Consider the following 56,628-nt stretch of genomic DNA (forward strand, 5'->3'; position numbering starts at 1 on the left):
CGCAGATGCAGAAAGAAGAAGCTGCCCTGACCGGCAGCCGCAGCGAACTTGACCAAAAGGGACAGAGCTGTACCGCTCGCATTCAGCAGCTGCGTCTGCAGCTGCTTTCTGTGCAGAAGGACCGCGAGGGCCTGCAGAATGCTCTGCAGGAGCTGCAGACTCGTCTGCAGCAGAGTGATACCCGGGCGGATTCTGTAAAAGCGGAGCTTACAGCGGAAAAGCGGCAGATTGTCACCTTGAAAACTCAGGCGGCCGCCGCCCGCAAAGAGGCGGAAGACCTGCGCCGTGAAGCTGCAGAAGCTGGCACGGAGATTGAAAAAATCAATCAACACCGCATGCAGCTAGAGCAGCAGAGCACCCAGATGCGGCAAAAGCAAAAAGAAAAAAGCAGCGAAAAAGAAACTGTCGGGCACGACCTTGCCCGCTTGGAAGAGCGCAAGGCAAATCTGCAAAAACAGTATGACGGCATGTCTGCTAAACTTTGGGAAGAGTATGAGCTGACCCGCCGTGAGGCCGAAAAGCAGACAGCGCCTTTGCCAGAGGACGAAATGTCGCGGGCACAGCGCCGCTTAAATGAGCTGCGCGGCCTTATCCGCGCTTTAGGCAGTGTAAATGTTTCTGCGATCGAAGAGTATAAAGAAGTCAGCCAGCGCTACAACTTCTTGTCGGTACAGATAGAAGACGTGGAAAAGAGCCGTGACGAGCTGCACCGCCTGATTCACGAGCTGACAAACCAGATGCAGGAGCAGTTCGCTACCCGCTTTTCGCAGATTAACCACAATTTTACCGAAACTTTCCGCGAGCTTTTTGGCGGCGGCACCGCTGGTTTGGAGCTGACCGACCCGGAAAATGTACTGTCTTCTGGTATTGAAATCACTGTACAGCCGCCCGGGAAAATTGTTTCTCACCTAGAGAGTCTCTCCGGCGGCGAAAAGGCGCTGGTTGCCATTGCACTGTACTTTGCCATTATGAAAGTATCCCCGCCGCCGTTTTGTATGCTGGACGAAATTGAGGCCGCCCTGGACGACGTGAACGTCACGCGCTTTGCGGCTTATCTGCGGCGTATGTCGCGTAATACGCAGTTTATCGTCATTACACACCGCCGCGGCAGTATGGAGGAAGCCGATGTCCTTTACGGCGTAACTATGCAGGACGAGGGAATCAGCAAGGTGCTGGTCCTGCACCCGGATGAAATTGAAAAATTAAACGCAAAATAAAGAATGCGGCCCGGCACATGCCCGGCCGCATTTGCATCTCTGCCGGTATTTATGGTATGATAAAATTGATAGAATAATTTTTTGCGAAAGAGTATATACAGAAGGGAGTCCGTTTTTATGGGACTGTTTTCAAAAATCAAGGCCGGTCTGAAAAAGACCCGCCAGGGTATGAGCAGCTCGGTACACCGCATGCTGCATTCCTTTACCCGCATTGATGAAGATTTATTTGAAGAACTTGAAGAATTGCTGGTAATGGGGGACGTGGGTGTTTCTACTTCCGAGCACATCTGTGATGCTCTGCGCCGCAAGGTAAAGGAGCGCGGTGTCAAAGACCCCGAAGCAATCTTCGATTTGCTGCGCGAAACCGTTGCAGAGATGCTGCAGGGCGGGGAAGAACTTCATATTTCCACAAAGCCGTCGGTCATTTTGGTTATCGGCGTCAATGGTGTTGGCAAGACCACGACAATCGGCAAGCTGGCCGCGCTGCTGCAAAAGCAGGGCAAACACGTTATTTTGGCTGCGGCCGATACATTTCGTGCGGCCGCTATTGAGCAGCTGCAGGTCTGGGCAGACCGCGCCCACTGCGACATGGTATCGCAGGGTGAGGGCAGTGACCCGGCTGCAGTCGTTTTCGATACCATTTCTGCGGCAAAGTCTCGCGGCGATGACGTGATTCTCTGTGACACAGCGGGCCGCCTGCATACCAAGAAGAATCTGATGGACGAGCTTGCAAAAATCAACCGTGTTATTGACCGCGAACTGCCCGGCGCTGACAAAGAAGTCCTGCTTGTGTTGGACGCAACAACCGGGCAAAACGGCGTGAATCAAGCACGGGAATTTAAAAACGCCGCGGGTATTACTGGTATTGTGCTGACAAAACTGGACGGTACGGCAAAAGGCGGTGTGGTGCTTGCTATCAAAGAAGCTTTGGGTATTCCAGTCAAGTTTATCGGGGTCGGCGAGCAGCTCGATGACTTGCAGCCCTTTGATGCAGAGGAGTTTGCCCGCGCTTTGTTTGAGCGTGACCCGCAGGAACTGAAAGACTGAAAAAGAGGGAATGATCCGATGCAGTTTGTACTTGCAACACACAACCAAAATAAGGTACGCGAATTTCGGCGTATGCTTGCCCCGCTGGGAATTGACATTTCCATTGCGGCGGGCTTGCCCGAAACGGAAGAGACCGGCACTACATTTCAAGAAAACGCCTATTTAAAGGCTGCGGCTGCCTGCCGCTTTACCGGCAGGCCCGCCGTTGCGGATGACTCTGGCCTGTGCGTCCACGCGCTCAACGGTCAGCCGGGTATCTACTCGGCACGCTATGCCGGCAAGCATGCCACCGATGCCGACCGCATTGCAAAGCTTCTCGATGCACTCAAAGAGGTGCCGCAAAAAGACCGCCTTGCCAAATTCGTGTGTGTCATCTGCTGCGTCTTTCCCAGCGGAGATATCATTACCTCCCGCGGTGAGTGCGAGGGTTCCATTGCCTTTGCACCGCAGGGAAGCGATGGCTTTGGCTACGACCCCGTATTTTTGGTGGGGAAAAAAACCTTTGCCCAGATGAATGCCGCACAAAAAGACGCAGTCAGCCACCGCGGCAGAGCACTGCGTCTGTTTCAGCATGATTTGCAGGCTTACGCCGAAAAACATCTAAAAAAAGAAGAGTAAATGAAGTCTGCCGGAAGAAAACTTTTTCCGGCAGATTTTCATTTGGTATGGTCTGCCTTTTAAAAATGATGCACCAGCGGAACAAAAATTGCTATACTGGTAAAAGAACATAAAAGGAGGCAATGACCATGGATGACAGAACTCCGCTGGCGGCGCTAGCACCGGGGCATTCGGGCGAGGTCGCTGCACTTACGGCGGCCGGGCCCATGCGCCGTCGCTTACAGGATATCGGCTTGATTTCGGGGACACAGGTCAGCTGTGTGCTGCGGGCGCCTGCCGGCGACCCTACCGCCTACGCAATCCGCGGGGCGGTAATTGCGCTGCGCAGGGAAGACGCCGCGCACGTGCTGATTTCCGGGGTATAACGCATGCGCGCGGATGCGGCCCCCGCCGCAAGCGCTGTCATAGCGCTTGCAGGCAACCCAAATGTGGGAAAGAGCACGGTCTTTAATGCCCTGACGGGCCTGCACCAGCACACAGGCAACTGGCCGGGCAAGACCGTGGAAAGCGCGCGCGGCGCGTTTCAGTACAAGAATAAAAACTACAGTTTAGTTGATTTGCCGGGCACCTATTCTTTGTTTGCCCACTCTGCGGAAGAAAGGGTCGCACGCGACTTTCTTTGTTTTGGCGGGGCAAAGGCGGCAGTTGTTGTGTGTGATGCCACCTGCCTGGAGCGCAACCTGAACCTGGTGCTGCAGACGCTTGAAATCACCGGGAACATCATCGTCTGTGTCAACCTGATGGATGAAGCGGCAAAAAAGCATATTCAAATTGATCTGCGAGAACTGTCAAAAGAACTGGGCGGTGTGCCGGTTGTCGGTGTCAGTGCCCGCAGCGGTGGGCTGAAAGCGCTGGAAGAGGCCCTGGATGCCCTGCGGCCGCGAAAGGCACTGCGCCTTGTCTACCCGCAGCCGGTTGAGCAGGCCTTAGCAGAGCTGCAGCCTTTTGTACAAAAGCACTGCCCCACCGACAGCGCGCGCTGGCTGACCCTGCGCCTTTTAGATGGCGACCAGAGTTTTGCAAAAAGCCTTTCGACGTATTGCCCGCAGCTTTTACGAGATGCCGGCCTGCGCGGCAGGCTCGGTGAAGTAAAGGCACGGCTGCGGCAGAGCGGCTTTGGCGGTGACGCGCTGCGTGATCAAATCACCGCCGTGCTGGTGCACTCTGCCGAGCAGATTTACCGTCGCTGCGTCGTCTGCCGGCCGTGTCCGGCTGCCACGCGAGACCGAAAGCTTGACCGTATTTTAACCAGCCGTGCCACAGGCATTCCGGTTATGCTTCTGCTGCTTGCAGCGGTTTTATGGCTGACCATTACCGGGGCTAATTATCCGTCCGAGCTGCTGTCGCAGGGGCTTTTTGCCTTGCAGAATGTTCTTTGGAATGCCCTGCAGAGTATCGGTGCGCCGCAGTGGCTGATGCAGCCGCTGGTGCTGGGGGTCTACCGCACGCTGGCGTGGGTTGTCAGCGTCATGCTGCCGCCTATGGCTATTTTCTTTCCGTGCTTTACCCTGCTGGAAGATTTCGGTTACCTGCCGCGGGTCGCTTTTAACTTGGACCACTGCTTTCAAAAAGCCCATGCCTGCGGCAAGCAGGCACTCACCATGTGTCGGCGGAAAAATATGCGGAAATCGTTTGTATCAATTCTTTCATACGGAGATATTTATTATGAGATTAGAAAAGATGGATTTGTTCTTTGAAAAGCGCGCAGCGGATTACGACCGCCACATGCTGGAAGAAGTAGATGGCTGTAAAGAGGGCTATAGGAAGCTTGCATCCTGTTTGCCGCAAAACCTGCATACCCTGCTTGATCTCGGCTGCGGAACCGGGCTGGAGCTTGCACCGATTTTCGCCCGTTTTCCTGCGCTGAAAGTGACCGGTATCGACCTTGCACAGGGGATGCTGCTGCGGCTGCGAGAAAAATATCCGGACAAAAACATTACGCTGCTGAAGAAAAGTTACCTTGGCTGCAGCTTTGGCACGGCAGTCTTTGATGCCGCCGTCTCTTTTGAGACGATGCACCACATGACTCACGCCGAAAAGCGTTCGGTCTATACGGAAATCTGCAGAGCGCTGAGGCCGGGCGGGCAGTACCTTGAGGCCGACTTTGTCGCTGTGAACCAGGCAGAAAAGGACAGGCTCTATGCCGAAAACTGCCGCCTGCGCCGGGCCGAGCACATTTCCGGGGGAGTGCTCTGCCATTTTGATACGCCGTGTACAGTCGAAAACCAAATTGGGCTTTTGCTGCAGGCAGGCTTTCGCTCGGCCAAGCTGACGTGGCAGCAGGGAAATACCGCTCTAATCATTGCAGAGAAAGAATAGGAGAAAATAAAGATGATCCTTTTTATCAGTGCCTGTTTAATGGGCGTTTCCTGCCGCTATGACGGCGGCGCGAAAACCCTGCCCTGTCTTGCACAGCTGATGGCGCGCTATCAGGTCATACCGGTCTGCCCTGAAATCCTCGGCGGCCTGCCCACGCCGCGCCCGCCGGCCGAGCGGCAGGGAAGAAGAGTCCTCTGCAAAGACGGGGCAGATGTGACCCAGGCTTACCTGCACGGCGCACAGGAAACCCTGAAGCTTGCCAGACTTTACGGCTGTTCTTGTGCTGTTTTAAAAGAGAGAAGCCCCTCCTGCGGATTCGGACAGATCTATGACGGTACGTTTTCCGGCAGACTGGTACCGGGCGGCGGCACCGCTGCAGAGCTCCTTGCTCAAAACGGTGTGCGTGTGCTGGGCGAAAGCAGCGTCGAAACACTTTTGTAATGTGCAGAAAATTCTGTAAAATGTGTTATACTGAATATAGAAATTTATTTTGTGTGGAGGTGGCCGTTTATGTCTGTTTTAGCTGCATTTGCTGTTCCGCATCCGCCAATCCTTATGCCGGAAATCGGGCGTGGTGAGGAAAAAGAAATTCAAAAAACCATTGATGCCTACAACACCGCTATGCGGCAGGCGGCGGCCCTGCGGCCCCAAACCGTGGTCGTTACCAGCCCGCACAGCATTCTGTACGCCGACTATTTTCATATTTCGCCTGGAGAGCAGGCACAGGGCAGTTTTGCGCAGTTTGGTGCCCCGCAGGTCAGCGTACAGGCTTCTTACGATACTGAATTTGTTGCGGCACTCACGAAAATCTGCGGTCGGCAGAAAATTCCCGCAGGTACTTTCGGCGAGCGCACCAGTGCGCTAGACCACGCGACTATGATTCCGCTGCGTTTTCTGCAAAAGTACGACAGGGACTTTCGGGTTGTGCGCATTGGGCTTTCCGGCCTTTCGCCGCTTACGCATTACCGGCTGGGACAGTGTATCGCCGAAACGACGAAAAAGCTTAACCGCCGCGTGGTGCTTATAGCGAGCGGTGACCTTTCTCACAAGCTGACCCAAAGCGGCCCGTACGGCTTTGCACCGGAGGGACCTGTATTTGACCGCGAGGTGACGGCAGCGCTGAGTGCGGGGGACTTTCTGCGGCTGTTAAGCCTGGACCCCCAGATGTGCGAGGCAGCTGCTGAATGCGGCCTGCGCTCTTTCTGGATTATGGCAGGTGCACTCGACCGCAGGGCGGTAACAAGCGAGCTGCTCTCTTACGAGGGACCATTTGGCATCGGCTACGGCGTTGTGTCTTTTACCGTCACCGGCGGCGACCCGGCACGTAATTTCGGCGAGCAGTACGCGGCTGCCGAAAAAGAGCGCTCTGCCGCCCGCAAAGAAAAAGAGGACCCGTGGGTGCGCCTTGCGCGCTACAGCCTTGAAACTTTTATAAAAACTGGGCAGTACGCAAAACTGCCGCAAGACCTGCCGCAGGAACTCAGAGAGAACCGTGCAGGCGCTTTTGTCACGCTCAAGGAAAACGGAGCTTTGCGCGGCTGTATCGGTACCATTTCGCCTGTAAAAGACAGCCTGGCAGAAGAAATCCTGTCCAATGCAGTGTCTGCCGCTGTTGATGACCCACGGTTTGACCCAGTCACCGCGCGGGAACTGCCGCAGCTGGTGTACAGTGTCGATGTGCTTGACCCGCCTGAGCCGATCACTTCTGCTAAAGAGCTGGACACCAGGCGGTATGGTGTTATTGTAGAAAACGGCGGCCGCAGGGGGCTTTTGCTGCCTAACCTTGCCGGTATTGATACTGTAGAAAAACAAATTTCAATTGCCCGGCAAAAAGCAGGAATTTCCGCGCAGGAACCTGTGCGTTTGTGGCGCTTTCGGGTGGTGAGGCATACATGAAAACGACCTGTATGCTCTGCCCACATTCCTGTACGCTGGAAGAGGGGCAGACAGGCCTGTGCCGTGCCCGCACCAATGTGGGCGGCGTCATTCATTGCAGCAATTATGGCCGGCTGACCGCGCTTTCTTTGGACCCAATCGAAAAAAAGCCGCTGCGCCGCTTCTATCCTGGCAGCTATATTCTTTCTGCCGGCAGCTACGGCTGTAATCTGCACTGTCCCTTCTGCCAAAACAGCAGCATCTCTATGGCGGGCAGTGAAAGTGAAACCATTACGGTTACGCCGCAGCAGTTGGTCGAAAAAGCCAGGGAGCTTGCGCAAAAGCCACACGGAAACCTCGGCCTTGCTTTCACTTACAATGAGCCGCTGGTCGGCTATGAATATGTGTTGGACTGTGCCCGCCTTGTAAAAAAGACGGCGCTTAAGACTGTTGTTATAACAAACGGCATGATTTGCAGGGAACCGCTGCAAAAGCTGCTGCCCTATGTTGACGCGATGAATATTGACCTGAAAGGCTTTACAGAATCCTATTACAAATGGGTCGGCGGGGACCTGCAGACGGTTAAACAGAACATTGCAGCCGCGGCAGAACAGTGCCATGTAGAGGTTACCACGCTGATTGTGCCGGGAAAAAATGACAGCGAAGCGGAGATAGATGCGGAAGCATTATGGCTTTCTTCCATAGATCCGGAGATACCGCTGCATATCAGCCGCTTTTTCCCGCGCTGGCATGTACAGAATTTGGCTCCAACACCGGTCGGTAGCATTCAGCGCTTGTGTGAAACAGCCCAGCGGCACCTGCGGTATGTCTACGCGGGCAACTGCTGAAAAATTCGGCTTGTACTAGCCGCTTTTCGCGCGCTGGCATGTACAAAATTTGGCTCCTGCGCCGGTCGGCAGCATTCAGCGCTTGTGTGAAAAAATATTTCTGTATGCAGAGAGTATTTTTATTACCAATATAAACAAAGAAAGGCTCGGCCAAATCGCCGGGCCTTTCTTCTGCATAGTGTACAATCCTGCCAGAATACAATTTTTCGGGGGTGATTGTATGCAAAAAGAAGCAGCCGCGTACCAGAATCAGACGGCCGCGGCAGAGGTTGTGCGCATCTATGAGGACAAAGCTTCTGCAGATACCCTGTTGCTGCAGTTTCTGCAGCAGAGTGGGGAGGGGGTGGAAAACTATGCCGCAGCAGATGCAGCCAGCCGGTGACCGGGCGGCTTTGTACATGCGCCTTTCCCGCGAGGACGGCACAGGGGAAAGCGCCAGCATTTCCACCCAGCGCGGCATGCTGCGCGGCTACGCGCAGAAACACGGCTTCTCGATATATGATGAGTATATTGACGATGGCTACAGTGGCACAAATTTTGACCGCCCCGCGTGGCAGCGCATGATTGCCGACATCGAAAAGGGGCAAGTCAATGTGGTCTTGGCAAAGGACCTTTCGCGTATTGGCCGCGACTATATTATGGCCGGACAGTACACGGAACTCTTTTTCCCGGCGCATGGTGTGCGCTGCATAGCTGTCAACGACGGGTACGATTCGGCCAGCCCGTTTGCCGATCTTTTACCTTTTAAAAATGTAATGAATGAATTGTATGCCCGTGATATTTCGCAAAAGATCCGCGGCGCACTGCACACCCGCATGGAAGCGGGTGTTTTTATCGGCAATTCTGCGCCCTATGGCTACCGAAAAGACCCGCAGCAAAAAGGACATTTGATGCCGGACCCCGGCGCGGCACCGGTCGTACAGCAGATTTTTCACATGGCAGCAAAGGGAATGCGGCCGTCTCAAATTGCGGCGGCACTTAATCGGCAGAAAATTCTGCCGCCGGCAGCCTACCGTGCACAGCAGAAAGAGCAGATGCCAACTGCCGGCGAGTGGGGCGCTTCCACTATCTGTAAAATGCTGCACAATGTCGTGTATCTGGGCCACTTGGCACAGGGAAAAACGACAAAACTGTCGTTTAAGAGCAGCCTGATTTTAAAAAATCCACAGGAAAAGTGGTCTTTCGTACGCAATGCACATGCGCCTTTGGTACCGCAGGCCGAGTTTGCTTTGGTGCAGAAACGTGCAGTGCCCCGGCGGCCGGCGAGTGACTTTTCCAATATCTTTGCAGGAATCGCAAAGTGCGCGGACTGTGGGCGAAACCTTTCTTCAGCGGGCACGGGCGGCAGGGGAAAAGAGCGCCTTGTCTGCGGCGGCTATAAGCTTTACGGAAAAAAAGCCTGTTCCAGTCACTCCATTTCTTATGACTTTTTGTACCAAATTGTTTTACAGGATTTGCGTGCACAGCTTGCCTGCAGTCCGCAAAAACAGCGGGAGCGCTGTGAGGCGCTGCAGGCTGCTTTTGTGAAAACAGAAAATAAGCAGCCACACAAAATGGCTGCCTTTGACAAACACAGAGAAAAAATAGAGCAGATTATTCGCAGCCTATACGAAGACCGCGTCAGCGGCCTTTTAACACCGGATCAGTTTCAAAAACTGCTGTCCTTTTATGAAGGCAAACAGAAAGCGCTGCTGGCAGAAGCGCAGTTTTGCCGCGGGCGAAATGATGACATGGCAAATGAAAATTTGGATACTAAAATAAAAAAGCTGTTGCAACTTGCCAGCCTGCAAACCCTGACGCCACAGATCCTCTGCTTTTTTATCGATAAAATTACGGTTGGGCAAAGCCGGAAAAGTGCAGACGGCAGGCACATTTTTTCTATTACAATTTACTATCCTTTTGCAAAGCCGCAGCCTTAAAAATCAGCGTAAATTTCGCAAGGATGTGCATGGGATTTGGCTGCAATGCGGCCGGCGTAACTGGCTGCCGCATTATTGATTCCCCGCGCGAGCGGCTGATTGCCATGCTGACCAACAACTTCGTTCCCTGTAACGGCCGCTTTCCCACGCTCATCGCCATTATTTCCATCTTTTTTGTCAGCGGCATGAGCGGGCTGCTGCAAACCTCCGCTGCAGCACTGATTCTGCTTGCAACGGTCGTCCTAGGGGTTGCAGCCACATTCTTGGTTTCGCGCTTCCTTTCCGCTACGGTATTAAAAGGTGTACCATCCTCATTTACGCTGGAATTGCCGCCTTACCGGAAACCGCAGGTGGGTCGGGTGCTCGTTCGCTCTTTACTGGACCGTACGGTATTCGTTTTGGGGCGCGCAGTCTCAGTGGCGGCACCGGCCGGGCTTTTCTTATGGCTTTTGGCAAATTTGCAAATCGGGCAGCAGACGCTTCTTTCTATCTGTGCGGGTGCGCTGGACCCGGTTGGCCGCTTTTTTGGAATGGACGGCGTGATTTTGCTCGCGTTTATTCTGGGTTTCCCTGCAAATGAAATTGTAGTGCCGATTATGCTGATGGGGTACCTCGGCATGGGGCAGCTGACAGATGCCGGCAGCTATGCCACGCTGCAGACGCTGCTGGTCAGTCATGGCTGGACCTGGGTCACAGCGGTGTGCGTCGTGCTGTTTTCCCTAATGCATTGGCCCTGTGCGACCACGATGCTCACGATTCGCAAAGAAAGCGGTTCTTGGAAGTGGACGGTATTGGCGGCTCTTTTACCGACAGCCTGTGGCCTTGGGCTGTGCGCGCTGCTTGCAAACGGCGTTCGGGCATTTGGCCTTATTTAAAAAAACCTCATCCGTTTTTCGCAGCTTGTGCGGGCGGATGAGGCCTTCTTTATTGTATGGAAAAAGAGAGAAAAATGCCGCTCAGGCTGCCGGCTTTTAATAGCGCATTTATGCGAGGGCAAAGGCTTTGGGCAAGTGCTTTTAAATAGGCGGCAGAGGTTTTGCTCTGTATACCAAGCTGTGCACAGACTTCGTCAGCAGCGCCCTGCAGGGCAAAAAAGCGTTCGTGCTTCGAGCGCCCTGCGAGCAGGGCACGAATTTGTGTTTCTGCCTCTGCAGGGCAGTTTAGCACCGAAATGTCTTTTCCCAGCAGCGCAAGACCGAGGGCATTGGTTGCAACCGGCTCATAGAGATTGACCAGCAGCCCCCGGTAGTCAGGACTGGCGCTCCGTAAAAGACAGATGCAGCGAGTTGTGTCAAAGCGCCGCAGCAGGTCGTTTTCCGTCAGCAGACGCCGCAGGTAGCTGAGAATGTAGTCAATGCCAAGGCAGCTTTCTGCCACCGGATGGCACAGCTGGTAGTCAATGCTGCAAGGAAAGCGGTGGGCAAAAAAACGGTAATCGTACTGCCCAAAGCCTTTGCCAATACTTTTTAAGGTATCGCTTAAAGACTGATTTTCAATTTTGACTTGTCTGCAGCACATGGTCTGCCACAGGCGCTTTGCGCGGGCAATTTTGTGCTCAATCGTTTTGATGCCGGCCTCAAAGGCTTTCTCCAGGTCGATGCCGCGAAAGCGGGCAAGGTCTGCCGGTGAGCTGTTAGGGCTTAACTGCAGAGTATACAAAATGGAAGCAAGCAGTTCCTGCGCGGTTTCTTTTGGTACTGAACTGCTGTCTCCGGTTGTATAAAAGGAGGTGCGCTTTGCCGCAAGCTGACACAGGCGCAGCTGCAGGTCCAGCAGGTCATCCTGTGAAAAGGGGCTTTCCTGCTTCTGTATTTTTTTCTGTTCATTCATTGGTCTTGCCCTCTTCCTTTGCGAGCATTTCAAGAATCTGCTGCTTGGTGGGTTCTCCCTGGCCTTCTGCCGCGTTTAGTTCTTCCAGCAGCAGGTCAGTCAGGTACTGTAAAGAGCCGCGTGCCCTGCCATTAAAGACAGAGGCCATTTTTTCAATCAGCTCGTCGTCAGATAGCCTGTCTGCACAGGCATTTTTCAAGGAATAAAATAAATCCTGCAGGTCGGCCAGGGCTTGTGCATAGCTGTCCTGTGAAAGATATGGTGAGTCGCAGAAAGCGTAGACCAGCTTTTTCAGCACGCCCTCACCAAATTCTACCCGGTCTGTATCTTTTAAAGACTGAAAGCGCTTTTGTGCAAGCACCTGTATCTGTCCGGCAGACAGGGATAAGCCGAACATTCTGGTTACGTCGTTGCACTGCGCCAGTTCCTGCTCTGTTTTTGTCTTTTGTATCTGCTCCAGTGAAAATTGATTCTGCATACAAATTCCCCCTGTATATTTCATACACCAAATGGACGTGCAGTGCAAGACTTGAATTTTATCCGGATTTGTGGTAATATAAATTTGCTAAAAGGAAAGATTCTTTCGGAATGTACCGGAAATCTTTCCTTTTTGTCATTTCACCGGCTTTTTCAGAAACTGCGGTGCCCGCCAAAAATTTGTGCGGGCAGGAGGGAGATTTACCTATGTGGGCTTATGATGCTGTATTTTATCAGATCTATCCGCTGGGCTTTTGCGGTGCCCCGCTGCAAAATGACGGCGAAACCGTCAACCGGATCGACAAAGTGACAGAGTGGATTCCACATATTCAAAAGCTGGGCTGCACTGCCGTTTATTTTGGCCCCGTTTTTGAAAGCGATGCGCACGGCTACGACACACGTGACTACCGCACAATCGACTGCCGGCTGGGCACCAACGAAGCTTTTTCCGCTGTCTGCAAGGCCCTGCATCAGGCGGGTATCCGTGTTGTGCTGGACGGCGTTTTCAACCACGTCGGGCGCGGCTTCTGGGCTTTTCAGGATGTGCTGAAAAATCGAGAAAATTCGCCGTATAAAGATTGGTTTTACATCAATTTCGGCGGCAATGACAATTACAACGACGGCCTGTGGTATGAGGGCTGGGAGGGCCACTATGAGCTTGTCAAACTCAACCTGCAGAATCCGGCGGTCGTGCAGCACTTGTTTGCCTGTATTAAAGGCTGGATAGATGAATTCGGGATTGACGGCCTGCGGCTGGATGTCGCCTATTTGCTGGACCGCGGCTTTTTAAAGCAGCTGCGCGCCTTTGCCGACAGCTGTAAGCCGGAGTTCTTCCTGCTCGGCGAGGTTCTGGGCGGCGATTACCGCCAGACCATGAATGACCAGATGTGCAACAGTGTCACGAATTACGAGTGTTACAAAGGCTTGTACTCCAGTTTCAATACACTGAATCTGTTTGAAATTGTGCATTCGCTGTTGCGGCAGTTCGGCCCGGAAGAGTGGGCTCTTTACCGCGGTATGCACTTGCTTTCCTTTGTTGACAACCATGACGTGACCCGTGCGGCTTCAATTATCAGCAACCCCAGGCATCTGCCGCTGATGTATGCACTGCTGTTTGGTATGCCGGGCATTCCGTGCATTTATTATGGCAGCGAGTGGGGTGCAGCCGGCCGCAAAGAAGATGGCGATCCGGCTCTGCGTGCCTGCTTTGACGCGCCGCAGGAAACAGACCTGACCCGCTGGATTTCTGCCTGTGCGCATGCGCATCTGCAGAGTGACGCGCTGAGAAATGGCAGCTTCCAAAGCCTTGTCCTGCAAAATAGTTACTGCATTTTTGAGAGAAAGACCGAAACAGACCGCGTGCTTGTCGCAATTAACGCCGGGGACGCGCCAGTCCATGTCGATTTTAACGCCGGCGCGGGCCGTGCACGCGACCTTATCACAGGGAAAGTGCACGACTTTGGCGGCGGCACAGAACTGCCTCCCTACTTTGCGGCTTTCTGGCAGATTTTTTAAAGGAACGAAGCACGGCAGGTTTTTCACTAACGAATTAAAATAAAGCAAGCCCCTGCAGAAAACCCGTCTCTGCAGGGGCCTTTTGTATGTTTAAAATTCTGTACAAGTTATGGTAAAAATTTTTCTGCAGGTGCTTCTTTCCGGCGGCAGATTTTACAGCGGCCGGCTGCTTTTTCTTCTCGAAAAAGGGAGACTGTAGGAATTTTTTGAGTAGGATATCTATTTGCCAAAAAAGCCATATTAGTGGCATAAACACGGAAAATGTGCCCCTTCCAGCAGGCAAATACCCTTAGATACAGATTGTTTTTAGATTTTCTACCTATTGTTCATAAATTATTCATTAAATGCTTACGGGTTGTATAGTAAAATAAAAAAGTCAGAAATTAAAAAATAAAAAGGGACGGATATGTTTGTTTGGTTATATCAGGCCGCAAAAGCCTGAGCTGCTGGTGCGGGAATACGAGACGTACCATGCAGTTTACTGCGGTATCTGCAAGGCTTTGGGCCAGCAGTATGGCTTCTTTTCCCGTATCCTTTTAAGCTATGACAGCACTTTTTATGCGCTGCTGTTGCTGTCTTTGCAAAAAGACTGCTGCCCTGGGTTTCAAAAAGGCCGCTGTGTTGTTTATCCGCTGAAAAAATGCGTGTACTGTACCGGGGCCGAGGAGCCTTTGCAGCAGGCCGCCGCGCTGTGTGTGCTGCTTTCAGTGCAAAAGCTGCGTGATGACCGCCGCGACCGGGGCAGAGCTGCCCGCCTGCGCGCCGTGTTTTTGCTGCCGCTTCTGCACCACAGCTACCGCAAAGCCGCAAAGAATTACCCGTGGATGGAGCAGGCGGTGCGTTCCTGTATGCAGCAGCAGTCCGCTGCGGAAAAGCAGCCGCAGGCCGGGCTGGATGCCTGCGCACAGCCCACCGCGGAAATGCTTTCGCAGATTTTGTCGCATGCTGTGCAGAAGAAAATGCCCGCGCAGCAGCGCATAATGCAGGAGACGGGCTTTTTTCTCGGCCGCTGGATTTATTTGATGGACGCGGCTGATGATTTGCAGAAAGATGCAAAAAGCGGTGACTTTAATTGGTTCGTTTTTCAGTACGGTGTTACCCCCGACAGCACAGAGGAAGAGCTGCAAAAGGTCAGAGAAAAAGCAAATGCTTCTCTCAATTTGACGATGTCGCGTTTGTACGCGGCATTCAATCTATTGCCGCTCAATCGTTTTGCCTCTATTCTGCGTAATATTGTGGAACAGGGACTGCCGCAGATGCAAAAACAGCTGCTCTTTAAACAAAAGGAGAAAGAATAGATGTCAGATCCGTATCAGGTCATTGGCGTCTCGCCAAACGCAACAGATGAAGAAGTAAAAGCGGCCTATCATAAACTTGCCAAAAAATATCATCCGGATAACTATGCCAACAGCCCGCTTGCAGACCTTGCCAGCGAAAAGATGAAAGAGATAAATGAAGCGTATGATGCCATTGTCAGCCAGCGCAAGCAGCAGGCACAGCAGGGGCCTTTTGGTGGTAATCCCTATCAGCGTGCTTACGGCTATGCTGAAGCGCGCCAGAGCGCGCCGTCCAGTTTTTCCGATGTGCGTACGTTTATTCGCAATGGCCGCACGGCAGATGCTGAGCAGATTCTTGACGGCGTCCCGGCAGAGGGCCGCAATGCAGAGTGGTATTTCTTAAAAGGCACGGTCCTTTATAACCGCGGTCAGCTGGAGCAGGCCACCAACTATATTTCGCGCGCCTGCCAGATTGACCCAGGCAACAGCGAATACCGCACAGCCATGGATCAAATCACCGGCCAGTACCGCGGTTATTACGGCGGCTATAACCCGATGTCGCAGCAAAACCGTAACTCCGATATGAATCAGGCCTGTGGGTGCTGTGGCGACTTGGTCTGTGCAGATGCGTGCTGTGAGTGTTTTGGGGGAAATCTGATTCCCTGTATTGGCTGCAGATGAGGGGGCTGTATCTTTGAAAAGAGGGCATACGCTGAAAGTCGCGTTCTGCGGCATTTTAACAGCGCTGGCACTGGTGTTTATCTGCCTTGGCGGCATTATTCCGGTGATGACGTATGCCATGCCCGCGCTTGCCGGCCTGGTGCTGATTCCCGCGGTTATCGAGCTCGGCACCACGTGGGCATGGCCGGTCTATATCGCCTCTGCAATATTAGGGGCGCTCTTGGGGCCGGATAAAGATGCCGCGGTGCTGTATATCTTCTTTTTCGGGTATTACCCAATCGTAAAAGCAGTGATTGAAAAACGCTTTTCCAAACGCTGGGTCTGCCTTTTGCTGAAGCTGCTCTTATTTAATGCAGCGGCTGTGGTGTCATTCTTTATCAGTATTTACCTTTTAAGTGTTCCGCGGGCGGCTTTTACAATTGGTGGCATTTATTTGCCCGGCGTGCTTTTGCTTTTGGCAAACTTCGTCTTTCTTCTTTACGACTATGCGGCCGGCGGCGTGGCTTCGTTTTATTTCTGCCGTCTACACCAATATATCCGCAGATGGCTGCATGGTAATTTTTAAATTTTTAGATTTCAATGTAATATAATAAAATAAAGAATTCTGCCGCAGGCGTTTGTTCTGCGGCTTTTTTAGCTTTTATGTGAAAATTTGCGCCTTGCTGACGTTTAAGAACGTGGTGCGCCCTGCGCCGAGAACAAAGGCAAGTGATAGTATTGCAGGTAAAGCTGCAGAATGTGCTACGCCTGCATTAAAAAACAGGCCGCCGCAAAAGCGGTGCCTGCCATTTGTTTTATGCCATATTGCGGCATCTTTAGCTTTTATGTGAGAATTTGCGTTTCGCCGACGCATAAGTATCTGCCATAATCATAGCTAGGTTTTTATCTGATAGATTAATTGCGCTTTTGCTGACCAGCTGCCGCAGCAGAACTTCCCCCTCACCGTCTAGCTGTGCCAGCAAGTGTAGCACTTCGCTGAAACGCTCTGGGGAATCATACGTAAAGCCGTTTACACCATCCCGTACAAATTCAGAGTTTGCGCAGCTTTGGCTTAAAATAACCGGCAGGCCGGCGGCTTGTGCCTCTAATGGAGAGGCTTTTACAGCGGGCGAAACACTGCCGCTTACAAAAGCGCGGCAGCAGGCGAAACAGTCATTCAAGTCGTGCTGTGAAAGTTCACCAACAAAAGTGACTTGATTGTCCAGTGCAAGGTCTTTTGCCTGTTCCCCGAAGCGTGCCGCTTCCGGTCCGCTGCCGACAACCAGCAGCTGCAGGGAGGGGTCGCTTCCCGCGGCAGATTTCCACAGATCCAGCAGGGTGTCCAGTCCGCAGTCGTCCAGCAGACGGCCGGCAAAAGCAAAGCAGGTCGTGCCAGGCTGAATGCCCAGACGCTTTTTAAAGACATCAGAAGCATTCGTTGGACGAAAATTAGAAAGGTTAATGCAAAAAGGCGAGCGCTGCACTTTGCAGTGAATATCCAATTCCTCCAGCAGGCTTTGCGTCTGTGCCGAGGGGGAGCAGACAACATCGCTTTCAGTAAGAATTTTGCGTACGGTGCTGCGTACTTTCATCTTTGCCAGGTTGTCATAGGCTTTGTTTGTGCCATAGCCCTCCATAGCGTCGTGCAGGTTGTGAACGGTTGTAACCAGGGGCAGATGGCGGCGCTGAGCGTACTTTAAGCCTGCCAGACCCATTTCGTCCAGTGTGACAACATGTACAACATCTGGGCGGAATTTATTCAGCATATTTTCCATTGGGCCCAAAAGGCTGACCCGCACTGACATTCCGTAAAGGCTGGGTGTTACTTTTGCTGGGCAGTATATGCTGCCATCCTGCGAAAAACAGTCATCTACAGACGGATCTGCCGTGGCCAACACAACCTGATGACCGGATTTTTCCAGCCCGCTTTTTAGTACAGCGGTATATGTGGCGGCGGCGCTTCTTACAGTGCCGGCACCCGAAAATAAGGCGATTTTCATAAATAACCTCCGGTATGATTTTCAGTCCGGCAGACGCGCAGGGCCCTACAGGCAACTCTTTTTCTGGTAAATTCTCTCCGGATGAAATCAGAATCATATACATTATAGCACAGAATCCGCTCGGTTCAAGCTGAATCGAAAAGGATAAATTTATCTTTTGACGTATTTGGTCTTTAAACTTTTCCTGCCATAGGATATAATAGAAGATAAATATTCAAAGCTTCTGCACAGTATAGGGAAAGAGCAGGTGTTGTTTTATGGCTACAAAATTCAGTGTATCCTTGGACAAAGTAATAAAAGAACTTTCTCTGAAGACCGTTTATATGCCCGGTGATCCACAGAAAGTGCTGATCACTTCCACGGATGTCAACCGCCCCGGTCTGGAACTAAACGGATTTTATGATTATTATGATTCTTCCCGCATTGTTATTTTAGGCAATGCTGAAACCGCTTTTTTAAAGGACAGACCGCCAGAGTACCGCACAAAAGTACTAGACGGGCTTTTTTGCAAAAAGCCGCCGGCGGTCATTATTGCCCGCGGATTGGACCCGGTGCCCGAGCTGTTGGACGCAACCCGCAAGTATGAGGTGCCGGTGCTTGCCACGACCGAGACTACCAGCAGTCTGGTTGCTTCCTTGGTAGCCTACATGAATGTAGAGCTGGCGCCGCGTATTACCCGGCACGGCGTTTTGGTGGAGGTCTACGGCGAGGGCGTGCTGATTGTCGGCGACAGCGGCGTCGGCAAAAGCGAAACCGCTATTGAGCTGATTAAGCGCGGCCACCGCCTGATTGCAGACGATGCAGTTGAAATCCGCCGCGTTTCTGCAAAGACGCTGGTAGGCCAGGCCCCCGCGAATATCCGTCACTTTATCGAGCTGCGCGGCATCGGCATTATCAACGCCCGCCGCATTTTCGGTATTGGCGCAGTCAAGGTTTCTGAAAAAATCGATTTGATTATCAATATGGAACAGTGGGACGGCCACAAAGTCTATGACCGTATGGGCATTGACAGTGAGTATACGGAGCTGCTTGGCATTAAGGTCCCGGTGCTGACCATTCCAGTAAAGCCTGGGCGCAACCTTGCGGTCATTATTGAAGTTGCCGCAATGAACAACCGCCAGAAAAAGATGGGCTACAATGCGGCCGAGGAGCTCCTGCAGGGCCTTGGCATGGACCTTTCTATGGTGAAACAGCAGGAAACCAAAATGGAACTCAATGTTTAAAAGCCGCCGCGGTCTGCGGAACCGCTGAGGTACAGCAAATTCTTTTACAGGCTTTTTTAAATCAGGGGATATGGAGGAAACTTGTTTATGAGGCTGATTGCCGATTTGCACACGCACACGATCGCTTCTACGCACGCGTACAGTACACTGCAGGAAAACGTGGCCGCTGCAGCAAAGCAGGGCCTTGCGGCGGTTGCTATTACCGACCATGGGGTCACCATGCCCGGCGCGCCCGGCAGATGGTATTTTCAAAATTTATCTATGCTGCCGCGCTATATCGATGGCGTCATGGTCTTGCGTGGGCAGGAAACGAATATTATAGACTATGAGGGAAACGTTGATCAGCAGGCCGACTGCATCCATGACCTAGACTGGCTGATTGCCTCCATTCACGGCGTCTGCATGCCTAAGGACGATGAACCTACGCCTGAAAAAGTAACGCATCTGTGGGAGCAGATCTGCAGAAATCCACGCATCAATGTAATTGGCCACTGCGGCCTGCGCCGGTATCCGTTCGATTACGAGCGGGTAATTCCACAGTTTGGCGCAGCGGGCAAGCTGGTCGAAATCAACGAGGGTACGTTTCGCAGTCGCCCAGATTCTATCCCAAACTGCCGCAAAATTGCGGCGCTGTGTAAAAAGTACCGTGTACCGGTTGTTGTTGACAGCGACGCCCACTTTTCTGCGCTGATTGGCGACTGCCCCCGCTCGCTGCAGCTGCTGCAGGAACTGGACTTTCCGGAAGAGCTGGTCGTAAACGCCAGCACAGAGCGGCTGAAAGCATACCTTGCAAAGCACACCGGTGTGTTTGGCAGCTTTATTTCATAATCATATTCGGATTTATATTTAGGAGGATCATCTGATGGAAAAATTAGAGGCTCTGAAAAAAACGGCGGAAAATGCCGGCTGCTTGGTACTGAAAGATGAGCCTATGAGCCGCCACACGACCTTTCAAATCGGCGGTCCGGCGGATCTTTATATTGCGGTAAAAGATATTATTGCACTGAAGGATATTGTGCGCATGGCCGCCTCACTGAATGTGCCCCTGCTGACGCTTGGCAATGGCAGCAATGTGGTGGTCAGCGATGAGGGTATTCGAGGCGCGGTGCTTTCGCTTACCGGCGATTTCCGCCGCATCACACTCTCTGACCCAACTACAATCTGCTGCGGCTCGGGTGCAACTTTGGCGGCTCTGTGCAAGTTTGCGCAGCGCAACAGCTTGAGCGGCGCTGAGTTTGCCTGGGGCATTCCGGGCAGCGTTGGCGGTGCGGCCTTTATGAATGCCGGCGCCTACGAGGGGCAGTTCAGCGATATTTTGGTTTCTACCACCCATGTCACCACTACCGGCCGCACAGATTCCCTGCTGGGGCCGGAGATGGAAATGGATTACCGCAAGAGCGCCTACCTGAAAAATAACTGCATTATTACCTCTATTGTCGTACGGTTGGAGCCGGGTAATAAAGAACAGATTTCCATGCAGATGGATGACTACTTCAGCCGCCGCAAAGAAAAGCAGCCGCTTGAGCAGCCCAGTGCGGGCAGCATTTTTAAGCGGCCCGACGGCGCCTATGCTGGCGCTTTAATCGAAGAAGCCGGCCTGAAAGGCGAAAAAGTAGGCGGGGCAATGGTCAGCGAAAAGCATGCCGGCTTTATTGTCAACAACGGTGGTGCTACCTGCAGCGATGTAAAAGCGCTGATTGAAAAAATACAGGAAACGGTACTGAAAAAGAGCGGTGTTTCGCTGGAGTGTGAAGTGCGGTTTATCTCATAAGGAAGTGTCTGTAAATGGATTTTATCATTGTTACCGGATTGTCCGGCGCGGGCAAATCCCGTGCAGTCCATGCAATGGAGGACATTGGCTTTTACTGCATGGACAATATCCCGCCCAAGCTGATTCCGGCTGTCTACGACCTGTGTATGCAGGCCAAAGATTCCCTTTCCCACGTGGCTGTTGTTACAGATATCCGCGGCGGCGGCATGTTTTCCAGTTTGTTTGAAACACTTGAGGGCCTTCGCTTAGAGCACAAGACCTACAAAATTCTTTTCTTAGATGCGAGCGATACAGTGCTTATCAACCGCTTTAAAGAAACCCGCCGTAAGCACCCGCTGTCAGAGGACACAACCAGCCTTGACCAGGCTGTCAAACTGGAGCGCGAGATTCTGCGCCCTGTGCGGGAACTGGCCGACTATATCATTGATACTTCGCTTTTATCACCGGCACAGCTTAAAGAGCGGATTTCCAGTCTTTTCTTAGGCGACGCGACCTCGGCATTGCAGATTCACTGTATGTCTTTCGGTTTCAAATTTGGCATGGCAACAGAGGCCGACCTTGTGTTTGATGTACGCTGTCTGCCGAACCCCTATTATGTAGAGGAACTGCGTCATAAGACCGGACTGGATGCCCCAGTACGCGATTATGTGCTGAAATGGGACCAAACAAAAGGCTTTATCAGCCGTCTGTTTGACTTGATTGATTATATGATTCCGCTTTACTGTGACGAGGGAAAAAGTCAGCTGGTTATCGCCATCGGGTGCACAGGCGGGCACCACCGCTCTGTCACCATTGCGCAGCTGCTCTACGAGCATTTGGTGGAAAAGGGCTTCCGCGCCAGTGTAAACCATCGGGATATTCAAAAGAACTGAGTCCAGCCTGCAGCCTGTGAAAATGGGAAGTGATTTCGGAATGTCTTTTTCTTCAGACGTGAAAAAAGAGCTTTGCAAAGGGAAAAAGAAAGCACAGCGGCCCTGCTGTGAAAAAGCAGAATGCTATGGAATGTTGCTCTTTGGGCATTCCTTTCGCTTAGTAGACATTTCTTTCACAACAGAAAGTGCAGCGGCAGCAAACCGCGCTGCACAGCTGACAGCAGAAATGACCGGCGCCATTATTTCCATTCGTACGGTGCTGCGCCGCGTTTCTCATGCGGCAAGTGTCGTTTCGGTAGAGGACGAGCGCGACCGCCTGCGTGTGTTGGATTTTTTCGGCCATACAGGGAAAGAGGTCCCTTTGCGCCTCAATCGTGCGAATCTGGAAAACGAGTGCTGCACGGCGGCTTTTCTGCGCGGTGCATTTCTTTCCTGCGGGATGGTGATGAATCCGGAAAAAGATTACCGGCTGGAATTCAAAGTCCCTCACATGCACCTTTCGCGCGATATGACGGCCTTGCTCGGCGAGCTGCCCATGGCGCTGCAACCGGGTGTTTCACAGCGGCAGGGGACATATGTTGTCTACCTGAAAAGCAGTGAAAAAATTGCCGACCTGCTCACACTAATAGGTGCGCCGCATGCCGCCATGCAGTTTATGCAAATCAAAATGCTGCGCGAAGTGCGAAACCACGTCAATCGCCGCACCAATTTTGAAACAGCAAATTTGGATAAAACTGCTTCTGCCGCAGCACGCCAAATTTATGCCCTGCAGCAGCTGCAAGACTGTGGCGCGGGCCTTGAGGCTCTGCCGGCTGACCTGCGGGAGCTTGCCCGCTTGCGCTGGCAGAACCCGGAGCTTTCCCTGCGGGAGCTGGGAGAAAAGCTTTTGCCGCCGCTTTCCCGTTCCGGGGTAAACCACCGGCTGCAGCGTATTACGGAACTTTCCGAAAAAATCTGCAGAGAACGCAGAAAAAAATAAACCGCCGCCGGATTCTGCGAAGCCTGTTTGCCGGTTTTGGCGGCATTTTTTTGTTTTGGCGCGGGGATAAAAAACAGATCGTTTTGGCCGACAAGAGGAGAGATCATATATGTTTGTTCACCTGCATCTTCATACAGAATACAGCCTGCTAGATGGCGCCTGCCGTATTGAGCAGCTGCTGGATACGGCAAAAGCTCGCGGGGACAAAGCGGTCGCCATTACCGACCACGGTGTCATGTATGGTGCGGTGGATTTTTACAAAGCGGCAAAAGCCCGCGGCATTAAACCGATTATCGGCTGTGAGGTCTATGTTGCCCAGCGCAGCCGCTTTGACCGTACCCGCGAACTAGACGGCGAAAACCGCCATTTGGTTCTGCTGTGTGAAAACAATGAGGGTTACCAAAACTTGATTCAGCTAGTCAGCCGCGCATGGACCGAGGGCTTTTACAGCAAGCCGCGCATTGATTTTGAGCTTTTACAGAAATATCATACGGGAATCATCGCTCTGTCGGCCTGCTTAGCCGGCGAAATTCCGCGTGCCCTTTCTGCAAATGACTATCCGCGCGCAAAAGAGGCCGCTCTGCGCTATGAATCCATCTTTGGAAAAGACCATTTTTACCTTGAACTGCAGGACCACGGCCTGCCGGAGCAAAAACGTGTCAATCCGGGTATTCTGCGCCTTTCCGAGGAGACCGGCATTCCGCTGGTCGTGACCAACGACTGCCATTATATCCGCAAAGAAGACAGCGAGATGCACCATGTCCTGCTGTGTATTCAGACAAACCATACGCTTGATGAAGAGGGCGGGCTGGACTTTGGCAGCAAAGAGTTTTACTACAAAACGGAAGAAGAAATGCGCGCACTGTTTCCGCAGCACCCCGAAGCGGCCGACAACACGGTAAAGATTGCAGAGCGCTGCAATGTCACGTTTGAGTTTGGCAAAACGAAGCTGCCGCGCTTTGATACGCCGAATGGTCAGGATAATGTTGCGTACTTCCGCGAAAAATGCTATGCCGGTCTGCACCAGCACTATGGGGAACACCCTAAGCCGGAAATTACACAGCGTCTGGAGTACGAGCTGAATACGATAGAAAAAATGGGGTATGTCAATTATTATCTCATTGTGCACGATTTTGTGCGCCACGCCAAAGAGGTTGGCATTCCGGTGGGGCCGGGCCGCGGCTCCGGCGCGGGCAGCCTTGCGGCCTACTGTATCGGTATTACCGGCATTGACCCCATTCGGTATGATCTGCTGTTTGAACGCTTTTTAAATCCAGAGCGTGTCAGTATGCCTGATTTCGATATTGATTTTGCGGACGACCGCCGTCCGGAAATGATTGACTATGTTACGCAGAAATACGGTGCGGACCACGTCGCGCAGATTGTCACTTTTGGCACTATGGCTGCGCGCGGCTCTATCCGCGACGTTGGCCGTGTTATGGGCATTCCCTATGCGGCAGTTGACAGCGTGGCAAAGCTGATTCCCACAGCTCCCGGTCAGAGCATGACCCTGCAAAAAGCGCTGGATACCGTGCCGGAACTCAGGCACCGCTATGATGAAGACCCACAGGTGCACCGCCTGTTTGATATGGCACAAAAAATAGAGGGCATGCCGCGCAATGCTTCCACCCACGCGGCGGGGGTTGTCATTACCGACAAACCAGTGGCTGAGTACGTACCGCTTGCGAAAAACGGCGACTCGACTGTCTGCCAGTACACCATGACGACACTGGAAGAACTCGGCCTGCTAAAAATGGACTTTCTGGGGCTGCGCAACCTTTCGGTTATTCACGATGCCGAGGAAATGATTCAGAGCGGGCAGCCGAATTTTCGGGTTGCCCAGATTCCACTGGATGCACCGGAAGTCTATCAAATGCTTACAGCAGGCAATACAGATGGCGTATTTCAGTTTGAGTCAGCGGGTATGCGCAGCGTTATCATGCAGCTGCGCCCAGAGGGAATGGAGGACTTAATCGCTGTTATTTCGCTTTATCGCCCTGGTCCTATGGAATCTATCCCACGCTATATTCGCAACCGCCACCATCCCGAACTTGTCACCTATGCGCACCCGCTGCTCGAGCCGATTTTAAAGGTGACCTATGGCTGCATTGTCTATCAGGAGCAGGTCATGCAGATTTTCCGCTCGCTGGCGGGCTACAGCCTTGGCCGCGCAGATATCGTCCGCCGCGCCATGAGCAAGAAAAAGCATGCCGTAATGGAGCGCGAAAAAGAAATTTTTCTGCACGGTCTGCAGAGGGAAGACGGCACATGGGAAGTGCCCGGCTGTCTGCGCAACGGTGTAGATGAAGCAACTGCACTGAAAATTTACAGTGAAATGGAGAATTTTGCTTCGTACGCATTCAATAAATCACACGCGGCGGCGTACGCATACCTGGCGTATCAAACGGCATACTTAAAGTGTTTTTACCCGCGCCAGTATATGGCAGCGCTTATGACAAGCGTGCTGGACAATTCGGCAAAGCTCTCTTCCTATATTGCCGAGTGCGGCCGCCTGCATATCCGCGTGCTGCCACCGGAAATCAATTCCAGTGCGGCAGAGTTTACCGTTGTCGGCAAAGATATCCGCTTTGGGCTGCTGGCTGTGCGCAACCTTGGCCGCGGCTTGATCGATTCTGTACTTGAGGAGCGCAAAACTTCCGGAAACTTCCGCTCCTTTTATGATTTCTGCAAGCGCACATTCGACCAGATGAACCGCCGCGCACTGGAAAGCCTGATTCGCTGTGGTGCACTGGACCGCCTGGGCAACAACCGCCGCGAAATGATGACGGCTGTTCCGGGTATTTTAGAGGCCCTTGGCAGCGACAAGCGGCGCAATATCGAGGGTCAAATCGGCTTTTTCGACCAGCCGGGCGGTGGGGAAGAGGATACCTTTCAAATTGATGCCATGCCGGACTACAGCCCACAGGACAAGCTGACTATGGAAAAAGAAGCGACCGGCATGTTTCTTTCCGGCCACCCGATGGCAGCCTATGCAGGGCTTTATCAAAAAATTGGCGCCGCGAAAATTGGGGATATACTGGAATGCTTTTCGACACAGGGCGACAGCCGCTGGCACGACAACGACCGCATCACAATTTTAGGGATTGTTTCCGCAGTTAAAACCAAAGTGACGAAAAACAACAGCACCATGGCCTTTGTCACATTAGAAGATTTTAACGGCAGTATGGAGATTCTAATTTTCCCGCAGGCACTGGCGCGCTTTGCCCTACTACTCAATGAGGGGCGGGTGCTGTGTGCTACCGGCCGCCTGAGCGTGCGTGAGGACGAGGACCCAAAGCTTTTGTGTGACGAGATTCGCCCGGCAGAAGAGCTGCAGGAGTCCGTATCCAAAATCGGGCAGCCTGCCGGAAAGCACGTGAAACCAGGTCTTTACCTGCGGGTAAGCAGCAAAGAGGACACCGGCTACCTGCACGCGAAAAAGTACCTCGCTGTCTTTGACGGCCGCACACAGCTGTACGTCGTCTTTCAAAAAGAAAAAGAGTTTTTCCGTGCACCTGCTTCTATGGGGGTCGATGTAAACGAAGTTTTGCTGCAGGCCCTGCGGCAGGTGCTGGGTGATGGAAATGTCGCTTATGTGAAATAATTTTCCATGAGTATGATATAATTGTCCATATTATTTCCTTGTAGTGCATTAAAAAATAGCTTATAATAGAACTATATGAAGTTCTGCGGGTATTTTTGTTTCCCGCAGGCTGCCTGTAGTAAGAGGATAATTGGAGGTAATTTGAAATGAGTGCAAAGTCCATTGCTGTTCTCACCAGCGGCGGCGATGCTCCTGGCATGAATGCAGCAATTCGCGCAGTAGTCCGTGCGGGTATCGCAAAAGGCTTTAGCGTACTGGGTGTGCGCCGCGGCTACAATGGCCTGCTTAACGGCGATGTATATGAAATGAATCTGCGCAGTGTATCCGATATTATCGGCCGCGGCGGCACAATTCTATATACCGCGCGCAGCCCAGAGTTTAATACACCTGAGGGCGTAAAAAAGGCTGCAGATGTCTGCAAGAGGCTGAATGTTGTCGGTGTTGTGGTCATTGGCGGCGACGGTTCTTTCCGCGGCGCGCGCGACCTTACCAATGCAGGTGTGCCGTGCATCGGCCTGCCGGGCACCATCGACAACGATATTGCCTCCAGTGAATATACCATCGGCTTTGATACAGCAATGAATACCGCAGTCGAAATGATTGACCGCATTCGTGATACAACCGAGTCCCATGACCGCTGCAGCGTTGTCGAGGTCATGGGCCGCCACTGCGGCGACCTTGCCCTGCAGGTTGGCGTCGCGACCGGTGCAACTTCCATTTTGGTGCCTGAACTGAAGTGGGACTTCCAGACAGATATTGTCGACCGTATCCACTTTGCGCAGAAGACCGGCAAGCGCCATTTTGTCATTATGGTGGCAGAGGGCATCGGCGGCACTAATGAGATTGCAAAGAAAATACAGGAAACAACCGGCATCGAGACCCGCGCAACTATTTTGGGTCATGTGCAGCGTGGTGGTTCCCCGACTCTCCGCGACCGTGTTATCGCCAGCGCAATGGGTTACCATGCAGTAGACCTGTTGGAGAACGGCCACAGCAACCGTGTTGTTGTGCTGCGCGGCGGCAAGGTAGTTGACCTTGATATTACTGAGGCGCTGAATATGAAGCGTGTCTTTAATAAAGAACTGTATGATATTGCATTGACCATTTCCATTTAATTTTCTGTACAGCAAACGGCGCCAAAGGTATTTTGCCTTTGGCGCCGTTTTTTACGAGAGTCCAGCCACGGTTTGCTGCATTTCTTCAAAAGAAGTTGGGTCAGCTTCACAAATCTTGTGCTGTACAGAGGTCGGCTGCGAGTAAAAATATTCATAGCTAGTGGTGTCCTGGTCGAGCAAATCAGAAAGGCACAGGTGCTGGCCTTTTCCGGGAGCAGGGGAGCTATTCATCTGCATCGTCTCCGATTCGCTGCACCAAAGCACGCATTTCATTTTTTGAGCCGACTTCCCGTACTTGCTGTAGTACGGCCTGCCTTTCGACAGCGGTCATATTAGAAAAGTGCTGTGCTGCTTTGTCGTTTTCAAAAAGCGCCATGCCAAACCCCATTGGCAGTTCTCTAAGCGGTTCCACTTTCATTCCTCATTCCTGCAAAAATTTTGTTTTTTCAGCTGAAACCGAGCACTTTTGCTAGTATGTGCAGCCGCGGCGGCAATATCATAGCGGCGCGCACGCCAAAATTTTCAGCTTCTGTTTTTTGCATAAAAATTTACTGTCAGATTGGTAGTACGCACCAAAGCGGGCATACTACCTGCTGAAATGAGGTGCAGCTATGTCATACGTAAATCCGAAACTGGAAAAACAATTTGAGTCTTTGTCAATCGACCTAAAGAATGAAATCCTTGCCCGCAATGTCACCATCAACAGTATGTCCGACCTAATGGCTGTCTTGCAGCAGATTGTCGATGAGGGAAATTCGTAAAAAGAGAGAATATTTCTTTCGCGAAAAAGCTTTCTAAAAACTTATAATCTCAGAAAAAGGCCCGCAGAAGAATATTCTGCAGGCCTTTTTCTATATGAATTTTATCTTTTAAATCAATCAAAAATATTGCCGGGGCTGAGAATGTCATTGGGGTCAAACAGGTTTTTAATGCCTTTCATCAGCTCAATCTGACGCGGCGGGAACTGCAGCGGCATGTGCTTTTTGCGGGTCTTGCCGGTGCCATGTTCCGCGGTGACGGTGCCACCGTTTTTGATAGCAGCTTTATAAATGGATTCTTTCAGCTCTTCATAGTTGTCAGGCAGTTTGCCGCCTTCGCCGAGGATAAAGTTGTGGATATTGCCGTCACCGATATGTCCCAGGGAAACCACTTCACGGTGGTATTTATCGGCAAGGTCGTGTACTTCGTCAAAAAAGTGCGGCAGTGTTGACGGCGGCACGGCGACATCCATAATATCGGCGACCTTGTCTTTAAACGGCACATAGGCGTTGCTGCGCACCTCAAGAATGCGGCGCTGCTCACGTTCGCCGTCGGCGACAACGCTGTCAATAGCGTGATGCTTTTCACAGATGTCGACAATCTTTTCTACATTCGAGTACAGAAGGTCTTCTGTAGGTTCTTCTACAATGAACATCAGGTCAACAGAACCCTTTGTGCAGGGCCAGGTGGTACCCAGTTGTTTGGCCGCCTTTACAGAGATGATGCGGTCCATGTATTCGATTGCCAGCGGCGTAATGCCGTCCTGCAGGATATCTGGTACAGCAGCGGTTGCGTCGTCGTAGTTGTTGAAAGAAACCAGCAGCGTGCCGCTGAATTTGTTTTTGGCGTACAGGCGCAGCGTGACCTTAGTGATAATGCCCAGGGTACCCTCGCTGCCAATCATCAGATTCATCAGGTCAAGCCCCATGTTGTTTTTCAGCAGCTTGCCGCCAAAAGTGACAATCTCGCCGGTAGGCAGTACGACCTCAAGAGCCTTTACATGGTTGCGCATAATGCCATGCTTTACAGCACGGGTGCCGCCGGCATTTTCAGCGACCATGCCGCCCACTTGGGCGCCCTCGTCGCCCGGGTGCACCGGGAAAAACAGCCGACCTTGTTTCTTCAGGGTTTCCATCAGCTGGCTCAGGGTAACGCCAGATTCCACAGTGATCATCAGGTCTTTTTCGTCCAGTTCAATCACTTTATTCAGCCGCTCCAAAGAAAGGATGATGCTGGGCTGCGTGGGAATCGCGCCGGCGACCACGTTGGTTGCGCCGCCGCGTACGGTAATCGGCAGCAGAACACGGTTTGCGTACTTTACAATCTGCGAAATTTCCTCAGGCGTGGCCGGCTTTACCACTACGCAGGCAGGGTTGGCTTTGGGGCGCAGCAGGGGCTCGGTTTCGTCATAAAGATATCCGGTAGTAATATCGGGGTCGCAGGTGCAGCTGTCGGTGCCGACAATTTTCCGCAGGTCCTCTACTACCTTTTCCGGTGTGTTCGTCAGAAGTTCCGTATTCATTATTTTTACTCTCCTTTTTCTTACTCGATGGTCACTGGTGTAAAAAAATATAAAAAAAGATTACCTCTCGCATGGGGCGAGAAGTAATCCGCGGTACCACCCATATTTATCACTTGGTATGCGGGGTAACGGCCGCTGCCGGCTGGGCTTATTAGGCACAAAGTGCTGTTTGGTCCGCAACTCGGGGGTGATCTTTTGGCTGACTCTGTCTGTGGGTTTTCATCGTTCCCACTCTCTGCTAGGCGCGGTGCAGCTTACTTTTCCCTGTCACTGTTTTTGTTGTTTTTAATTTGGCACAATTATATAGCAGAGATCTTTTCGTTGTCAATGTGATAAAGCAACAAAATAAATATTTTGTATGAAGCACTATAATTTTTAGATAATTTTGAATAAATTAGTACTTTATTTTCAACTAAAAACTTTTTCTGCTTTTATTCGCCAAAGAAAGGCAGGACCATTTCGCAGCCCTGCGACTGCTAAGAAAGGCTGCAGATACGTAAAAACTGATACAAAAAAATAGAAATGAACTTTCAAATTTTTTGTTTTACTTTTCTTCATATTTCCTTGACTATACCCCGCAAAGTATGCAATAATAATTTAGCAACAGTGCTTTTTCGACAAAAAGCACTGGACTTTCGTTTGCTTAAAAATAAATTTCTGAATTTCTGCAAAAATGGGCAGAAATTTCAGTTTGCTTTGTATGTAGAAAGAATGATAGTTACAAAATGAAAAAAGGAACAGTACACAGTACGCGCGCCTGGGTCATTTTGGTGGCTGTTTTGGCAGTGATTGTTTTCCTTTTGTCGGTTGTTATCAGCCGCAGTGTCCTGCAGAAACAGGAGGCGGCCCGCAAGGTCTCCGCCGGTGTGTCACACTTGCAGCAGATGGAAAAAACAAACACTGCCGGGGTTGAGTCACAGGTGGCAAATATGCACCAGACAGAAGAAGTGGGAAAGCTGACGACAGGCACGGGCTCTATCTGGAAGCAGTTTCGTGACTACGCCATTTTGGGGGATTCGCGTGCGGTCGATTTTTCACAGGACGGTTTTTTGGAGAGCAGCCGTGTCTTGGCGAAAATTGGGGTGCCGATTACCGATGTCAAAAACCATTTGGCAGCTCTGAAAGCGCTCAATCCTGCGCGTGTCTTTTTGATTTACGGGTTAAATGACATTGAGTCCGGCAACTGGAATACAACACAGGCCTACAATGAGGAACTCGGCAAAACCGTGTCGAGTATTAAGCAGGCATGCCCACGAGCAACAGTTTATGTAAACTCTATTCTGTTGGTGCAAGATCCGGCCTACCGGGAATCCAAGACCTATTACCGTATTCCAGAGTACAATGCCGCGATGAAGACCTACTGTGCTCAAAATAAAATTCCATATATCGACAATGACGCTGTCTGCAAAGCACACACCGACCAGTTTGAGCCGGACGGCATTCATTATAAACAGGGATTTTACGAGTATTGGGCGAAAAATATAATAACAGAGGTCATAAAAAATGAAAAAAGCTGAGCATTATGGAATCCCCGCGGCCATGGCGGTGTGTGTTGCTGTTTTGCTTGTCTTTTTGTTTGCCATACAGCGTTCTGGTAAGGTAAGCGGTGCGGCTGTAAAGACTGTTTCCGCGGCGGTCACAGCCGTAACAGACCAGTCACAGATGAAGCAGGGGAACAACAGCATGGTCAAGCGGCTTTACGGGCTCGACCCGAATGAGTACGAGGGCGTTTCGCTGTATTACCCGTCTTCAGCGGCTGCGGCAAATGAAGTCCTTGTTGTCAAGCTGAAAGACGTAAAACAACAGGAGGGTGTGAAGGCCGCTGTTGAGGCGCGGCGTGATTCCCAAACTAAAAATTTTAACGGCTACGGCGTTGGGCAGTACGAAATGCTCAAAGCCAGTGTGCTGGATGTTTCCGGAAATTACGTATTGTACGTTGTAAGCAAAAATCCAAAAGAGGCTGATGCTGCCTTTCAAAAAGCACTGTAGGGGGCAGAGTAAATCATGGGTTTCAGCAGTCTCTTTTTTTTGTTTGCTTTTTTGCCCCTGAGCCTTCTGCTCTATTACCTTGTACCCCAAAGAGCTAAAAATGCAGTTATCATGGTGATAAGCCTTGTGTTTTACGCATGGGGTACACCAAAGTATATTGTACTGCTGCTTTTCAGTATTTGCTTCAACTACTTTGCGGGGCTGGGCATTGCTGCTGGGAAAAAAGCGCAGAAAAGGCCACAGGCGCTCGCTTATATGGTGATTGCGGCGGTTGTCAATCTTTTGCTGCTTGGCTTTTTCAAATACGACGGCTTTCTGGTTGACAACCTCAATAAACTGTTTCATACTTCATTTGCACATACGACCCTGGCACTGCCGATCGGTATCTCTTTCTATACGTTTCAAGTGCTGTCTTACATTTTTGATGTGTACATGGAAAAAGCTCCGGTACAGAAAAACTTTATCGACTTTGCTGTTTATGTCAGCTTCTTTCCCAAGGTCACTTCCGGGCCAATTGTACAGTACCATGACATGGCAGACCAACTGACCCAAAGAAGCTGCAGTTTCGTGAAATTCGGCGAAGGCGCCAAACTGTTTATCATCGGTTTGGGAAAAAAGGTTCTGCTGGCTGACTGCCTGAACACCACCTTTACCGCTGTGTCGGCCCTGCCGTTGCAAAACGTTTCTGTCCTTTCGGCGTGGGTTGGCTGTATTACTTATACGCTGATTATTTATTTTGATTTTTCCGGCTATTCGGATATGGCCATCGGCCTTGCCAAGATGTTCGGCTTTGATTTTGACAAAAACTTTGATTATCCTTATATTTCGCAGAGCGTTACCGAATACTGGCGTCGGTGGCATATTTCCCTCGGCCGCTGGTTCCGTGACTATGTCTATATTCCGCTGGGCGGTAACCGAAACGGCCTCGCAAACAATATCCGCAACATCGTGATTGTCTGGCTGTTGACAGGGCTGTGGCACGGTGCCGCATGGAACTTTATCTTTTGGGGCGGCTTTTACGGCGTGCTGCTGCTGTTTGAAAAGTTTGTCATCAAGCAGTATCTGCCGAAGATTCCAGCGGCAGTGAAGCATATCTTTACAATGCTGATGGTGATGATCGGCTGGGTGTTTTTCTTTTCGCCCTCGCTGCCTTTTGCGTTCCAGTGGGTTGGCAGAATGTTTGGCATTGGGGCTGGTGCGGCGGCGGATTCCACCGGCTGCTACTATCTGACCCAATGCCTTGCTCTGATCATCGTTGGCGCATTTGGTGCGACACCGCTTGCCGCCAAACTTTCCAGTAATCTGTCGGCTGTTACCCGCGGAAACCACAGGCTGGTACTGCGGGTTGTCGGCTGCTGCGTGGTTCTAGTGCTCAGCATTGCCTATATGGTCAATTCCACTTACAGTACATTTTTGTATTTCAAATTTTAAGAAAAAGGAGGCCCTAAAATGCAGGAAAGCGAAGACCAAAATGCCAGGGCCTCCAGTGAAAAGATACAGAGGCGCCACATGGCTTGCCAGCAGCGCAAAAAACTGCAGCAGAAGCGCCTGTGCATGGTGACAGCGTTTACGCTGACTGTTGCAATTTTGGTTGGCATTATTGTCAATCTGATTGTGCCAGATAGGACTTTTTCAGACAATGAAAACCGCAGCCTGACTTCTCTTCCGCAGTTTTCTTTTTCTGCCCTGATGGATGGCAGTTACACGGCCGCGCTGCAAAGCTATGTCGCCGACCAGTTTGTCGGCCGCGACGGCTGGATCACCCTGAAGCTCAATGAAGACCGTGCCCGTGGCGTGCGCGAGTCAAACGGCGTCTATCTGGGCAAAAACGGCTATCTTATCGAAAAACCTGCCGACCCAAAAGAGCAGGACGTACAGCATAATTTAGACGCGGTCAGCGCATTTGTCAAAAAATTCAGTACCCTGCACTACCACATGACGCTGGTACCAAATGCCGCGAGCATTCTCTCAGACAAACTGCCCGCTCATGCACCGGTGCGTGACCAGCAGGCGGACCTAAAGAGCGTACGCAAAAGACTGCCTGCCAAGGTTGTCTTTACAGATGTCACAGCGGCGCTGACAGCGCATAAAGAGGAAGCTATCTATTATCATACGGACCACCACTGGACCAGCCTGGGCGCAGACTATGCGTTTCAGGCAATGGCACCGGGACTTGGCATTTCAAAACCAATTACTAATTACGATATTTACACCGTTACAAACAGTTTTGAGGGGACTATGGCATCAAAGAGCGGCTGCTATGACACGAAAGACAGCATTGAGGTCTATGCGCCCCGAAACAGCGGCAGCAGCTATTTTGTTACCTATGAGGACACCCACAAAAAAAGCGCTTCCCTTTACCAAAGCGCGGCGCTGAAGACCAAGGACAAGTACACGGTGTTCTTTGGCGGCAACCACCCGCGCATCACGATCCAAACGACAAACAATAATCACAAGCGCCTTTTGCTGCTCAAGGATTCTTACGCCAACTGCTTTGTGCAGTTTTTGACACCGTACTATGAGGAAATCGTAATGATTGACCCGCGCTACTATTACGATGATATCGGTAAAGTTATCTCCAGTGAAGATATTACAGATGTGCTGTTTCTCTACAATTTGAATACCTATCTTTCCGATACGTCTCTTGCAGATGTGCTTTCTTCTGCCACTGCTGTGAAGTAAAAGAAATGATACAAAAATGCCGCCTGCCAGTTTGGTGGGCGGCATTTTTGTATGCGGAGCGTTAGCGGCCTTTGACGGCTGTATTTTGTGCCAGAAAAAAAGAATGCGGAAAAATGGGGATTTATACTTGACAAATTTAATAAGAATAGTATAATAGCACTCAAATGAATAATTCATACTTAATTTATATGAATTATTAACTTTAGTGCTTAAAGGAACAGCAGCTGTGCCAGATACAAAGGCAGGCCAGCGCTGCTACCTTTTACAAAAGCGCTGTGGCAAGCCTGGTGCCTGTGCCATGAGGAGCAGGTACCGTGTGCAGTTCCTGTCAATACATCAAGTGACAGGATATATAAGTCTTATCTGTGCTGCTTTTTGTCAGCCAGCCCGAGAAAAAACTTGGCAGTGGTGCGGCTTTTGCCGCAGCACAGGCCAATCAAATGAGGTGCTTATCGATGAAAATTCAGGTAAACGGAAATGATGTCACACTGGACACAGCCCCTACTATACAGGAACTGCTGGTCCTGCAAAAAGCGGAAATGCCCGATTATGTTAGCGTGCAGGTCAATGACGACTTTGTTCCGCGTGCAGAGTTTGGCACACGGCACGTCGCCGACGGTGACACTGTAGAATTTCTTTACTTTATGGGGGGCGGGCAGTGTGAAGTTCACGAATGAGCAGCTCGAGCGCTATTCGCGCAATATGATTTTAAAAGAAGTTGGTGTCAAAGGCCAGGAAAAGCTGATGCAGTCGAAAGTCCTGATTATAGGCACCGGCGGGCTGGGTGCACCGGCCGCTATGTATTTGGCGGCGGCCGGCGTGGGAACCATCGGCCTGGTCGATTATGACGTGGTTGACCTTTCCAACCTGCAGCGTCAGATTATCCACACGACTGAGGCAATCGGTAAGCCGAAAGTGGAGTCGGGCAAAGCAACTCTGCATGCGCTGAATCCGGACGTAAAGGTAGTGACGCACCGCGAGTGGGTCAGCGCCTCCAATATTCTGGACATTATCCGCGACTATGATTTTATCATCGACGGTACAGATAATTTTCCCGCCAAGTTTTTGATCAATGATGCCTGTGTGCTGGGTAAAAAGCCATTTTCCCACGCGGGCATTATCCGCTTCACCGGTCAGACTATGACCTATGTCCCCGGGGAAGGCCCTTGCTACCGCTGTGTCTTCCGCAATCCGCCTCCGCCGGATGCAGTGCCTACCTGCAAGCAGGCGGGCGTGCTGGGCGTTATGGGTGGCATTATCGGGACGATACAGGCGACAGAAGCCCTGAAATACCTTTTGGGTGTCGGCGAGCTTCTTACCGGCTATCTGCTCACCTTTGATGCATTGAAAATGCAGTTCCGTAAAGTCAAACTGGCCCATGAAAAGGATTGCCCGGTGTGTGGCGAGCACCCCACCATTACCAAACCAATCGATTATGAGCAGAAAGCCTGCGACCTAAAAAAACCGCAGGGAAAAGCAGATAAAACATAAAGCGCAGGTGCCGCTTTAGGGGGAATTAAACATGGCAGTAGATTATGCAGCTCTAAAAAAGGGCGGCTTTATGCGGCAAAAGCAAAAGGATTGTTTTTCTATGCGGCTGCATACCGTTGGCGGGCAGCTTACCGCAAAGCAACTCAAAAAGGTGTATGAAATTGCAGAAAAGTACGGCAAAGGTTACATTCACTTAACCGCCCGGCAGGGCGTCGAGATCCCATTTATTCACCTGCAGGATATCGATGCGGTGCGGGCAGAGCTGCGCGAGGGCGGCATTGAGCAGGGCGCCTGCGGACCGCGTGTGCGTACGGTGACAGCCTGCCAAGGCAGCGCAATATGTCCCAGTGGCCTGATTGAAACGCAGAAACTTGCCGAAAAACTGGACGCGCATTATTTTCGCAGGGACCTGCCGCACAAATTTAAAATCAGCATTACGGGCTGCCACAATAACTGCCTGAAAACAGAGGAAAACGACCTTGGTATCAAAGGCGCCATGCAGCCGTTTTGGGGAAAAGATGCTTGTACTTACTGTGGCGTCTGCCAGGCCGTATGTCCCGAAAAGTGTATTACTGTAGATAAAGAAAAGAAAACGGTACATATCTCCGACGACCAGTGTTCCAAATGCGGCAGATGTGTCAAGTCCTGCCCGACTGGTGCCTGGAGCGGCAAAAATGGGTATCAGGTTTCCTTTGGCGGCACTTTCGGCAACAACTTCCGCTTTGGCAAACCGCTGATTCCAATGGTCTTTACTGAAGAAAAAATAATCGAAGTGGCAGATGCCGTTATTGATTATTATCAGGAAAACGGCAGGCCCTCAGAGCGCTTTGCAAAGATGCTTGAGCGCATCGGAACGGACGGTCTGCAGGCAAAACTGCAGGAGGTAATCAAATGAAAACCACAGATGCTTTTGTAGATATAACAGATGTTGTATGCCCTATCACCTTTGTAAAGACAAAGGTTGCACTGGAGGACTTAGAGCCAGGGCAGACTTTGGAAATAAAGCTCAATGACGGCGAACCCATTCAAAATGTGCCGCGCAGCTTAAAAGATGAGGGACACCGAGTTACTGATGTTAGTCAAAATGAAGACGGTACGTACCGTCTTGTGGTCATAAAGGGAGAAGAAAGCTAAAGACTTATAAAGTGCGAGCCAACAAAGGAATGCACAATAGATGCTTTATCTGCCCCTGTAATGGCACATTTTCCGGGCTGGTGTCTTCCTATGAGAAAAGCATGTATTCGCTGTAGCACCTGTTTCTCTGCACATGGGGCAGGCAGCAGCCTATAAAGGTGCGGAAACCTGTTTCGCAAAGGTCCCGGGAATGCCTGCCGCAGGCTCGGGGCTTTTCTTTATTTTACAGTTGGAGGTATGACCAATGTTAAAAATGACAAGGGAGCAGTACGACAGCATTGTATCTCATGCGCTGAAAAACGTACCAAATGAAGCCTGCGGACTTCTCGGCGGAAAAGCGGCTGGAAAAGATGCACAGGTGCAGCAGGTCTATCTGCTTGTCAACGCCGACAACAGCCCAGAGCATTTCTCTATGAAGCCCGCCGAACAGTTTGCCGCGGTCAAAGCAATGCGGAAGAGCGGGCAGCAAATGCTTGGTAACTTCCACAGCCACCCGGCAACGCCTGCCCGCATGTCAGAAGAAGATAAACGCCTTGCGTTTGACAAGACGATTCGCTATCTTATTCTGTCTCTGCAGGAAACTGAGCCGAAACTTAAATGCTTTCATATAGACAAAAATGCCTTTGTAACTGAAGAAAAGATTGAAGTCACTGCTTAGGCTGGGCAAAAGGGAAGAGTCTCTGCACTGCTGTCCAGTAGACGGTCAATGACAGCAAAAAGCGCCTGCAGCACAGTTTTGTGCTGCAGGCGCTTCCTTATGCTTTTTTAGTACATCAGGATTTTGCCACGGGTGCTGCTTTCTTTGGTACGAGCATCAAAGTCAAGCAGTGACGTGGGCATTCCTTTGTGCACAGACCACAGCCTACGCACTTTTCAGGGTCAACCTTTGCACGGAAGTTTTCAATCGTGATTGCTTCTTTCGGGCAGACCTTTACGCATTTGCCGCAGCCAATGCAGCCGACCTTACAAACTTTGTTTGTGTCGGCGCCTTTGTCACAGTTCATGCAGTGATTAACCGCCTGGCGCTTTTTAGGTACCATGGTGATCAGATGGCGCGGGCAGACTTTCGAGCACATGGTGCAGCCTACGCAGCGGGTTGTGTCTACTACGGCGGCGCCGTTGCAGACAGAGATTGCGCCGTACTGGCACGCACGCACACAGTCGCCTACACCCAGGCAGCCGTAGCTGCAGGAGGCAGAGCCGCCGGCAACCAGGTTGGCTGCCGAGCAGCGGTCAATCCCTTCATAGTTTACTTTGTTTACGGTATTGTCGTTGTTGCCAAAGCACTGTACACAGGCAACTTTTTCTTCTATATTTCCGCCGCCAACGCCCAGGTAGTCGCTGATTGCTTTTGCTACAGCGGCTCCGCCGGGGGCGCACAGACCAGGCTGTGCTTCACCCTTTGCCATTGCGGCAGCATAGCCGTCGCAGCCGGAAAAGCCGCAGGCACCGCAGTTAGCACCGGGCAGCAGCGCACGAATGTCCTCTTCTTTCTGATCCTTCGGTACAGCCATAAAAGTAGAAGCAACTACCAGCACGACACCGCAGATCAGGCCGATAATACAGACAATGAGGACAGCAGACAGTATTGCATGAGTATCCATTTCCTTTTGTCCTCCTTAGTAGCCCAACATACCTTTGACAACGCCGGCAAAGCCAAGGAAAGACGCTGCCACAAGGGAAGCTGCGACCAATGTACTGGGCAGACCCTTCATGAATTTCGGGATATCGTTGTGTTCCAGGCGCTCACGTACACCGGCAAACAAGACCATGGCTACCAGGAAACCAACGCCAGAACCAATGGAGTTTACCAGAGCCTGTGTGTAATCTTCGCCTTTGCTGATAACCAGCTGCGTAATGCCCAGCACAGCGCAGTTGGTGGTGATCAGCGGCAGGTAAATGCCCAGTGCCTGGTACAGGGAAGGAATGTACTTTTTCAGTACGGTTTCGATCAGCTGTACCAAAGCGGCAATAACCAGAATGAACACCAGCACCTGCAGGTAGTCCATGTCATGCGGCTTTAAAATCTTGCTGTAAATCGGGTATGTGACCGCAGTGGAAATAAACATAACTGCAATAACAGCCAGGCTCATGCCTACAGCGGTTTTCAGCTTTTTAGAAACGCCCAAGAATGGGCAGATACCGAGAAACTGATTTAAAATGTAGTTTTCGGTCAATATTGCAGAAAGAAAAATTGCAAACAGATGAATTACATAAGCATTCATACAGTTTCACCCTCCTTTTTCTGTTGTTCAGCATTTACAGGAGGAACAGTACCCCTCAGAAATTTATTCTGAGCAGCGCTGCCGTTCATTTCGCACTTTTCCGGGGCCTGCTTTGATTTTTCATCTACATGGCCGCAGGCAGATGCCATTGGGCAGCAGGCGCAGTTCATGTCGTGCACCGGCTCGCCGCCATGCTTTTCTGTAATGCAGTTGGCAATCGCGATGAGCAGACCAAAAATCAGGAAGCCGCCGGGAGGCAACAGGAAGATGATGATGCCGGGATACATGGAAGGCATGACCTGCATACCGAAGAATGTACCGGAACCGATAATCTCACGGATTGTGCCCATGACCAGCAGGGTCAGCGTAAAGCCGCAGCCCATGCCTAAGCCATCCATAATGCTTGGCAGCACCTTATGCTTATTTGCAAAGCCTTCGGCACGGCCCAGAATAATGCAGTTGACAACAATCAAAGGCAGATAAATGCCCAGCGTGTCTTTCAGCGCAGGGGAGTAGGCCTCAATCAACATCTGCACAACCGAAACAAAGCCTGCAATGATAACAATGTAGCAGGGAATACGAACCTTGTCTGGAATGACGTGGCGCAGTGCAGAAATAACGGCGTTTGAGCACACCAGAACGAATGTAGTGGCAATGCCCATGCCAATGGAGTTGCTGGCAGCGGTAGAAAGCGCCAGCGTAGAGCAGCAGCCGAGCACCAGGCGCAGCACAGGGTTTTCTTTGATTAGGCCTTTGGAAAATTCATGCCAGAGGCTTGTTTTCTGTTCAGCCATCCTCAGGCGCCTCCTTTCACAGCGTTATAGGTGGAGACAGCATCATTTACAGCAGTTGTAACAGCCTTACTCGTAATGGTCGCACCAGTCAGTGCGGCAACCTGTCCGTCGCCGGCTTTGCCGTTTTTAACAACTGTAAAGGAACCGCTCTTGGGGATACTCTGTTTGTACTGAGCACGAAAGCTGTCTTTCTTTGCGTTCAGGCCCAGACCAGGGGTATCACTGGTTTTCAGCAGGTTCACACCGGTTACTTTGCCGTCAGAGCTGATACCGGTCATTACCTTGATATCGCCGCCATAACTGGTGGTAGTGGTTGTGAAAACATAACCAACTGTTTTGCCGTCTTTTGTGCCGACAACAAAGGTTTTTCCGTTGGCGGTCTTTGTAGCAAAAGCGCTGGCTGCCGGCAGCACCTGCTGCTGGCTGGCAGTTTCGTTTGCTTTATTGATTTCTACAATCTTTGATTTTGTTATTTGGTTTGTCAGGGCCAATGCCAAAGTAACAATTAGGCAGATAAGAAACAGGACGATAATCGGCTTTGCAATGCCTTTAGATTCTTTCTTCTCACTCATTGCCGTACCGCCTCCTTCTTTTTCTTTTCCTCTTTCGGTTTGCCGAAAGCACGGGGATGCGTACCGCGTTCAATCAGCGGGGTAATGATGTTCATAATAATAATAGAATAAGAAACACCTTCTGGCAGAGAGCCAAACCGACGAATCAGCATGGTCAGGCAGCCACAGCCAATGGCATAAATAATCTGGCCTTTAAAGGTGATAGGGCTGGTGGTGTAGTCGGTCGCCATAAAGATAGCGCCCAGCAGCAGGCCGCCGCAGAGCAGGTCCATAAGCACGTCGCGGCCCATCAGCAGAGAGAGCAGGCAGGCGGTGCCTATGTATACCAGCGGAATGGTCGGGGCAATGACTTTGCGTGCCAGCAGATAAACGAAACCAATAATCAGTGCCAGTGCGCAGGTCTCGCCCAGGCAGCCACCGCGGTAGCCTAAGAAGAGCTGCAGATAATTTGCACTGTAATGGCCGGTTTCTTTAAGAATGCCCAGCGGGGTTGCAGAAGTTGCCGCATCTGCTGTCATCGGCTTTGGCCAAGAGGCCATCGCGCCCGGGAAAGCATTCATCACAAAGATACGCGCCATCAGTGCCGGGTTAACGAAGTTTTGCCCAATGCCGCCGAATGCCTGCTTGACGACAACGATTGCAATGAAGTCGCCAAACATCAGCATCAGCGGGTTTAATGTAGAAGGCACGTTCATTGCCAGCAGAATGCCGGTTACCACGGCGGATAAATCGCCAATGGTGTTGTCGCGTTTCATAATTCTGCGGCAGATATATTCACACAGCACACAGGTAACAACAGAAATCACCATCAGGCACAGTGCGCGCCAACCGAATATGACTACGGCGGCAATCATAGCCGGCACCAGTGCAATGATGACGTCGCGCATAATGTGCTGCGTGCTTTCTCTTGTGTGCAGGTGCGGGGAAGAAGATACAGTCAGTTTCTCCATTATTTTTTAGCACCTCCTGCTTTTACGAGCCCTTTGCCCAGGCGGATAGCCTGTACCAGCGGCCGCCCGGCGGGGCAATTATAAGCACAGGTGCCGCATTCCATACAGTCCATAACGTCAAATTTCTGCAGCGCTTCCACGTCGCGTGCTTTGACGTATTCTTCCAGTCTGGTGGGCATCAGGTGCATAGGGCAGCCCTGTACACACCGGCCGCAGCGGATACATGCGCTGGGCTCCGGAATATGAGACTCTTCTTCGCTTAAGAAGAGCAGGCCGTTGTTCTGTTTCTGTACAGGGGCGTCAAAAGTAGGCGCAGCCATACCCATCATAGGGCCGCCAATCAAAAGCTTTGCCGGCTCTGTTTTCATGCCGACAAAATTCATGATATCGCGGATGTAGGTGCCAATCGGCACAATCACGTTTTTGGGGTCCTTTACAGCGCCGCCGTCAACGGTCAAGCGCTTTTTCACCAGCGGCATGCCGGTTTTCAGGTAAGCGGCAAGCGTTGCAACACTGGTGACGTTCATGACAATGCAGCCGGCATCAGCCGGCAGCTTGCCCATGGGCACTGTACGGTCGGTGCAGGCCTTGATCAGCACTTTTTCAGCGCCCTGCGGGTAGGTTGCCTTCAGCGGCAGCACACCGACACTGTGGTCGCTGTTTCGGCTGTCGGCAGCCAGCAGACCGTTCAGCTTCTCAATCACCTGCGGCTTGTTCTTTTCCACGGCGATAATCGCGCGGGAAAGCTTCAGCATTTTCTTTACCGTAAAGACACCATCCAGCACATTTGCGGAATCTTCCAGTGCTTCACGGTTGTCGGCGGTCAGGTAAGGTTCGCACTCGGCTACGTTGATAATCAGCGTATCCACTGTTTTTCCTTCCGGCACATTCAGCTTGACATGCGTCGGGAAGCCGGCGCCGCCCAAACCGACCAGACCAGAGTCGTGCACGGCCTGCAGAAAGCTCTTCAGGTCGGTTACTTCTGGTGCTTTCAGGTCCGGACAGGGCTCCATTTTTCCGTCGGACTCTATGATGACTGCGTCACCATAGCCGCCGCTGCTCAGCTGAATCTTTTTGACAGCTTTTACCTTACCGGAAACGCTTGCGTGGATCGGCGCACTGACAAAGGCCTTGCTGTCCCCAATTTTTTGGCCTACCGTCACTAAGTCGCCGGGCTTTACCAGCGGAGTGCAGGGCGCACCCACATGCATCTGCATGGGGATAGCAACTTCTGCAGGGGCTGGCATAACCACAGATTCGATCTGCGCGGTATGCTTCCGATGGGGAACGGCGGCACCGCCGTGCGTTCGGAATGGCTTTTTTGGAAAGCTCAATTCCATACTTTTCCCTCCAATACTACATCACTTGCATCTATATCCACTATCTGAAAACAGATAGGAATACACAATTTAAATAATCTCACAAATTGAAACACTTGTAAATGATTTTTCCCGCTGTTTTTCGAAAAAAAGATAAAAAACAGGAAAAGAAACGAAAAGTTTGTCCTCATGGGCGAAAGCGCTCTAAAAGAGGGGAGACTGTGCGCAGCACTAAGCCGGTCACAATCCCGGCTGCAATACCAAAAATCAGAAGCCACGGTGCATAGTAACCAACCGCCGGTGTTGTCAGTAAAACAGCGACGCCCAGCTGTGCCATGTTGTGTGTCAGCGCGCCCGCTACGCCCAGGCCGAGCATGCCAAAAGGCTTTTTCTGCGGGCGCAGCAGAAGCCACATCACAAAGGTGCTTGCAAGGCCGCCGGCGGTACTCATAAAGAAAGCAACCGCGCCCTGCATGCAGCCGGTAAATAAACCTTTTAATAACGCGATGCACAGCGCGGGCAGCAGCCCGACCGTACCCGCGGCGTACATGGTAACAATGTTGGAAAGGCCCAGCTTGGCCCCTGGCGGCAGCATGGGCAGTGGGGGAATCATTGCCTCCAGTGCAGAAAGCACCAGTGCCAAAGCCCCCAGCATGCCGATAAAGGCGACCCGCCGTGTTGTTGTGGAAATACGAAGTTTATCACGCATAAGATTCAGCCAGTGGTGCCGTCCACCTCACTTTTTGCGCCGGTCAGGCGTACACTAACTTTTGCAGGCAGGCACACAGCCGCCTGCCCGGGTTTTGTCAGCTTGCCCGTGCGCACGCATACCTGATCGGGACAGTCAGAATGGGAAAACGAAATTTTTCCCGGTTCCAGCAGCAGCCGAATATGATAGCTGCCGCCGATATTGACTGTCTGTGTCTTTGTCTGCTGAGAAAGATTATAGGTATGGGTAATCTTTCCGTTTTCCTCTACCACGGCGGTCACTGTTTGTGCAGATGCGTGAAAGCTGTTCCACAGCAGCAGGCCCGCCGCAAGCAGCAGCACCGGCAGAATAATCAACAGATCTTTTTTATGAAAAAGTTTTCTCATAAGCGTTATTTAGCCAGCCGGTAACTGGATGTGTTTGTCAGCTGGAAAGAATCTTTCAAGCCGGAAGAAACCGTTACATTTCCGGCTGTATCGATGTATATGGTTTCAGCACCGTAGGATTTTGCCAGAGCGGTGCCTTTGTCTTTGCCCAAAACATAGCATGCAGTGGAAAGCGCGTCACTTAAAGCGCCGTTTTTGCAGACAACTGTTACAGAAACCAGCCCGTTGTTTTGCGGCATGCCGGTTTTGGGGTTGAGCAGGTGGTGGTACGTCTTGCCATTCGCTGTAAATTCTTTTTCATATGTACCAGAAGTAGATACAAACTGACCGCCCTGCAGCGCAATGGTTCCCACGCTGCCAGTGTCGCTGTCGCTGGTCTTTGGGTCACGCACGGCGACGCTCCAGCCGGAGTTATCCGGCTTGTTGCCATACAGACCAATGCTGCCGCCTACAGCGACCACTGCGGCAGTGATGTTCTTTTTACTGTAGGCTTCCAGTACTTTGTCACACGCGGCGCCTTTGCCCACTGCACCTAGATCCACTCCATTATAGTGCATTTTTAAAGAAGCAGTATTATCAGAAGTGTTGAGGCGCAGATTTTGGTAGCCGACATGAGAAAGCGCATTTTTCAGTTCCGCGGCGGTTGGTACATGTTTTTTGCCGTCAAAATCCCACAAAGAGGTGAGCGGCAGCACCGTGGGGTCAAAGGCACCATCGGTTTGCTGAGCAAGCTTCTGCGACATCTGCAGCAGGGAAATTGTGTAGCTGTCTAGCGTTTTCCACACTGTGCCGGAAGCATCGTTCAGGTTTGCAATATCGCTGTCCTGCACCCGCCATGAAATTTTGTCTTCCAGTGAAGTGACCGCCTGCGAGCCGGCGCTTGCGGCGGATTGTGCCTCTTTGCCGTAAACCGTTTGCTGTATGTAGGTACCCATGGCATAAGAAGTGCTGCTGTAGCTTTGCGCACGGTAGCCAAAGCGTGCCCATACGACAGCCAGAATAACAATCACTGCACCCAGCACACAGCACAGAACAATTGTGATTTTTTTATGTTTTGTGAGATTTGGCATGTATTTTACCTTATCCTTTTTCAAAATGACGGGCAGACGACAAAAAAGGGCACACAACTGCGCCCTCTTTGCCGCTGTGCAGAACAAAACAAAAAGTAATTTCATAATGCATGAAATATACATGAAATTTTGGTTGGACCACATAAAAAAGATACATCGATATTATAACACAACTTTGTAAATTGTCCAGTAGCCTGCAAAAGGCAGAAACTGTGTTTTTTTAGCAGGGAAGGCAATACCCGCCATTCCATTTCCCTGCAGATTGTGATATACTAAATACTCTTATAATTGTATACGAATATATATCTTATCAGCTATCAGCCCGAAAGGAGCAAAAGCCCTATGGCCCCAGCCCTAAAAAAAGTGAAGCAGTACCTTGCCAGCTACGGTTTGGCAGACCGCGTCTGTGAGTTCGCAGAGAGCAGCGCAACTGTTGAGCAGGCTGCACATGTTTTGCAGACAGAGCCCGCACGCATTGCAAAGACTATTTCTCTGAGAAGAGAAGCGGGATGCGTGCTTGTCGTCACCAGCGGCGACACAAAAATTGATAATGCAAAGTACAAAAAAACATTTTCACAGCGGCCTAAAATGCTTTCTGTTGCCGAGGTAGAGCCACTTACAGGCTACCGCATCGGCGGCGTTTGCCCGTTTTGCTGTGCGGAAAATGCACGCGTTTACTTAGATGTTTCTCTGCGCCGCTTCGATACGGTTTACCCTGCGGCGGGCACTGCAAACTCAGCCGTCAGGCTTTCCTGTGAAGAACTGGAAGAGGCAAGCGGCGCGGCCGGGTGGGTCGATGTCTGCCGGCCGGCCGTAAAGCCGGCGGAGGCGCAGCCATGAGAATGCGTGCAAAACCGTGGGCTGGTCCGGAACTGGACGCCTGCCCCTTTTTTCTGCGCGGTCCGCAGCGCATGAAAAATCAATGGCTGGGGTGGTTTACGCGCCGGCAGCCGCTGCACGTAGAGCTCGGCTGCGGCAAAGGCTGGTTTTTAGCGGGGCTTGGCCCGCAGCATCCAGAAATCAATTATCTTGGCATTGACATGAAGGATGCGGTCCTGGCGCCCGGCAAGCGGATGATTGAGGCAACCTATGGTGAAAAGCCAATCGACAATCTCGCCCTGACTGCCTACGATATTTCCCGCCTGCCGGACATGATGGGAGACAAGGACCGCATTTCGCGCCTTTACATTAATTTTTGCAATCCGTGGCCGAAGCCGCGCCATCACAAGCGCCGCCTTACGCATTCGCGGCAGCTGGCGCTTTACCGCCCCCTGCTGGAGCCAGGCGCGGAGCTTTGGTTTAAAACCGATGATGAGCCGCTGTTTCAGGCCACTCTGCAGTATCTGCAGGAGTCTGGCTTTGCTGTTTTGCAGCAGACACAGGACCTGCACGCGGACAAATCCGCTTTTGGCAGCGAGATGTATGTGATGACTGAACACGAAAAGATGTTTACAGAGCGCGGTATTCCTATTAAGGCGCTGCGGGCACGCATGCTTCCACAGGAAAAAACCGCAAATTTATAAAATCTCTTTGTACTCTGTTTTTTCTTGGCAGGGAAAGAGCCGGTACAGGCTGTAATGCCTGTACCGGCTCTTTCTTTACGGGGATCATGCGGTGGGCAGATGGGCTGTCTGCCATCGCGAAAAAGGAGAAAGCTTAATCAATGGAGATCTGTGTGCTGGCTGGTTGCGATGCGCGCTTTTTCGGCATTGTCAGAGTCAGAATGCCATTTTCAAGCTTTGCACTGATTTTGCCGGCATCTATTTCGGAAATATCAAACGAGCGGCTCAAATTGTTCATCGGGCGTTCCCGGCGGATAAAGTGTTCGCTCTGGTTTTGGGCATCTTCTTTATGTTCGGCATCAATGGTCAGGCAGTCTTTTTCAACGCTGATCTTGATTTCCTCTTTGCTGAAGCCCGGCAATTCGGCCTGGGCAATGTAAGTATCGCCGGTGTCGCAGATATCGGTGCGGCAGGGGGCAACGTTGTTTTTCTTGCCGCGGAAAAAGTCATCATCAAAGCGGTTGTATAAATCAAAAGGTGCTAAATCAAACATCATAAAACCCTCCAGTAGCTGCTGCCTGAGGCTTGCGGCCCGGCGCATCTTTTTAATATTTTTATTTGTCTTGGGGCTGTTTCCCTTTGACAAATACTATCATATGCAGCATCTGTGAAGATTTATGGGATGAAATATGAACAAAATGTAAATATTAGCAGTCATTATGATAGAGTGCTAATATTTAAAATACTTGCTCTTCATTTCTCCCTATACTATAATTGATTTAAAGAAAAACGAATGAAAACGTGCAGATTTTTTCTGCTGCCATACGGTCTGTGGGCCGCATGGAAAAAGGAGGAGTTGCAAAGTTATGGAACCAATCGAGCTGCTGCAGGCCGCAAAGCGTGTGCGGGGCAATGCCTATACACCGTATTCGGATTTTCGCGTGGGAGCAGCGCTGCTGACAAAGGATGGGCGCGTGTTCCTTGGCGCAAATGTCGAAAATAGTTCGCTGGGGGTAACAATCTGCGCCGAGCGCTCTGCTTTTGTTTCGGCAATCAGCAGCGGTGCACGCAGCTTTCAGGCAATTGCCGTAGTTGGCGCGCGCGGCGGTAAAGAGCCGTCACAGCCGTGCCCGCCGTGTGGCATCTGCCTGCAGTTTATGTCAGAGTTTTGTGAGCCGGAGTTTCCTATATATTTGGCGGATGGCAACGGCGGTGTACACTGCAGCCAGCTGAAAGAATTTCTGCCGCATGCGTTTTCAAATGACCGTATGCACGCCTGATACAGTAAAACCAACACAAAAAAGGCTGCAGCATCTTTTTGGAGATGCTGCAGCCTTTTCAATTCTGTATTTTTTTAGATTCTTATCAATCAGGTCCGCTCAGCTGTGCCGGGTTCGGCAGGGGAAAGCACATGACGCTTTTTCTGTGGATGCAAGGGCACTTCGGTCAGCACAACGGCGATAAAAATGAGGACAAAGCCAAAAATATTCTGTGTTGTCAGCCGTTCCCCCAGTAGCAGAACGCCGCCGATACAGCCGAAAACGCTTTCCAGCGACATCAGCAGCGAGGCCTTACCTGTCGCCAGGTTCTTTTGGCAGGCGGTCTGCAGGCCCATGCCAATGCAGGTGCTAAAAACCATCAGATAAATTATGCCGATGGAGGATTGACGGTTAAAGACTGGCAGCGGTTCTGTAAAGCAGGCCAGCAAAAATCCGAGTATGCTGCATACAGCAAACTGAATCGTGTTAATTGCCATCGGGTCACAGTCTTCCATAAATAGGCCGGTGAAGGTGATATGAATGGCATACAGCAGCCCACAGACAAGGGTCAGCTCCTCACCAAGGCCAAGGCCGAAGCGGCTGCTGTCAAGCGACAGCAGACCAATGCCTGCAAGACACAAAAAAGCGGCGGCAATGTTTGAAGCTTCTGGCTTTATACGGCGAATGGCACCATATAGAAAGGGAACGATAACCACATAAACCGCTGTCAGAAAAGCATTTTTTCCAGCGGTCGTATACTTTACGCCAATGCTCTGCGTCAGATAAGCCAGAAACAGAATTGAGCCGAGTAGTGCTCCGCCCAGCAGTGTCCTACGGCTTACGCTTTTCAGCCTTTTGCGAAACAGCAGAAGCATCAGCAACGCAGCGCCGCCAAAGCGAATGCCGATTTGCCACGAGGGCGCGATGAAGCGGTTGGTGTCCTTTACCACCGCAAAAGCCATGCCCCATAAAAATGCTGCCAATACCAGTCCCAGTTCACTCAGGCGGGTGCGCCGTACTTCTTTCAAAATGTAGATCCCCCTCAAAATACGCCGCAGCCGATACAGAAAATTGCCAAACCGCGGGGTGGAAAATGCAAACAAAAACAGTATAGCACAGGGTATACCTGCCGCGCAATGACAGAACGGAAAAATGAAATAATATACAGATCTGCAGAATATTCGGGACTTTCCTGTTTTCAGAAACAGGCTTGTGTGTTATAATATGTAAGATTATAAAATTGAATTTCATTTCAGAGCTTAGAATTTTAATAGGAGATGACTCGCTTTTATGAACCAAATTGAGCAGAATACTCTGCGCGACGGCATCCATTTCAGAAGCGTCTGTGATACTAAATTCAAGACTTTCCGTATTTCCGTCAATTTTTTTATGCCGCTCAAACAAAAAACAGCTGCAGCCAATGCGCTGCTGCCGTATATGCTGAGCCGCTGCTCCAGTGAATATCCGGATTACACAGCGATGAGTAAAAAGATGGCATCGCTTTACGGCGCATCTTTAAGTGCAGATGTCGGCAAAGTCGGCAATACACAGGTCCTCACCGTTTTGGCAGGCGGCATTGCCAGCCGCTATACGCTGCAGGGGGAAGATACCGCCGGGGAGCTGACTCGTGTTTTGTGTGGCGCGCTGTTTTCTCCGGTATTGGAAAACGGTCTGTTCCGGGAGGAAGACTTCCGCCAGGAGCAGCGGCAGACACTGGAGCAGATTGATGCTGAGTACAGCGATAAGCGCCTTTTTGCGCTGAAGCGCTGCATGGAAACAATGTGTGCAGGTGAAGCTTTCGGTATAGATCGTTACGGTACCCGTGATGAGGTGCAGGCTTTGACCCGTGAAAAGGTGACGCAGGCGTGGAAAGATATGCTTGCGACAGCACGGGTGGAAATTGCAGTACTGGGCGATATCGATGCGGCGCCTGTTGCCAAAGCGTTTGAAAAAGCCTTTGGAGCCATAGAGCGCCACTATGAATCGCTGCCACTGCCGAAATCAGCGCCCTGCCGCAGCAAAGTGCTGCGTGCGGCCGACCATCAGGCGGTTGCACAGGGGAAAATGGTTCTTGGCATGCGCACGGGGATTGCACAGTTTCAGAAGCCGGAAATGGTTCCGGCAATGCGCTTGATGAGTGCTGTTTTCGGCGGTACACCGAGCAGCCGGCTTTTCCTGATTGTGCGGGAACAGATGAGCCTTTGCTATTACTGCAGTGCTGCCTACAACGCGACCAATGGGCTGATGTTTGTACAGAGCGGCGTGGAGTTTGACAATATGCAGAAAGCAGAGGCAGCCGTGCTTGAGCAGCTGAAAGCTGTGCAGCAGGGTGACTTTACCGACGAAGACTTTGAGGCCGCAAAGCTTGCTTTGGTCGACAGTTATCACACTGTGGAGGATTCTCTATCTGCGCTGGAGGGCTGGTACCTTACACAGACCTTTGCGCCGAAGGTCTATTCACCGGAAGAATATGCGGCGCTGATTGGTGCCGTCAGCCGTGAAGAAGTCGTGCAGGCTGCAGAGGGCGTGTGTCTGGATACCGTCTACTGCCTGAAAGGACAGGAGGATAAAAAGCAGTGAGTTCTTTACAGGAAAGAAAGATTGACCGGGTGGGCGAGTCTTACTTTGAAACACGCCATTCTTCTGGTCTGAAAATATTCATATATCCTAAGCCGCAGAGTCACTCTGCCTATGCCGTCTTTGGTACAAATTACGGCTCGATTGATAATGCTTTCCGCCGCGCCGATGAGCAGGAAGTAACCCGCGTGCCAAACGGCATTGCACATTTTCTCGAACACAAAATGTTTGAAAATGAAGATGGTGTAGATACCTTTGCGCGCTATGCAAAGACCGGCGCCAATGCCAACGCCTACACGACCTTTGACAAGACCTGCTATCTGTTTTCCTGCAGCGGCCATGTGTATGATTCCCTGCAGATCTTGCTTGACTTTGTGCAGAAACCGTATTTTACAAAGCAGACTGTACAGAAAGAGCAGGGCATTATCGGGCAGGAAATCCGCATGTATGACGATGACCCCAGTTGGCAGGTCCTTTTCAACATGCTTGGAGGCATGTATCACACCCATCCGGTGAAACTGGATATTGCCGGCAGTACCGACAGTATCGCTAAAATTACGCCGGAGCTGCTATACGAGTGCCACCATACTTTTTATAATTTGAACAATATGGCCCTGTGCGTTGTCGGCAATGTCGAGCCGGACAAAGTGCTGGCTGTGTGTGATAAAATGCTGCGTCCCTGTGAAAAAGTGCAGGTGCAGCGCTATTTTGACCCAGAGCCGCAGTCTATTGTAAAGCCGCGCGTCTGTGCAAAAGGCAGCGTTGCCACGCCGGTTTTCTATTATGGCTTTAAAGAAGATGCCGCTGTGCGCGCAACTACACGTGAAGCAGCCCAGACGGAAATCCTTCTGCAGGCGATAAGTGGAGACGCTTCCGCGCTGTTCCGCCGTCTGTTGGATGCAGGCCTTATCAATGAATCCAGCTTTGACAGCGAATACTTTGAAGGCCCCGGCTATGCCAATGTGCTTTTCAGCGGTGAATCCAAAGATGCGGATGCGGTCGCCGCAGAGATTCAAAAGGAAATTGCGTCCGTGCGAAAGAATGGACTGAGCAGCGAGCAGTTTGAAAACGCGAAAAAATCCGTGTACGGCCGCACCGTTTCCGGCTTTAACAGTGTAGAGAATCTTGCAAACGGCATCATCGGCGCGTACTTTGCCGGCCGTTCTCTTGCAGAGGACGTGGAAGCAATCGCTTCCGTTACAGAGGCAGAGGCAGAGCAGCGCCTGCAAAAGCAAATGCTGCCGCAAAACGCCGTCCTTTCCATTGTTGAACCCTGAAAAACCGCCGCTGCAGCCGACAACCGGCACAGCGGCCCGAAGAGAGAGTGGAAAAGCAAATGTATCATGTTTCATTTCCCGGTTTGGGAATCCATTTTGAAATAAACCGAATTGCTTTCAGCATCGGTTCTTTCCATGTCTATTGGTACGGAATTTTAATCGCCGCAGGCTTTTTGCTGGCGGTCATCTATGCCATGAAGAGCGCAGGCAAGTTTGGTCTGGACCCTGACAAGCTGATGAATTGCATTTTGGTGGGGATTATCTGCGGCATTGTGGGCGCGCGTGCTTACTATGTCATCTTTTACCCCGGGGATTTGTATATAAAAAATCCTTCAGAGATTTTCAGCATTCATGACGGCGGCTTGGCAATTTACGGCGGCGTTATCGGCGGCCTGCTGGGCGGCGGTATTACAGCAAAAATCTGCAAACAAAAGATTTCGTCTGTGCTGGATATCGCCTCCCTGGGCTTTTTAATTGGCCAAAGCATTGGCCGCTGGGGCAACTTTATCAATCAAGAAGCTTTCGGCGTACAGACCAGCCTGCCCTGGGGCATGGCCAGCGAAAATACCGGCTTTGTGCCGGTGCACCCATGCTTCTTTTATGAATCTGCATGGTGCCTGCTGGGCTTCATTCTGCTGCACTTCTTCAGCCGCAGACTGCGCCACTATGACGGACAGGTCTTTCTGCTCTACCTTTTGTGGTACGGTATTGAGCGCTTCTTTGTCGAGGGTCTGCGTACCGACAGCCTGCTGCTGCCGGGGCTTGCGCTGCGGGTTTCTCAGGTGCTTGCCGGCGTGCTGGTGATTTTCAGCATTGTCATGCTCATTGTCCTGCGCCGCCGTACGGTTTTAAGTGGAGCGGGCAGCCCCCGTATTATGACACTCAACTCCATTGTCGATGAGGTGCCTGAAGAGCTGATTACAGACGACAGGCAGGCACAGCTGACAAGCGGTGCCCAGCCCGAAAAAGATGCGGCAGAGCTGGAGAATACACCTGCCCCCAAAGAGGCAGAACCTGCCGTAGAGGACAACAAAGACAAAACAAAAAAAGAATAAACAGTTTTTTAGCAGAAACAGGAGGAAACCATGGGGAAACGAATAGATGGTAAAGCAATTTCGGCAGAAGTACGTGCCCACGTAAAGAAGGAAGTTTGCAGCATGCAGTCCGCCGGCATTGTCCCCGGACTTGCGGTTGTGCTGGTCGGCGACGACCCCGCTTCCCATACTTATGTGCGCAACAAGAAAAAAGCCTGCGCTGAAGTTGGTATGCACAGCGAAGTTTATATGCTGCCTGCCGATACGACGCAGCGGCAGCTGATGGAACTGGTTAAAAAATTAAATGCCAGCCCGGAAATTGATGGCATTTTGGTGCAGCTGCCGCTGCCGGCCGGCCTTGATGAAGATGCGGTCATCAACGCGATTGACCCTACGAAAGATGTCGACGCATTTCACCCGGCAAATGTCGGTCATATTATGATTGGTGACTACAAATTTCTGCCCTGTACGCCGGCCGGTATTATGGAAATGCTGCGCCACGAGCAGATTTCGGTAAAAGGCAAGCGCTGTGTTGTGGTGGGCCGCAGCAATATTGTCGGTAAGCCCATGGCTATGCTTCTGCTTCACGCGAATGGTACGGTTACCATCTGCCACAGCAAAACGCAGGATCTGCCCGCGGTTTGCCGCGAAGCAGATATTCTGGTAGCGGCTGTCGGCAGGCCCAAATTCATTACCCGGGAAATGGTAAAGCCTGGCGCGGTCGTTATCGATGTCGGCATGGACCGCGACGAAAAAGGGAAACTCTGTGGAGATGTGGATTACACAGCAGTAGAGCCGGTAAGCTCTTACATAACGCCGGTTCCGGGCGGTGTCGGCCCCATGACGATTGCCATGCTGCTTCAAAATACATTGACAGCTGCACGCCTGCACCACGGGCTTTGAGCTGCCGAATAACAGGAGATAAAAAGCTATGTCCAAACTTCTGGACCGGATAAATTCCCCGGCAGACCTAAAGAAATTGAGCATGGTGCAGCTGCAGCAGCTTTGCCGGGAGATACGGTCGTATATTATCAGTACGGTTTCTAAAAACGGCGGGCACTTAGCCTCTAATCTGGGCTGCGTAGAGTTAACGGTTGCGCTGCACCGCGTCTTTGGCAGTGTAGATGACGCCATTGTCTGGGATGTTGGGCATCAGTCCTATACGCATAAAATTTTGACCGGCCGTCGGGAACAGTTCCCTACAATCCGCAAAAAAGGCGGCCTTTCCGGTTTTCCAAATCGTCAGGAAAGTCCGTGGGACGCTTTTACGGCCGGGCACAGCAGCACCTCTATTTCGGCGGCTCTGGGCATTGCAGAGGCAAAGCTGCTTTCTGGCAAGCCGGGCCATGTGGTGGCAGTTATCGGTGACGGCGCCTTAACAGGCGGTATGGCGTACGAGGGGCTCAACAATGCCGGCCGTTTTGGCAAAAATTTAATTATTATTTTAAATGACAATAAAATGTCCATTTCCCGCAGCGTGGGTGCTATGGCGCGCTACCTTGCAAAAATCCGTACCAAGCCATCTTACCTAAAAATCAAGTCAAGCGTACAGGATACGCTGCAGCACATTCCGGTGGTGGGCAAGCCTATTTGTGCCGGTATGACAGCTGCAAAGACCATGCTGCGATCGGTGATGTACAACAGCACGTTCTTTGAGGACATGGGCTTTAATTATTACGGCCCTTTTGATGGGCACAATCTGTCGCAGCTGATTGAAGTCTTGGAAAACGCCAAAAATATTGACCATCCGATTCTGCTACATGTCGTTACAGAAAAGGGGAAGGGTTACTCGTATGCTGAGGAAAACCCCGGCGCCTACCACGGCGTTTCCAGTTTCAATATCTTAACCGGTAAATCTGAGTCAAAAGGCGGGGAAAACTATAGCAGTGTTTTTGGCAGCACGCTGTGCAGCCTTGCAGCAGATGACAGACGCATTTGCGCCATTACGGCGTCTATGAAAACCGGCACTGGGCTGGAGGAATTCAGCCGTCGCTTTCCCAAGCGCTTTTTTGACACGGGCATTGCAGAGGAGCATTCCGTTACTTTTGCGGGTGGGCTTGCCAGTCAGGGCATGCTTCCAGTCTTTGCGGTGTACTCCACCTTTCTGCAGCGCGGCTATGATCAGATTATCCATGATGTTGCTATTCAAAGGGTCAAAGTCGTTTTCGGCGTAGACCGTGCCGGAATTGTCGGTGAAGACGGTGAAACCCATCAGGGCATTTTTGATGCCGCCTTTTTAAACACCATTCCCAGTATCACTATTTTTTCTCCCTGCTATTATGATGAATTGATTACAGACCTGCACCGCGCGCTCTATGAAGTCCCGGGCGCAGTAGCTGTGCGCTATCCGCGCGGAGGGGAGCCTTTCCGCCCTGCCAATTTCCGCCATACCAATAGCGGCTACGACTGCTACGGCCCGGCAGATGCACCTTGTGCGGTTGTCACGTACGGCCGCCTGTTTGCCCAGGTCTGTAAAGCACAGACAATGCTTGAAGAAAAGGGAATGCCGTTTGAAATTATCAAATTAAATCAGATAAAGCCGGTTCCGGCTGGTGCTGTAGAAAAAGCCGCCGCCAAAAAGCAGGTCTTTTTCTTTGAGGAAGGCATACAGCAGGGAGGCATTGGTGAGCATTTCCTGTTTTTGCTGTATCAGCAGCATTTCTGTGGTTGCAGCTGTCTTCAGGGAATTCGGAACTTTGTTCCGCATGCAACAGCCATGCAGTGCTTGACTTCACTGGGACTGAATGCAGATGGAATTGCAAAAACAATCATAACGGAGTGGAAAAATTGAGCGATAAAGTTAGATTGGATTGTTTAATGGTCCAGCAGGGCTTTTCAGAAAGCCGCGAAAAAGCGAAAGCGGTCATTATGTCCGGCGATGTATTCATTAACAACCAGCGGTACGATAAGCCCGGTATGATGGTGCCGGCTGCGGCGAAGCTGGATGTGCGCGGAGGTCTGCGCTATGTCAGCCGCGGCGGTCTGAAACTGGAAAAAGCAATGGCTTCTTTTCCAATCGTCCTAAAAGACAAGGTAACTATGGATATAGGCGCCTCTACCGGCGGCTTTACGGACTGTATGCTGCAAAACGGCGCCAAAAAAGTGTATGCCATTGATGTGGGATATGGTCAGCTTGCGTGGAAGCTGCGCACGGACCCGCATGTAGTAAATTTGGAGCGCACCAATGTGCGCTACCTAACGCACGAGCAGGTGCCTGAGGAAGCGGACTTTTTCAGTGTTGATGTCGCTTTTATTTCGCTGAAGCTTGTGCTGCCGGTTGCCCGTGGTTTTTTAAAGGATGGCGGGCAGGCTGTCTGCTTAATTAAACCGCAGTTTGAGGCTGGCCGCGGCAAGGTGGGCAAAAAAGGTGTGGTGCGTGACCCTACAGTGCATCGGGAGGTTATTGAAGAGATCACAACATTCGTTTTGCAAAACGGGTTTTCTATTTTGGGGCTTACCTATTCGCCTGTGCGCGGTCCTGAGGGAAATATTGAGTACCTACTCTATCTGCAAAAATCGAATGCGCCGCAGTCGATTTCGCTCGATATTTCCGCTTTGGTGGAGGAATCCCATAAAGTACTGAACGGTGGTGGAAAGAAATGATTATAGCTCTGCTGCCGAACCTTGAAAAAACGAATGCGCCGCGCTGTACCCGCGAAATCATCAGCCGCCTGCATTCCCTTGGCGCAAAGGTCTACATGCGTGCTTCTGACCGGCAGCAGGCCTATGACGCCGACCGCTGGATTGCCGATTTTAAGGCGCTGCTGTTTTACTGCAATGCAGCCATTGCTGTCGGCGGCGACGGTACCATTATCCATGAGGCACGTCATACGGCGATAGCAGGCAAGCCGATTCTCGGCATCAACACAGGAAGGATTGGCTTTGTCGCTGGGCTTGAACCAAATGAGTTAAGCCTGCTCAAAAATTTGGTCAGCGGCAATTACACCATTGAAAACCGCTTGATGCTGCGTGCGCAGTTTGAGACCGAGGGCTGCAACCGCTGCATTGAAGCACTGAACGACGTGGTGATTGCCCGCGGCACGCGCTCAAAAATCATCGATTTCGAGGTTGGCTTTAACAACAGTGAAATGGCGCATTACCGGGCAGATGGCCTGATTTTTGCTACCCCTACCGGCAGTACGGCCTATTCGCTTTCGGCCGGCGGCCCGGTGCTGGACCCAGCCGTCAGCGGCTTTTTGCTGACGCCGGTT

At 51.4% G+C, this 56,628-nt stretch carries 57 protein-coding genes and 3 pseudogenes (2 of these 60 cut by a window edge); 43 read left to right on the top strand and 17 right to left on the bottom strand.

Annotated elements, in window-relative coordinates; translation table 11 throughout:
* The 12 genes and pseudogenes from smc to LKE53_03490 form a co-directional block, all read left to right on the top strand.
* Nucleotides 1-1,217, top strand: the final stretch of a protein-coding gene (smc, locus tag LKE53_03435) for a chromosome segregation protein SMC (protein ID MCH3971814.1). It extends 2,356 nt beyond the left edge of the window; the window shows 1,217 of its 3,573 coding nt (coding positions 2,357-3,573); its start codon lies off the left edge, out of view; the stop codon is at nt 1,215-1,217.
* Between the two features lie 117 nt (nt 1,218-1,334).
* Nucleotides 1,335-2,264 carry a signal recognition particle-docking protein FtsY gene (ftsY, locus tag LKE53_03440; GenBank protein ID MCH3971815.1) on the top strand — a complete coding sequence of 310 codons (930 nt, stop codon included), beginning with the start codon at nt 1,335-1,337 and terminating at the stop codon, nt 2,262-2,264.
* 18 nt (nt 2,265-2,282) lie between these two features.
* On the top strand, nt 2,283-2,882 hold the full coding sequence (locus tag LKE53_03445) for an XTP/dITP diphosphatase (GenBank protein ID MCH3971816.1): 600 nt from the start codon (nt 2,283-2,285) through the stop codon (nt 2,880-2,882).
* Between the two features lie 128 nt (nt 2,883-3,010).
* Nucleotides 3,011-3,247: a ferrous iron transport protein A gene (locus tag LKE53_03450; GenBank protein MCH3971817.1), complete on the top strand. Its 237-nt coding sequence runs from the start codon at nt 3,011-3,013 to the stop codon at nt 3,245-3,247.
* Nucleotides 3,248-3,250: 3 nt separating this feature from the next.
* Complete coding sequence (locus LKE53_03455) at nt 3,251-4,579, top strand: 50S ribosome-binding GTPase (GenBank protein MCH3971818.1); 1,329 nt, start codon at nt 3,251-3,253, stop codon at nt 4,577-4,579.
* Nucleotides 4,548-5,201 (top strand): class I SAM-dependent methyltransferase, encoded by a 654-nt coding sequence (locus LKE53_03460; GenBank protein ID MCH3971819.1) that lies wholly within the window; start codon nt 4,548-4,550, stop codon nt 5,199-5,201. The genes LKE53_03455 and LKE53_03460 overlap by 32 nt, the downstream gene beginning before the upstream one ends.
* A 12-nt stretch (nt 5,202-5,213) precedes the next feature.
* Nucleotides 5,214-5,642, top strand: a complete 429-nt coding sequence (locus LKE53_03465) for a DUF523 domain-containing protein (protein MCH3971820.1) — start codon at nt 5,214-5,216, stop codon at nt 5,640-5,642.
* Between the two features lie 69 nt (nt 5,643-5,711).
* Complete coding sequence (gene amrA, locus LKE53_03470; protein ID MCH3971821.1) at nt 5,712-7,097, top strand: AmmeMemoRadiSam system protein A; 1,386 nt, start codon at nt 5,712-5,714, stop codon at nt 7,095-7,097.
* Entirely contained in the window at nt 7,094-7,924 is an 831-nt protein-coding gene (gene amrS, locus LKE53_03475; protein MCH3971822.1) for an AmmeMemoRadiSam system radical SAM enzyme, read from the top strand. Before amrA ends, amrS begins: the two co-directional genes overlap by 4 nt.
* Before the next feature lie 220 nt (nt 7,925-8,144).
* Entirely contained in the window at nt 8,145-8,306 is a 162-nt protein-coding gene (locus LKE53_03480) for a hypothetical protein (protein ID MCH3971823.1), read from the top strand.
* Nucleotides 8,278-9,843, top strand: coding sequence for a recombinase family protein (locus LKE53_03485; protein MCH3971824.1), 1,566 nt, complete (start codon nt 8,278-8,280; stop codon nt 9,841-9,843). Before LKE53_03480 ends, LKE53_03485 begins: the two co-directional genes overlap by 29 nt.
* Nucleotides 9,844-9,866: 23 nt before the next feature.
* Nucleotides 9,867-10,718: pseudogene (locus tag LKE53_03490) on the top strand (ferrous iron transporter B).
* Nucleotides 10,719-10,767: 49 nt separating this feature from the next.
* Here LKE53_03490 and LKE53_03495 read toward each other — a convergent pair.
* Together LKE53_03495 and LKE53_03500 are read right to left on the bottom strand one after the other, a co-directional pair.
* The gene (locus LKE53_03495; GenBank protein MCH3971825.1) at nt 10,768-11,673 is read right to left on the bottom strand and encodes a DUF6179 domain-containing protein; all 906 of its coding nucleotides are present in this window, start codon (nt 11,671-11,673) and stop codon (nt 10,768-10,770) included.
* Nucleotides 11,666-12,151: a DUF6323 family protein gene (locus tag LKE53_03500; protein ID MCH3971826.1), complete on the bottom strand. Its 486-nt coding sequence runs from the start codon at nt 12,149-12,151 to the stop codon at nt 11,666-11,668. The genes LKE53_03495 and LKE53_03500 overlap by 8 nt, the downstream gene beginning before the upstream one ends.
* A gap of 206 nt (nt 12,152-12,357) precedes the next feature.
* Here LKE53_03500 and LKE53_03505 point away from each other — a divergent pair, with 206 nt between their 5' ends.
* From LKE53_03505 to LKE53_03520, 4 genes and pseudogenes are all read left to right on the top strand, one after another.
* The gene (locus LKE53_03505; protein MCH3971827.1) at nt 12,358-13,665 is read left to right on the top strand and encodes an alpha-amylase family glycosyl hydrolase; all 1,308 of its coding nucleotides are present in this window, start codon (nt 12,358-12,360) and stop codon (nt 13,663-13,665) included.
* A 410-nt stretch (nt 13,666-14,075) separates the two neighbouring features.
* Nucleotides 14,076-14,963 carry a DUF5685 family protein gene (locus LKE53_03510; protein MCH3971828.1) on the top strand — a complete coding sequence of 296 codons (888 nt, stop codon included), beginning with the start codon at nt 14,076-14,078 and terminating at the stop codon, nt 14,961-14,963.
* Nucleotides 14,964-15,128: pseudogene (locus tag LKE53_03515) on the top strand (DnaJ domain-containing protein).
* A gap of 508 nt (nt 15,129-15,636) precedes the next feature.
* On the top strand, nt 15,637-16,188 hold the full coding sequence (locus tag LKE53_03520; GenBank protein ID MCH3971829.1) for a hypothetical protein: 552 nt from the start codon (nt 15,637-15,639) through the stop codon (nt 16,186-16,188).
* Nucleotides 16,189-16,438: 250 nt separating this feature from the next.
* On the opposite strand, the gene LKE53_03525 is transcribed toward LKE53_03520, so the two are convergent.
* Nucleotides 16,439-17,602, bottom strand: coding sequence for a glycosyltransferase (locus LKE53_03525; protein MCH3971830.1), 1,164 nt, complete (start codon nt 17,600-17,602; stop codon nt 16,439-16,441).
* Between the two features lie 257 nt (nt 17,603-17,859).
* On the opposite strand from LKE53_03525, the gene hprK reads away from it, so the two are divergent.
* The 7 genes from hprK (at nt 17,860) to pfkA (ending at nt 27,166) form a co-directional block, all read left to right on the top strand.
* Nucleotides 17,860-18,825, top strand: coding sequence for an HPr(Ser) kinase/phosphatase (gene hprK, locus LKE53_03530; protein MCH3971831.1), 966 nt, complete (start codon nt 17,860-17,862; stop codon nt 18,823-18,825).
* An 87-nt stretch (nt 18,826-18,912) separates the two neighbouring features.
* Entirely contained in the window at nt 18,913-19,653 is a 741-nt protein-coding gene (locus tag LKE53_03535) for a phosphatase (protein MCH3971832.1), read from the top strand.
* 34 nt (nt 19,654-19,687) lie between these two features.
* Entirely contained in the window at nt 19,688-20,596 is a 909-nt protein-coding gene (murB, locus tag LKE53_03540; protein MCH3971833.1) for a UDP-N-acetylmuramate dehydrogenase, read from the top strand.
* Nucleotides 20,597-20,610: 14 nt separating this feature from the next.
* Nucleotides 20,611-21,468, top strand: a complete 858-nt coding sequence (rapZ, locus tag LKE53_03545; protein MCH3971834.1) for an RNase adapter RapZ — start codon at nt 20,611-20,613, stop codon at nt 21,466-21,468.
* Between the two features lie 40 nt (nt 21,469-21,508).
* On the top strand, nt 21,509-22,447 hold the full coding sequence (gene whiA, locus LKE53_03550) for a DNA-binding protein WhiA (protein ID MCH3971835.1): 939 nt from the start codon (nt 21,509-21,511) through the stop codon (nt 22,445-22,447).
* Nucleotides 22,448-22,556: 109 nt separating this feature from the next.
* Nucleotides 22,557-26,051 (top strand): DNA polymerase III subunit alpha, encoded by a 3,495-nt coding sequence (locus tag LKE53_03555; GenBank protein ID MCH3971836.1) that lies wholly within the window; start codon nt 22,557-22,559, stop codon nt 26,049-26,051.
* Between the two features lie 146 nt (nt 26,052-26,197).
* Nucleotides 26,198-27,166 carry a 6-phosphofructokinase gene (gene pfkA / locus LKE53_03560; protein ID MCH3971837.1) on the top strand — a complete coding sequence of 323 codons (969 nt, stop codon included), beginning with the start codon at nt 26,198-26,200 and terminating at the stop codon, nt 27,164-27,166.
* A 51-nt stretch (nt 27,167-27,217) separates the two neighbouring features.
* Here pfkA and LKE53_03565 read toward each other — a convergent pair whose 3' ends face one another.
* Both LKE53_03565 and LKE53_03570 read right to left on the bottom strand, forming a co-directional pair.
* Nucleotides 27,218-27,397, bottom strand: coding sequence for a hypothetical protein (locus LKE53_03565; protein ID MCH3971838.1), 180 nt, complete (start codon nt 27,395-27,397; stop codon nt 27,218-27,220).
* On the bottom strand, nt 27,390-27,584 hold the full coding sequence (locus LKE53_03570; protein ID MCH3971839.1) for a hypothetical protein: 195 nt from the start codon (nt 27,582-27,584) through the stop codon (nt 27,390-27,392). Before LKE53_03570 ends, LKE53_03565 begins: the two co-directional genes overlap by 8 nt.
* A gap of 193 nt (nt 27,585-27,777) precedes the next feature.
* Between LKE53_03570 and LKE53_03575 the strand changes: the two genes are divergently transcribed.
* Complete coding sequence (locus LKE53_03575; protein ID MCH3971840.1) at nt 27,778-27,927, top strand: hypothetical protein; 150 nt, start codon at nt 27,778-27,780, stop codon at nt 27,925-27,927.
* Nucleotides 27,928-28,040: 113 nt separating this feature from the next.
* Here the strand turns inward: LKE53_03575 and LKE53_03580 are convergent, their stop codons facing one another.
* Complete coding sequence (locus LKE53_03580) at nt 28,041-29,447, bottom strand: FAD-binding oxidoreductase (protein MCH3971841.1); 1,407 nt, start codon at nt 29,445-29,447, stop codon at nt 28,041-28,043.
* A 725-nt stretch (nt 29,448-30,172) separates the two neighbouring features.
* On the opposite strand from LKE53_03580, the gene LKE53_03585 reads away from it, so the two are divergent.
* The 9 genes from LKE53_03585 (at nt 30,173) to LKE53_03625 (ending at nt 37,401) form a co-directional block, all read left to right on the top strand.
* Nucleotides 30,173-30,964 (top strand): GDSL-type esterase/lipase family protein, encoded by a 792-nt coding sequence (locus tag LKE53_03585; protein ID MCH3971842.1) that lies wholly within the window; start codon nt 30,173-30,175, stop codon nt 30,962-30,964.
* A complete protein-coding gene (locus LKE53_03590) occupies nt 30,951-31,436 on the top strand; it encodes a DUF4358 domain-containing protein (protein MCH3971843.1) in 486 nt (161 codons plus the stop codon). Before LKE53_03585 ends, LKE53_03590 begins: the two co-directional genes overlap by 14 nt.
* A gap of 15 nt (nt 31,437-31,451) precedes the next feature.
* Nucleotides 31,452-32,867, top strand: a complete 1,416-nt coding sequence (locus tag LKE53_03595; protein MCH3971844.1) for an MBOAT family protein — start codon at nt 31,452-31,454, stop codon at nt 32,865-32,867.
* A gap of 18 nt (nt 32,868-32,885) precedes the next feature.
* On the top strand, nt 32,886-34,118 hold the full coding sequence (locus LKE53_03600; protein ID MCH3971845.1) for a DHHW family protein: 1,233 nt from the start codon (nt 32,886-32,888) through the stop codon (nt 34,116-34,118).
* 455 nt (nt 34,119-34,573) lie between these two features.
* Nucleotides 34,574-34,795, top strand: coding sequence for a sulfur carrier protein ThiS (thiS, locus tag LKE53_03605; GenBank protein ID MCH3971846.1), 222 nt, complete (start codon nt 34,574-34,576; stop codon nt 34,793-34,795).
* Nucleotides 34,779-35,609 (top strand): molybdopterin-synthase adenylyltransferase MoeB, encoded by an 831-nt coding sequence (moeB, locus tag LKE53_03610; protein ID MCH3971847.1) that lies wholly within the window; start codon nt 34,779-34,781, stop codon nt 35,607-35,609. The genes thiS and moeB overlap by 17 nt, the downstream gene beginning before the upstream one ends.
* Before the next feature lie 31 nt (nt 35,610-35,640).
* Complete coding sequence (locus LKE53_03615; protein ID MCH3971848.1) at nt 35,641-36,504, top strand: 4Fe-4S binding protein; 864 nt, start codon at nt 35,641-35,643, stop codon at nt 36,502-36,504.
* A complete protein-coding gene (locus tag LKE53_03620; GenBank protein ID MCH3971849.1) occupies nt 36,501-36,743 on the top strand; it encodes a sulfurtransferase TusA family protein in 243 nt (80 codons plus the stop codon). The genes LKE53_03615 and LKE53_03620 overlap by 4 nt, the downstream gene beginning before the upstream one ends.
* Before the next feature lie 244 nt (nt 36,744-36,987).
* Nucleotides 36,988-37,401 carry a M67 family metallopeptidase gene (locus LKE53_03625; GenBank protein MCH3971850.1) on the top strand — a complete coding sequence of 138 codons (414 nt, stop codon included), beginning with the start codon at nt 36,988-36,990 and terminating at the stop codon, nt 37,399-37,401.
* A 115-nt stretch (nt 37,402-37,516) separates the two neighbouring features.
* Here LKE53_03625 and LKE53_03630 read toward each other — a convergent pair whose 3' ends face one another.
* The 9 genes and pseudogenes from LKE53_03630 to LKE53_03670 form a co-directional block, all read right to left on the bottom strand.
* The gene (locus LKE53_03630; protein ID MCH3971851.1) at nt 37,517-38,347 is read right to left on the bottom strand and encodes an RnfABCDGE type electron transport complex subunit B; all 831 of its coding nucleotides are present in this window, start codon (nt 38,345-38,347) and stop codon (nt 37,517-37,519) included.
* Nucleotides 38,348-38,362: 15 nt separating this feature from the next.
* Nucleotides 38,363-38,968 carry an RnfABCDGE type electron transport complex subunit A gene (locus LKE53_03635; GenBank protein MCH3971852.1) on the bottom strand — a complete coding sequence of 202 codons (606 nt, stop codon included), beginning with the start codon at nt 38,966-38,968 and terminating at the stop codon, nt 38,363-38,365.
* Nucleotides 38,969-39,162: 194 nt separating this feature from the next.
* Nucleotides 39,163-39,762, bottom strand: a pseudogene (locus tag LKE53_03640) (electron transport complex subunit E).
* 2 nt (nt 39,763-39,764) lie between these two features.
* Nucleotides 39,765-40,334: an RnfABCDGE type electron transport complex subunit G gene (locus LKE53_03645; protein MCH3971853.1), complete on the bottom strand. Its 570-nt coding sequence runs from the start codon at nt 40,332-40,334 to the stop codon at nt 39,765-39,767.
* Nucleotides 40,331-41,284 (bottom strand): RnfABCDGE type electron transport complex subunit D, encoded by a 954-nt coding sequence (locus LKE53_03650; protein ID MCH3971854.1) that lies wholly within the window; start codon nt 41,282-41,284, stop codon nt 40,331-40,333. The genes LKE53_03645 and LKE53_03650 overlap by 4 nt, the downstream gene beginning before the upstream one ends.
* A complete protein-coding gene (gene rsxC, locus LKE53_03655; GenBank protein ID MCH3971855.1) occupies nt 41,284-42,624 on the bottom strand; it encodes an electron transport complex subunit RsxC in 1,341 nt (446 codons plus the stop codon). The genes LKE53_03650 and rsxC overlap by 1 nt, the downstream gene beginning before the upstream one ends.
* A gap of 166 nt (nt 42,625-42,790) precedes the next feature.
* Nucleotides 42,791-43,312: a Gx transporter family protein gene (locus LKE53_03660; GenBank protein ID MCH3971856.1), complete on the bottom strand. Its 522-nt coding sequence runs from the start codon at nt 43,310-43,312 to the stop codon at nt 42,791-42,793.
* 5 nt (nt 43,313-43,317) lie between these two features.
* Nucleotides 43,318-43,698: a NusG domain II-containing protein gene (locus tag LKE53_03665; protein MCH3971857.1), complete on the bottom strand. Its 381-nt coding sequence runs from the start codon at nt 43,696-43,698 to the stop codon at nt 43,318-43,320.
* A 5-nt stretch (nt 43,699-43,703) separates the two neighbouring features.
* Nucleotides 43,704-44,768: an FAD:protein FMN transferase gene (locus LKE53_03670; protein ID MCH3971858.1), complete on the bottom strand. Its 1,065-nt coding sequence runs from the start codon at nt 44,766-44,768 to the stop codon at nt 43,704-43,706.
* 342 nt (nt 44,769-45,110) lie between these two features.
* Between LKE53_03670 and LKE53_03675 the strand changes: the two genes are divergently transcribed.
* Together LKE53_03675 and trmB are read left to right on the top strand one after the other, a co-directional pair.
* The gene (locus tag LKE53_03675) at nt 45,111-45,608 is read left to right on the top strand and encodes a YbaK/EbsC family protein (GenBank protein ID MCH3971859.1); all 498 of its coding nucleotides are present in this window, start codon (nt 45,111-45,113) and stop codon (nt 45,606-45,608) included.
* Nucleotides 45,605-46,291 carry a tRNA (guanosine(46)-N7)-methyltransferase TrmB gene (gene trmB, locus LKE53_03680; protein ID MCH3971860.1) on the top strand — a complete coding sequence of 229 codons (687 nt, stop codon included), beginning with the start codon at nt 45,605-45,607 and terminating at the stop codon, nt 46,289-46,291. The genes LKE53_03675 and trmB overlap by 4 nt, the downstream gene beginning before the upstream one ends.
* A 133-nt stretch (nt 46,292-46,424) precedes the next feature.
* Here the strand turns inward: trmB and LKE53_03685 are convergent, their stop codons facing one another.
* Complete coding sequence (locus tag LKE53_03685; GenBank protein ID MCH3971861.1) at nt 46,425-46,826, bottom strand: Hsp20/alpha crystallin family protein; 402 nt, start codon at nt 46,824-46,826, stop codon at nt 46,425-46,427.
* 310 nt (nt 46,827-47,136) lie between these two features.
* On the opposite strand from LKE53_03685, the gene cdd reads away from it, so the two are divergent.
* Nucleotides 47,137-47,550, top strand: a complete 414-nt coding sequence (cdd, locus tag LKE53_03690; protein MCH3971862.1) for a cytidine deaminase — start codon at nt 47,137-47,139, stop codon at nt 47,548-47,550.
* A gap of 89 nt (nt 47,551-47,639) precedes the next feature.
* Here cdd and LKE53_03695 read toward each other — a convergent pair whose 3' ends face one another.
* Nucleotides 47,640-48,557 carry a DMT family transporter gene (locus LKE53_03695; protein MCH3971863.1) on the bottom strand — a complete coding sequence of 306 codons (918 nt, stop codon included), beginning with the start codon at nt 48,555-48,557 and terminating at the stop codon, nt 47,640-47,642.
* Nucleotides 48,558-48,819: 262 nt separating this feature from the next.
* On the opposite strand from LKE53_03695, the gene LKE53_03700 reads away from it, so the two are divergent.
* The 7 genes in view from LKE53_03700 to LKE53_03730 are tightly spaced (at most 59 nt apart) and all read left to right on the top strand, a layout consistent with a single transcriptional unit that may run on beyond the window.
* Nucleotides 48,820-50,109 carry an insulinase family protein gene (locus LKE53_03700; protein MCH3971864.1) on the top strand — a complete coding sequence of 430 codons (1,290 nt, stop codon included), beginning with the start codon at nt 48,820-48,822 and terminating at the stop codon, nt 50,107-50,109.
* Nucleotides 50,106-51,383 (top strand): insulinase family protein, encoded by a 1,278-nt coding sequence (locus tag LKE53_03705; protein MCH3971865.1) that lies wholly within the window; start codon nt 50,106-50,108, stop codon nt 51,381-51,383. Before LKE53_03700 ends, LKE53_03705 begins: the two co-directional genes overlap by 4 nt.
* A gap of 59 nt (nt 51,384-51,442) precedes the next feature.
* Nucleotides 51,443-52,438 carry a prolipoprotein diacylglyceryl transferase gene (gene lgt / locus LKE53_03710; GenBank protein ID MCH3971866.1) on the top strand — a complete coding sequence of 332 codons (996 nt, stop codon included), beginning with the start codon at nt 51,443-51,445 and terminating at the stop codon, nt 52,436-52,438.
* 30 nt (nt 52,439-52,468) lie between these two features.
* Nucleotides 52,469-53,320: a bifunctional methylenetetrahydrofolate dehydrogenase/methenyltetrahydrofolate cyclohydrolase FolD gene (folD, locus tag LKE53_03715; protein MCH3971867.1), complete on the top strand. Its 852-nt coding sequence runs from the start codon at nt 52,469-52,471 to the stop codon at nt 53,318-53,320.
* A 28-nt stretch (nt 53,321-53,348) separates the two neighbouring features.
* Entirely contained in the window at nt 53,349-55,208 is a 1,860-nt protein-coding gene (gene dxs / locus LKE53_03720) for a 1-deoxy-D-xylulose-5-phosphate synthase (GenBank protein MCH3971868.1), read from the top strand.
* Nucleotides 55,205-56,020 (top strand): TlyA family RNA methyltransferase, encoded by an 816-nt coding sequence (locus LKE53_03725; GenBank protein MCH3971869.1) that lies wholly within the window; start codon nt 55,205-55,207, stop codon nt 56,018-56,020. The genes dxs and LKE53_03725 overlap by 4 nt, the downstream gene beginning before the upstream one ends.
* Nucleotides 56,017-56,628, top strand: partial view of an NAD(+)/NADH kinase gene (locus LKE53_03730; GenBank protein ID MCH3971870.1) — the 5' portion only. It continues 243 nt past the right edge of the window; the window shows 612 of its 855 coding nt (coding positions 1-612); it begins with the start codon at nt 56,017-56,019; the stop codon falls past the right edge of the window. The genes LKE53_03725 and LKE53_03730 overlap by 4 nt, the downstream gene beginning before the upstream one ends.

The sequence above is a fragment of the Oscillospiraceae bacterium genome (assembly GCA_022483045.1).
Classification (GTDB): domain Bacteria; phylum Bacillota; class Clostridia; order Oscillospirales; family Acutalibacteraceae; genus Caproicibacterium.

Bases quoted from the DNA above. Each gene is read 5' to 3' on its own strand.
- LKE53_03570 (MCH3971839.1), bottom strand. From the start codon at position 27,584: ATGAAAGTGGAACCGCTTAGAGAACTGCCAATGGGGTTTGGCATGGCG.
- LKE53_03450 (MCH3971817.1), top strand. From the start codon at position 3,011: ATGGATGACAGAACTCCGCTGGCGGCGCTAGCACCGGGGCATTCGGGC.
- cdd (MCH3971862.1), top strand. From the start codon at position 47,137: ATGGAACCAATCGAGCTGCTGCAGGCCGCAAAGCGTGTGCGGGGCAAT.
- amrA (MCH3971821.1), top strand. From the start codon at position 5,712: ATGTCTGTTTTAGCTGCATTTGCTGTTCCGCATCCGCCAATCCTTATG.
- LKE53_03535 (MCH3971832.1), top strand. From the start codon at position 18,913: ATGAGGCTGATTGCCGATTTGCACACGCACACGATCGCTTCTACGCAC.
- LKE53_03485 (MCH3971824.1), top strand. From the start codon at position 8,278: ATGCCGCAGCAGATGCAGCCAGCCGGTGACCGGGCGGCTTTGTACATG.
- LKE53_03600 (MCH3971845.1), top strand. From the start codon at position 32,886: ATGCAGGAAAGCGAAGACCAAAATGCCAGGGCCTCCAGTGAAAAGATA.
- LKE53_03580 (MCH3971841.1), bottom strand. From the start codon at position 29,447: ATGAATACGGAACTTCTGACGAACACACCGGAAAAGGTAGTAGAGGAC.
- LKE53_03445 (MCH3971816.1), top strand. From the start codon at position 2,283: ATGCAGTTTGTACTTGCAACACACAACCAAAATAAGGTACGCGAATTT.
- LKE53_03460 (MCH3971819.1), top strand. From the start codon at position 4,548: ATGAGATTAGAAAAGATGGATTTGTTCTTTGAAAAGCGCGCAGCGGAT.
- ftsY (MCH3971815.1), top strand. From the start codon at position 1,335: ATGGGACTGTTTTCAAAAATCAAGGCCGGTCTGAAAAAGACCCGCCAG.
- LKE53_03645 (MCH3971853.1), bottom strand. From the start codon at position 40,334: ATGAGTGAGAAGAAAGAATCTAAAGGCATTGCAAAGCCGATTATCGTC.
- folD (MCH3971867.1), top strand. From the start codon at position 52,469: ATGGGGAAACGAATAGATGGTAAAGCAATTTCGGCAGAAGTACGTGCC.
- LKE53_03650 (MCH3971854.1), bottom strand. From the start codon at position 41,284: ATGGAGAAACTGACTGTATCTTCTTCCCCGCACCTGCACACAAGAGAA.
- LKE53_03575 (MCH3971840.1), top strand. From the start codon at position 27,778: ATGTCATACGTAAATCCGAAACTGGAAAAACAATTTGAGTCTTTGTCA.
- LKE53_03615 (MCH3971848.1), top strand. From the start codon at position 35,641: ATGGCAGTAGATTATGCAGCTCTAAAAAAGGGCGGCTTTATGCGGCAA.
- LKE53_03565 (MCH3971838.1), bottom strand. From the start codon at position 27,397: ATGAATAGCTCCCCTGCTCCCGGAAAAGGCCAGCACCTGTGCCTTTCT.
- LKE53_03455 (MCH3971818.1), top strand. From the start codon at position 3,251: ATGCGCGCGGATGCGGCCCCCGCCGCAAGCGCTGTCATAGCGCTTGCA.
- LKE53_03585 (MCH3971842.1), top strand. From the start codon at position 30,173: ATGAAAAAAGGAACAGTACACAGTACGCGCGCCTGGGTCATTTTGGTG.
- LKE53_03590 (MCH3971843.1), top strand. From the start codon at position 30,951: ATGAAAAAAGCTGAGCATTATGGAATCCCCGCGGCCATGGCGGTGTGT.
- rsxC (MCH3971855.1), bottom strand. From the start codon at position 42,624: ATGGAATTGAGCTTTCCAAAAAAGCCATTCCGAACGCACGGCGGTGCC.
- hprK (MCH3971831.1), top strand. From the start codon at position 17,860: ATGGCTACAAAATTCAGTGTATCCTTGGACAAAGTAATAAAAGAACTT.
- LKE53_03685 (MCH3971861.1), bottom strand. From the start codon at position 46,826: ATGATGTTTGATTTAGCACCTTTTGATTTATACAACCGCTTTGATGAT.
- LKE53_03480 (MCH3971823.1), top strand. From the start codon at position 8,145: ATGCAAAAAGAAGCAGCCGCGTACCAGAATCAGACGGCCGCGGCAGAG.
- LKE53_03465 (MCH3971820.1), top strand. From the start codon at position 5,214: ATGATCCTTTTTATCAGTGCCTGTTTAATGGGCGTTTCCTGCCGCTAT.
- LKE53_03595 (MCH3971844.1), top strand. From the start codon at position 31,452: ATGGGTTTCAGCAGTCTCTTTTTTTTGTTTGCTTTTTTGCCCCTGAGC.
- LKE53_03635 (MCH3971852.1), bottom strand. From the start codon at position 38,968: ATGAATGCTTATGTAATTCATCTGTTTGCAATTTTTCTTTCTGCAATA.
- whiA (MCH3971835.1), top strand. From the start codon at position 21,509: ATGTCTTTTTCTTCAGACGTGAAAAAAGAGCTTTGCAAAGGGAAAAAG.
- lgt (MCH3971866.1), top strand. From the start codon at position 51,443: ATGTATCATGTTTCATTTCCCGGTTTGGGAATCCATTTTGAAATAAAC.
- LKE53_03660 (MCH3971856.1), bottom strand. From the start codon at position 43,312: ATGCGTGATAAACTTCGTATTTCCACAACAACACGGCGGGTCGCCTTT.
- LKE53_03555 (MCH3971836.1), top strand. From the start codon at position 22,557: ATGTTTGTTCACCTGCATCTTCATACAGAATACAGCCTGCTAGATGGC.
- LKE53_03630 (MCH3971851.1), bottom strand. From the start codon at position 38,347: ATGGATACTCATGCAATACTGTCTGCTGTCCTCATTGTCTGTATTATC.
- rapZ (MCH3971834.1), top strand. From the start codon at position 20,611: ATGGATTTTATCATTGTTACCGGATTGTCCGGCGCGGGCAAATCCCGT.
- LKE53_03625 (MCH3971850.1), top strand. From the start codon at position 36,988: ATGTTAAAAATGACAAGGGAGCAGTACGACAGCATTGTATCTCATGCG.
- amrS (MCH3971822.1), top strand. From the start codon at position 7,094: ATGAAAACGACCTGTATGCTCTGCCCACATTCCTGTACGCTGGAAGAG.
- LKE53_03495 (MCH3971825.1), bottom strand. From the start codon at position 11,673: ATGAATGAACAGAAAAAAATACAGAAGCAGGAAAGCCCCTTTTCACAG.
- LKE53_03525 (MCH3971830.1), bottom strand. From the start codon at position 17,602: ATGAAAATCGCCTTATTTTCGGGTGCCGGCACTGTAAGAAGCGCCGCC.
- LKE53_03670 (MCH3971858.1), bottom strand. From the start codon at position 44,768: ATGCCAAATCTCACAAAACATAAAAAAATCACAATTGTTCTGTGCTGT.
- dxs (MCH3971868.1), top strand. From the start codon at position 53,349: ATGTCCAAACTTCTGGACCGGATAAATTCCCCGGCAGACCTAAAGAAA.
- murB (MCH3971833.1), top strand. From the start codon at position 19,688: ATGGAAAAATTAGAGGCTCTGAAAAAAACGGCGGAAAATGCCGGCTGC.
- thiS (MCH3971846.1), top strand. From the start codon at position 34,574: ATGAAAATTCAGGTAAACGGAAATGATGTCACACTGGACACAGCCCCT.
- LKE53_03500 (MCH3971826.1), bottom strand. From the start codon at position 12,151: ATGCAGAATCAATTTTCACTGGAGCAGATACAAAAGACAAAAACAGAG.
- LKE53_03700 (MCH3971864.1), top strand. From the start codon at position 48,820: ATGAACCAAATTGAGCAGAATACTCTGCGCGACGGCATCCATTTCAGA.
- LKE53_03620 (MCH3971849.1), top strand. From the start codon at position 36,501: ATGAAAACCACAGATGCTTTTGTAGATATAACAGATGTTGTATGCCCT.
- LKE53_03665 (MCH3971857.1), bottom strand. From the start codon at position 43,698: ATGAGAAAACTTTTTCATAAAAAAGATCTGTTGATTATTCTGCCGGTG.
- trmB (MCH3971860.1), top strand. From the start codon at position 45,605: ATGAGAATGCGTGCAAAACCGTGGGCTGGTCCGGAACTGGACGCCTGC.
- pfkA (MCH3971837.1), top strand. From the start codon at position 26,198: ATGAGTGCAAAGTCCATTGCTGTTCTCACCAGCGGCGGCGATGCTCCT.
- LKE53_03675 (MCH3971859.1), top strand. From the start codon at position 45,111: ATGGCCCCAGCCCTAAAAAAAGTGAAGCAGTACCTTGCCAGCTACGGT.
- LKE53_03505 (MCH3971827.1), top strand. From the start codon at position 12,358: ATGTGGGCTTATGATGCTGTATTTTATCAGATCTATCCGCTGGGCTTT.